Here is a 57,671-nt window from a genome sequence, read left to right as displayed (position 1 = left end):
CTGCGTTGGTCACTGTGTTATTTTTGCCGCAAACAGACTTTATGCCGCGCGCACCTACGGATGGTTTCTTCTATAGCATTATTACGCCTCCGGGCGGCAACCTAGGCTACATGGAAGAAGAAGTGGCGAGTCGTGTAAAAGAACGTTTAATGCCATATTACAAAGGTGAAAAACTTCCTAAAATCAAAGACTTTAACTTCTATGCCTTTGGATCGAATGCGGGTGGTTTTATTTACTCAGACGATCCGACTCGTGTTGAAGAATTAATGGATGTGGTGCGCAACGAAGTGTTCGCAGGCTTACCGGATACGCAAGCCTTCTTATTCAGAGGCTCGATGATCCGGGTTAACAACGGTGGCGACGGGCGTACTTTGAGCATTGATTTAATTGGCTCTGATCTTGAAGCCTTAATCGATGTTGCACGAGTGGGTTTAGGCAAAGTGAATGAAGTGATGCCCGGCGCGATGGCGAGGCCACAACCTTCGTTAGATATGGCTGAGCCAGAATTACGCTTAAACCCGGATGATCGCAGAATAACCCAAGCCGGTTTGAACCGACGCGATGTGGCGCGGGCCGTGCAAGCGTTTACGAGTGGTATGTTTGTCAGCGAATATTTCGATGGCAACGAGCGTATGAACGTTATTTTGCGTTCGCAGCGTTGGCAAACGCCAGAGCAGCTGGCCGAACTACCCATTTACACACAAGACGCGGGTATCCAAACCATTGGCGAGTTAACCGATATTCAGCGTACTGTAGGACCCGCTCAATTGCGTCGTGTGAATGGGAAACGGACCATTTCGATTGACGTTACACCGCCCGCCGATATGAGCTTGCAACAAGCACAACAAATCTTGGCAACGCAGGTGTTACCTGAAATTAAGGCAATGTTACCCGGAGATGCGAGCGTTATTTTGGGTGGTAATGCAGAGCAAATGGATTCGGCGATAGAGGAAATGACCATCAACTTCTTCTTAGCCTTATTTATTTTGTTCTTGCTGATGACAGCACTGTTTAAATCAGCCAAAGATAGTCTATTGGTGTTGCTCATTATGCCGCTCGCCATTGGTGGTGGCGTATTGGCGCTGGCGTTCTTGAATTTATTCACCTTCCAGTCACTTGATCTACTGACCATGATTGGCTTCATCATTTTGTTGGGGCTAGTGGTTAATAATGCCATCCTCCTGGTCGATCAAACACGTACCGCTGAAAGGCAAGGCTTAAGCCGTACACAAGCTGTTGAGCAGGCGGTTCAAATCCGTGCTCGCCCGGTTTACCTGAGTACATTAACCAGTTTGTTTGGCATGTTGCCGCTGATGGCAATGCCAGGTGTTGGTTCTGAAATATATCGTGGACTTGCCACCGTAATTGTTGGGGGGATGGCTGTGAGTGCTATTTTCACCCTTATTTTAATGCCCAGCCTGTTGTTGTTGGGAAATAAAAAACAGTCCGTTCACAACGAATCCAGTGCAAGTTCAGTATTTACTGTACGTGCTTCTAACGTAACGAATTAACAGGGAGTACCTCAATGAATAAGTTTACCCATGTGATGGCCACTGCACTATTTATGACACAGATCTCAGCCACGGCACTTGCACAAGAGATTAAAGTACCAGTTAAAGTGGAAACGGTGCAGCAGGCACCATTAACCACTAATGTAAAAGTACATGGCACTGTGTTTGGACACAATGATGTTGATTTGACCGCAGGTGCTGCTGGCCAATTGATTTATGTGGCTGAGCCTGGCCAGTTTGTCGAGAAGGGCGAGGCGGTGGCGCAGATTGACCGATTACCGGTTCAGCTTCAACACGCAGAGCAAGAGGCGTTGATCCGTCGCGCGGAATTGAATGTTAAATTTCAACAAAAGGAATTATCCCGCTTGATGTCGCTAGCCAGAACGGATGCTGCAGCACAAAGCCAAATTGATTCAACCCAGAATCAATTGGATATGGCGAAGTCAGACATTGAGCTGGCGAAAATTCGGTTGCAGCAACTGGCAGATAGGCTCGACAGGACAACTGTTCGGGCACCCTTTGATGGAGTCGTCAGTAGTCGATATCAGTTATCTGGCCGAGAGGTCAGTCGAGCTGAACCTTTAGTACGATTCTTAGATATAGATAATCTGGAAGTTCAGCTTTATGTGCCGATCAAGTATTTGCCGTTTGTATCATTAGGCCAAGAAATGTCGATAGCCAGCGATGAGTTTACCCACGTGCAACAATCGCAAGCACTTATTTCAGCGGTTATTCCTGCTACTGATGCGCGTTCACAAACCTTTGAAATCCGAGCTAAGATCGACTTGGACAATCAAACCAAATGGGCCAGTGGTCAGTTGGTTGACGTAGTGCTACCGGTGACCAAACGTGAAGAGGTTACTCTTATTAATCGAGATGCATTGATTATCCGTCGTGACGGCACTCATGTGGTGAAAATTGATAGCGAAAATAAAGCCCACCATATCCCCGTGCGAGTCGGTAAAGGCGAAGGGCAGTGGGTCGAAGTTAGTCCAGCTGAAGAAGGTAAGCTACTTGAAGCAGGCGATAAAATCGCTGTGCGCGGTGCTGAACGTTTAAGTGAAGGGCAAGAAGTGACCATTCAAAGCGTTTCGTAATTGTGTTGATTTGGCGCCTCAGTTGCTGAGGGTTGAGGCGCCGTAAACTAATGTTCGCTTACTTAGAGCTTTTTTGTTCGGCTTCTTATGCAATTCAATTTTTGACGTGATTATTTGGCACGTAGTTTTCAGGTAGAATGAAAGCTCCCATGGATCTGGATAAAACACATTATGCAAGATACACAATCAAACCTAGTTTTAGTGATAGCCAATAAAAATTACTCATCCTGGTCATTGCGACCTTGGATCCTTATGCGAGCATTAAATATTCCGTTTACTGAGAAATTACATGCGTTTGGGCCATCGACTGGAGCCCCTCAATTTGAAAACACTACGCCATCGGGTTTAGTTCCTTGTCTTCTTGATGGTGATATTGTCTCGTGGGATTCGTTGGGGATAACCGAATACTTGGCTGAGAGGTTTCCTCATGTGTGGCCTGATGACGCAGTGGCTAGAAATTGGGCGCGTTGTGCCACCGCAGAAATGCATTCTGGCTTTTCTAATCTTCGCAATATTTGCCCAATGAATTGCAGCGTAGAGGTGTCTTTGCATTCGATTCCTGAAGGATTGACCAAAGATATCAAGCGTCTAGACAGTTTATGGCAAGAGGGCCTAAGCAAGTTTAAAGGGCCTTATTTAGCCGGTGCCAAATTTAGCGCAGTGGATGCGTTTTTTGCCCCGGTGGCCTTTCGTATCAAAAGTTACGGTTTAATACTCAGTGAAGGTTCTATGGGCTATGTGGAGCGTTTGTTGGATTTACCTGACATGCAAGCGTGGAAAGCATCTGCTATTGAAGAGCCATGGGTGGATGCAGAGCACGAGCATGAATGCTATCTGCATGGCACTTTGCTCAGTGATCTCAGGCAGCACAAAAACAGTTAATATGCCTACTCAGTTTTCATAATAGCTTTGCTAGACTAGCTTGCGCCTTGTGCATTAGCGTATAGGCGATAGATAATTGCCATAATAAAACAAATCATTGCCGGTACCAGCAGTGCCATAAATTGCAGATGTGCAAATAGGTAGGCACCGGCGCTACCGCCTAGAATAAACCCCACAATAATAATAAGAAACAATATGCCTTTACGTTTATCAAAGGCTTCCCCCCGGATAAACGCCCCAAGCATAATACCGAGATCGGTAAAAATGCCGGTCAAATGAGTTGTGCGTATGATGGCGCCACTGTATGTGGTGGCGAGTGCGTTTTGCAGGCCACAAGCAGCAGAAGCGAAAAAGTGCCCGTAAAATGATCCATTGGAAAGCAGCCAGAGTGACACTAACAGCAGCAATGCTTCAATCAGTAACGCACTGTCATAATGCCGTCCGAACTTGAGCGAAGAGCCATGCAGGATTACACCGGCAAGTGCAGCACCAAGCAAAAAGGACAACAACACTCCCATTAGATGCACAAGCATTTGAGAATTTGCGGATAACAGCTGCGTACCGAAAATGGTTGCAGAGCCCGACACATGCGAAACCGATTGGTGTTCAAAACCCAGCAATCCAACCGCATTGACGATACCGGCAACAAGAGCCAATGTGAATGCACCTATTTCAACCCATTTGGGTAGTTGGGTTATCACTTTGTTTTCCTTATTCGGCTACAGAGAGCCAATGCTTTTAACCGTTATATCGTAAATCACTCAGTTTCTATGAAAGGTGTTCGTGTTGTCGCCTTAGAGCAAACGACAACATGTTTGAGTTTGTTAGCTTACGTCGAAAATACTATCAGACATGATAAGACTTTAGCCCAATATTCCCTGAAATATTATGTTGCCTCATAGTCTGGCAATACAGAGGGCTTCTACAGGCTTGAACTGATGACTAGGTGGGTAATGCTTAAACAGTTAGAGCGGTGGTGCAAACGCACTTACTTTAAATATATAAAGGCTTGCCTGAATAGGTAAACGTTTTCCAGTCGATCAAAGTGCTAAGCAATAACTCTCTGAGGGTCAGTGTGCGTGGCGCGAGTTTGCCTTTGTGATTCCAGCAATGCCCTGCGCATGCTGCTGACATTGTACGTTTATTCGGTAATGTCAAAGTGAGCTCTGTCGCTTCTAGGATCTTCTTGTGAGCAGAATCATCTACGTATGCGCCATCAAATGAAAACCAGCCAAAACGATTTAGGTGTAGGGTTTGGTTTTCGACTTGGATCCGATCGACACAATCCAGTTCTAAGTGCTGGTGATCATAGTGAGTGACATTCACGCACACCGGTAATCCGATACTCGCTTTTTTCTCAAACCACTGTTGTATTTGTTCAGCAGTAATAGTGTTTGCTGGATTCTTTGTCGCTTGTTTGTTGCGCCATGAACCGTTGTGCGCATCGACATCAAGTGGTGTGGGATTATTAACTAAATACTCGGCGGCACGTTTCACATGATGTGACAACCCACCCAATTTGCGTCGCATTAAAGCGGCTTGGCCGGGGCCTTGCTGTGCCAATACCATCAACTCCCGCTCATACAATGCATTGCAAACATCGGCAAACAAGGGGTGTTCGCTGATTTGAGCAAAAATATCGGTTTGAGGTGGTTGATCAGAGCTAGTCATATTGGCCGCGCATTGCGGAGATGTTTCGGATCTTGATAGCCTGCCTTACAAGCAGGCTATCATCAAGTAATAATCGCGGAAATTATTGACCTTTTATTTCGCTGCGGCCTTTATACGGTGCATTTTCACCCAATAACTCTTCAATTCGAAGCAATTGGTTGTATTTAGCTACACGATCGGAACGACACAGTGAGCCTGTCTTGATTTGACCGGCGGCTGTACCTACGGCTAGATCGGCGATGGTTGCATCTTCAGTTTCACCGCTACGGTGTGAAATAACTGCCGTGTAACCCGCATCTTTCGCCATCTTGATAGCGTCTAATGTTTCACTCAATGAACCAATCTGGTTGAATTTGATTAGGATTGAGTTGCCTACGCCGTTATCGATCCCACGTTTTAGGATTTTGGTGTTGGTAACAAAAAGGTCGTCGCCTACTAGTTGGACTGAGTCGCCAATTTTCTTGGTTAAGCTACTCCAGCCATCCCAATCGCTTTCATCTAACCCATCTTCAATCGATACGATAGGGTAACGCTTCGACAAATCAGCTAGGTAATCACCAAAGCCTTCTGAGTCAAATTGCTTACCTTCACCAGATAGATCATAAACGCCGTCTTTGTAGAATTCTGATGCGGCACAATCAAGTGCTAGCGTGATATCACTACCCATTTGATATCCAGCGTTCTCTACTGCTTCAACGATCACTGAAAGAGCTTCTTCGTTTGATGCTAAGTTGGGGGCGAATCCGCCTTCATCACCCACAGCAGTGTTTAGGCCTTTTGCATTCAATACTTTCTTCAATGAGTGGAATATTTCAGCACCCATGCGCAACGCTTCGGCAAAGTTTTTTGCGCCGACAGGCTGAACCATGAACTCTTGAATATCAACGTTATTATCAGCATGCTCACCGCCATTGATGATGTTCATCATCGGTACAGGCATGGAATATTGACCTTCAGTGCCGTTCAATGTGGCGATATGCTGGAACAAAGGCACTTTACGTTCTGCGGCTTGTGCTTTTGCAACCGCTAGCGATACCGCTAAAATAGCGTTGGCGCCTAATACTTCCTTATTTTCTGTGCCGTCTAGCGTAATCATTGCGTTATCGATTGCGCGTTGGTCAGCTGCATCCATACCTATCAAGGCACCTGCAATAGAATCATTGATAGCGTTAACCGCTTTTGTGACACCTTTACCTAAGTAGCGGTTTTTGTCGCCGTCACGCAATTCTAACGCTTCGCGTGAACCTGTTGATGCGCCTGATGGTGCCGCCGCGCGACCCATTGCACCTGATTCCAAATAAACGTCAGCTTCAACCGTTGGGTTTCCACGTGAATCTAGAATTTCACGTCCGATGATACGACTAATGGTTGCCATGCTGAATTCTCCTAATTAATGATGTTTTTTTTGGTATTCGCCAGCAGCAGCGACGAATCCGGTAAATAATGGGTGGCCATCTCGTGGTGTAGAGGTGAATTCAGGGTGGAACTGACCTGCTACGAACCAAGGATGATCCGGAATTTCAATGACTTCTACAAGACGTTTGTCTGTGGACAAACCACTGACAACTAAACCGGCGCCTTCGATTTTATCGCGCAGCGTATTGTTCACTTCATAGCGGTGGCGATGACGTTCGAAAATTTCATCACTGCCGTATAACTGATGGACTTTACTGCCAGGGATCAAGTGGCACAACTGACTACCTAGACGCATGGTGCCACCTAAATCTGAGTTGTCATCGCGGAATTCTTTTTGTCCATCTGCATCCAACCATTCTGTGATCAAACCCACAACTGGATAAGGTGTTTCAGGATCAAATTCGGTGCTGTTGGCGTTTTCCATGCCAACGACATTCCGCGCGTACTCTACTAGTGCGACCTGCATTCCTAAGCAAATGCCTAAATACGGTACTTTATTTTCGCGGGCGTATTTCACCGCTGCAATTTTACCTTCAATACCGCGCTCGCCAAATCCGCCTGGTACAAGGATCGCATCCATGTTTTCTAGGATTTGCGTGCCTTTACTTTCTACATCTTGTGAATCGATATGTTTAATATTAACGGTTAGTCGGTTTTTCAAACCGGCATGTTTTAGTGCTTCGTTAACAGACTTATAGGCATCCGGTAATTCAACGTATTTACCGACCATACCAATAGTGACTTCACCTGTTGGGTTAGATTCTGCGTAAAGAACCTGTTCCCATTCTGTTAAATCTGCTTCTGGGCATGTTAAACCGAAGCGATCAACAACCAGAGAGTCCATGCCTTGCGCTTTTAGCGCGGCAGGAATTCGGTAGATGCTGTCAACGTCTTTTAATGAAATAACCGCTTTGTCGTTAACGTTAGTGAACAGGGCTATTTTAGAACGCTCATTAGCAGGCAGTGCGTTGACTGAACGACACACTAATATATCTGGCTGAATACCGATAGAGCGTAGCTCTTTAACTGAGTGTTGAGTCGGTTTAGTTTTCACTTCGCCTGAAGCCGGCATATAAGGCACTAGTGTAAGGTGCATATACATCGCACGTTCGCGGCCAATCTCAGTGCCTAACTGACGAATGGCTTCAAGGAACGGTTGTGACTCAATGTCACCTACCGTGCCGCCGATTTCAACAATAGCAATGTCACTGCCTTCCGCACCTGCAATAATGCGGCGCTTAATTTCGTTAGTGATATGTGGAATTACCTGGATCGTAGCGCCGAGATAGTCACCGCGGCGTTCGCGTTTGATTACTTCCTCATAAACACGACCTGTGGTGAAATTGTTTCGCTTGGTCATGCGGGTGCGAATGAAACGCTCATAGTGTCCAAGATCAAGATCGGTTTCAGCGCCGTCATCCGTAACGAATACCTCACCGTGTTGGATTGGGCTCATGGTGCCCGGATCCACATTAATGTAAGGGTCTAGTTTGAGCATGGTAACGTTTAGACCACGCGCTTCAAGAATAGCGGCTAATGAGGCAGCGGCAATACCTTTTCCAAGTGATGATACAACACCACCAGTGACGAAAATATAATGTGTCATGCGAAACCTAAGGCTTAGAGATTGAACAGGCTTTTGCCACTCACTCACCCGAATGACTCGATTGGGCTTTGTGTAGCGGACGGCGCAATAGTATACGCAGAAAGCGCTACAGACACAATCAATCTGTAGCGAGTTAGCGGTGCTTTTTTTCGTTATTGTTTGCTTAACTGTTGTAGTCGAAACAACGCATCGAGTGCCTGACGCGGCGTCATCTCGTTGGGATCAATAGCGTTTAAAGCGTCAATCGCTGGATGCGTATCAAACATCGGGACTTGTTCGGGGACCGATACGTTGGCTGTTGTGCCGTTTTCTGTCGCAATAGAGTCAGTCTCAAGTTGCTTTAACTTGTGTTTGGCGGCCGAAATTACGCTTTTGGGCACGCCAGCGAGCTGTGCAACATGTAGACCGTAGCTTTGGCTAGCGGCACCATCATGAATGCTGTGCATAAAGCGAATAGTATCGTTGTGCTCTATTGCGCTCACATGCACGTTGACCACGTTTTTAAATTGTTCTGCCAATTGGGTTAATTCAAAGTAGTGCGTGGCAAAAAGTGTTAGCGCGCCTACTTTATTCGCCAAATAGCTCGCTGTTGCCCATGCTAGCGACAAGCCGTCAAAGGTACTGGTGCCACGGCCAATTTCATCCATCAGCACTAAGCTACGCGGCGTTGCGTTATGCAGAATATTCGCGGTTTCCGTCATTTCAACCATAAAGGTCGAGCGTCCTGACGCAAGATCATCTGATGCGCCTATACGAGTGAATATGCGGTCAATTTCGCCGATCTTTGCATTTTCTGCAGGTACATAGGAGCCAATGTGTGCAAGCAACACGATCAATGCTGTTTGACGCATATAGGTACTTTTACCGCCCATATTGGGGCCAGTGATGACTAACATTTGCCGCTTATCGTGCATGCTAAGTGGATTGCCGATAAAAGGCTCCTGCATAACCTGCTCTACAACAGGATGTCGACCATTGTCGTAGTTTATGCTGGTGTCTGACACCCACGCTGGTGGATGATAGTCGAGCGTAGTGGCGCGCTCAGCCAAACAGTGCAGTACATCTATTTGAGCGACCGCTTGTGCGCACTGAATAAAGTCAGCCAGTTGAGGTAGTAGCAAATCGAATAATTGTTCATACAACTGCTTTTCCAGCGCCAAGGCGCGGCTTTGGCTGGTTAACACTTTATCTTCGTGAGCTTTTAATTCAGGAACGATGTAGCGTTCATTGTTTTTCAGCGTTTGTCGACGAATATAATCAGCAGGTACCTGAGCACTGGATGCTTTGCCAATTTCAATAAAGAAGCCATGTACTTTGTTGTAGCCCACTTTTAATGAGCTAATACCGGTTCGTGCTTTTTCACGCTCTTCTAGTTCTTGTAAAAACTGGGTTGCACCGTCTGCTAGATCACGCAATTCATCGAGTTCCGCGCTATACCCCGGGGCAATTACGCCGCCATCACGAATGACGACTGGCGGATTATCAACTATGGCGTTCGTCAAGAGTGCTTTGGCATCATCGAAGCCAAGACACGCACTACTCAAGCGAGAAAGTCCGCTTGATGGATGATTCTCTGTACTACGAGAGAGATGATCTACTAATGCAGGAAAGGCAATCATCGCCTCTCGCAGACGCGCAAAATCGCGCGGACGCGCAGAGCGCAAAGCCAAACGCGAGATGATGCGTTCTATATCACCAATTTGTTTCAACAACGGCGTAAGCACTTCATCCGCTGCAATAAGGCTGGCAATCGACTGTTGGCGTTCCGTTAACGTATGTTTATCCGTAATCGGATGGTGTAGCCAACGCGATAATAGGCGACTTCCCATTGCAGTAGCCGTTGTGTCTATTGCTGATAGTACGGTGTTTTCTCTGCTACCACTTAAACTCACGGATATTTCGAGGTTTTTACGTGTGGCTTCATCGAGCTGGATCCAGTGCTCAGGGTTTTCAATAATAATCGATTGAATATGGGGCAATGCGCTGCGTTGTGTATCCCGAACATATTGTAAAACGCAACCCGCCGCACCTAACGCATTGTGAGTACTGTCTACGCCAAAACCGCTTAGATCAGCGGTGCCAAATTGTGATGTGAGTTGTTCAAAAGCACTTTGCTGTTCAAATTCCCAAACCGGACGACGGCGAGCGCCGCGCATATCCGCAACGATATGGGCAAAATCAAAGTCTTCAGAGTAGAGGATTTCGGCAGGTGCTAAGCGTGCTAGATCGGCTTTAAATGCACTTTCATCTTGAGAGCAACATAAACTGAAACGGCCCGTCGATAAATCTAATGATGCGATGCCAAATTGATTGTTCAGATGGCAAACGCCGACCAGCAAATTTTCTTTACGGTCATCCAGCAAGGCTTCATCGGTCAGTGTGCCTGGCGTGACAATTCGTTGTACTTGCCGTTCAACGGGCCCTTTGCTGGTGGCGGGGTCTCCTACTTGCTCGCAAATCGCAACTGAAACCCCTAATTTAACTAACTTGGCTAGATAGCCCTCTACGGCATGGTAGGGAACACCTGCCATCGGGATCGGATCGCCACCTGATTTACCACGAGCGGTAAGGGAAATATCGAGTAATTGAGCCGCTCGCTTGGCATCGTCATAAAACAACTCATAAAAATCCCCCATGCGGTAAAATAACAGCGAATCTTTGTGCTCTGACTTTATGCGCAGGTATTGTTGCATCATGGGCGTGTGGCCCGCGAAGGATTGTGGTTGAGTTGCAGGTTTGTTCGACGGCATACTAGCGGTTGTATCGATTCTTATTGGTAAACATTTATGAATTCATCGCCCCATGTAGATCACATGTTAACACTAACGTTGGACCCAAGTTATGGCGACATCGAGGCCTTGGCTGAACAGTTAGGACATTTGCTTGAATCGGCGAACAAACACATATCCTGTGCTGAATCATGCACAGGCGGAGGCATAGCTTACGCGATTACGAGCGTGGCTGGAAGTTCTGCTTGGTTTGATCGTAGTTGGGTGACCTATGCAAATGAAGCTAAGGTCGATGCGCTGGACGTTTCGCCTGAAACCTTAGCGAGCGTGGGGGCCGTCAGCAAAGAAACCGCGAGTGAAATGTTGGCTGGCGTTATCAAGGGGTCAGGGTCAGAAGTGGCAATAAGCGTTACTGGGATCGCAGGCCCTGGCGGTGGCAGCGAGGATAAGCCCGTCGGCTTAGTGTGGTTTGGATTTTCCGTCGATAAAAAAGAATGGCTTGTTGCTCAACAATTTAGTGGTGATCGCGGTCAAGTTAGACGACAAGCGATTTGTTTTGCGTTAGCATTTCTGATCGAACGCCTAGTTGATTAGCTGGACGCATCCTGCATAATTCAAAAAAAGACTTGTAACTGTATACTTAAACAGTATACTGCATAAGTATACAGTATTTATTCCGATTCAATACATAAGAGGATCACCTTCGTGGATGACAACAAATCCCGCGCACTGAGCGCTGCTCTTGGTCAAATAGAAAAGCAATTTGGTAAAGGTGCAATCATGCGCCTTGGTGACAACCAAGCCATGGACATCGAAGCGATTTCAACAGGATCGTTGAGCATCGATATTGCATTGGGAATTGGTGGTTTGCCATGTGGGCGTGTTGTTGAAATTTACGGGCCTGAATCATCCGGTAAAACCACGTTAACGTTGCAAGTAATTGCAGAAGCTCAGAAGAAAGGTAAAACCTGTGCGTTCGTAGATGCAGAGCACGCACTTGATCCTATTTACGCTGAAAAATTAGGCGTGAATATTGATGATCTATTGGTGTCACAGCCGGATACCGGTGAGCAAGCGCTTGAAATTTGTGACATGTTAGTGCGCTCAGGTGCCGTTGATGTGGTGATTGTTGACTCGGTGGCAGCGCTGACGCCAAAAGCCGAAATTGAAGGGGACATGGGAGATTCTCACGTGGGTCTTCAAGCGCGTTTGATGTCTCAGGCGCTGCGTAAGTTAACGGCTAATATCAAACGTTCGAATACCTTGTGTATTTTCATTAACCAAATTCGTATGAAGATTGGCGTTATGTTTGGTAACCCTGAAACCACAACTGGCGGTAATGCGCTTAAATTCTACTCTTCTGTTCGATTGGATATCCGTCGTATCGGTTCGATCAAAGAGGGTGATGAAGTGGTTGGTAATGAAACGCGCGTTAAAGTGGTTAAAAACAAGGTTGCACCGCCATTTAAACAAGCAGAATTCCAGATTCTGTATGGTCAGGGAATTTCCAAAGAAGCGGAATTAATTGACCTTGGTGTTCAACAAAAAATGGTTGAAAAGGCGGGCGCTTGGTATAGCTACAATGGAAACCGAATTGGTCAAGGTAAAGCCAACGTGGTTAGATTCTTGAAAGATAACCCAGAGATCTCAGCTGAATTAGAAACACGTATTCGTACTGAATTGTTGTTGCCAAAAACGAAAGCAACAGACGAAGCATTAGCGCCAGCTGAAGAATAAGTTTTAAAAGCTCCCTAGCTTTTTTTAGCCGCATCAGGAACGATGCGGCTTTTTTATTTGAGCTTAATATTTTTCGATGTCATAAAAGCAAAAGCAAAAGCAAAAGCAAAAGCAAAAGCAAAAGCAAAAGCAAACAAGAGCACTGGTGTATTAATGTAAGTGGCTATAGTTTGCTAACGGTTATAAGAACTTACGCATTGACATCAATCGATGGGTCGTTTGACTTCCAACTGGGTGGTGTTTTGCCTTGAAGGATATAAGAGAATGCAATTAGCTCAGCAATGACGTAATAGAGCTGCTCTGGAATTTCCTGGCCTAAGTCTAATGTACTCAAAAATTCTGATAAGTACCGATCTTCGTGGATCATGACATCATTTTGCTTGGCCACAGCGATAATTTCTTCTGCTAGCTCGCCAAAGCCTTTTGCAATAACTTCCGGAGCTGCGCCTTTTTCTGCACTATTGTATTTAAGCCCGACTGCGCGCTTGAACGCTTTACTGCCCTTTTTCACGTTACACCTGCGTCTGAAGTAGTTGATAGGGTTTTGAGCGCAAACTGTCAGGCACAGCGCCTAACTGGCAAGTCGGCGGCGTCATTTCAAGACCTAATGCGTCCAAGCGTTTGCGCAATGCTGGCAGAAATTCAAGGATACGCGTCTTGAGCCCCTCTGTACTGGTATACAGATTAAGATTTAGCGCTGATTCTTGCAGCTTGCACTTACACAGCACGTCACCATAATCTCCGATATTCATAAGCATCGTGAGGTGCCATACATGTTGGCCGGTACCGGACTTTTTCTTTTTGTCCGGCGATTGGCTTTCCCTGCGTATCAGTAGCTCAGTATCGCGAGTACCGCTTTGCGCCGTTGACGGTAGAGAATAAAACAAACTGTCTTGACCTTGAATTGTCGTGTCACTTTGACTGAGTTTGCTGTAACCGTGTTGACTCAGAGTTTTGCTAAGTGTTCTTAGCAACTGCTGACGCTGTTCTATTTGGGTAAATTCCTGTGCGCTTCTAGCAACTGGAGGTGCTGTATTCACAGGGGCTTGAGCATTTCCCGCAGGCGATTGCCCCAAACTTTGCTGCAAACTTTGTAGTAATTGCCCTACTCGTTGTTGTGCAGCATTAATACTACGCCCACTGCGGCTTGCGAGACTCAATTGCAACAGCGTTATCAGACCAGATACCAAATTGTTGCTGGGCGCTATTTGTGAAATCGCCTGACTGCTAATAGGCAGCGCAGGCATTTGCAGTAGTTGTTGCAGCTGGTTGGCATCCGGTTGCGGTGTAGTTAACGGTCTTAATGCTTGGCTAATGTGCTGTATTACGTCTTTATAGGCTGGCTCTATTCGTTGACCCAGTTGTGTCAACACTTGTTGTAATTGTTGTGCATTCTGAGTTGAAGAATCAGCATTAATAAAATGATGTTTAATCGCTTGCTGTATTTGCTGCACCAGCTCAGGCGGCACTGTTTTACCACTTGAATTGGCACTTATGGATTCTACACTTGTGTTCGATGTTGCCGTTTTTCCAATCGGAGTCTCGTGTATCGGTGACGCAATATGCGTATTTCCTAACTTGCTCAGCGCACTATCAGCGGGGAAGCGCTGAATAGATTGAGCAAATAATTGTTGTTGCTTGTCTGAAAGATTAAAGAACTTACTTAGCTGCTTCTCAATCTGAGGAGCCAATTTTGGCAAGTCGCTTATGGCGAGTCTTTGCTCTGGTGTGAGTGACGGAAGCGATTGCGTAACTGCCTGCTTTATTAAAGGCAGGGTGATGTTAATCGCCAATTGTTGACGTTGATCTAATTTTAAGGAGGTTTGTAATCCAGCAGTCTCCGTACCTTGTTTAAGCAACTGCAAAACTTCAGGTTTTAAAATGGTAGCTAGCGCATCTGTGATGCTTTTTGTCAACGCTGCAGGGATACCGGTGGTGCTTAATTGCGGTAAAACAGTTTGTGCAGTTCGAGCATCAATCGCAATTGGCGCAATTACGGCTTTGCTATTTGTGGGGATCGCAGACTCGTTGCTTGAAGGCGGTGTTACGGTCGATGGTTTTTGTAACTGGGATGAGAGTTCATTGTTAGACGCATCTGTAGTTTTTTGTGGCGCTGTTTGTGCAATTAGGATCTTAGCAACCCATTTATTACCTGCTTGCTGTAATTCAGTATTTACGACCTGACCCGTTTTCAGTGGCACATTGGTTGATGGCCACTGCACGGTCACTTCGCTTAATTTACCCAATGGTGGTTGCAGTTGTAACTGAATTGTCTGACCTTGTATTGAAACAACTTGAGCTTGGCGCAATTGAGGTGAGGTAAACTCGCTACCAATTAGTTTCGTAACACTTGGTTGGGAACTGAGTGCATTAAGGAGTGTCTGTTGTTGCTGCAGTGATATCCGAGCACTAAACAACTGTTTTTGCTCTGTTGTAATGATGACGGCATCACCTGTTGAAGACAGAGCTGCTTGTGCGCTGCCTGTTGTAATGCCTGCTTTAGGCAAGAGGTCGAACAGCGTGCGCCCTTTTGAGTCAGTCACTTGTAATTGCGCATTGTTACTTTGGATGACGATTGGGCTTAAAGCGACAGGCGTTGACAATTGAGCGGCAGAGACAGCACTTTTACTGGTCAATGAGGCCAGTGAAGAAACGAGGTTCTGTAAATTTAACTCTTGCATGTCAATTGTATCGGCTTGAGCACTGATAAATTAATTGTACTCTAGTTTGCATCTTTGTTGTGGCAAATGCGTATTCATGAATGCATGACTAGCTTTGTTAGCAAAATGCAGAAAGATAACGTTTTTCTGTTAAATAATTCAGATAAAATGACCAATAGGATGCGTGTCCTCACATGCAAATATGATAGACTTCCGCGCAATTTATTTAGTATGAATCAACGCTCAACCACTAAGGACATTTTGTTGCCACGTTTACGCGCAGTCGAACTCACCTGTGTTCGTCGAGATAGAGTATTATTCGAAACGCTTAGTTTCGAGATAGCCTCTGGTGAACTAGTGTATTTAACCGGCCAAAATGGGGCGGGAAAGACCAGTTTATTGCGTACATTGGTAGGTTTTCATCAGCCGCAAAATGGCGATGTGTTGTTCAATGGCGCGTCGATATCTGATGCCAGTGTAAAACGTTCATACGCACGCGAATTGATCTATATCGGTCATAAATCAGCAGTCGATCCACACGCTTCAGCTTTTGAAAATTGCCAATTCTGGTGCGCACAACACGGGATCAAGGTGGCACCAGAAAGAGTTTACGATGTGCTCGCTACATTAGGGTTAGTGGGCCTGGAAGATATACCATGCGTGCAGCTATCAGCGGGTCAAAATCGCCGTGTAGCGCTGGCGAGATTATGGCTAAAGCCAGAAGCATTACTTTGGGTTTTGGATGAACCCTTTACAGCATTGGACGTACATGGCATTGAGTTGGTTGAGTTACACATCAAGTCTTTTACCGAGAATGGTGGAAGTGTGCTGTTAACATCTCATCAAACCTTGCAGCACGTAAAGCAGAACAAGACGCTGGACTTGGAGTATCGAATATGATCATCAGTCCGTACAGCGCTATGTGGCGTCGCGAGTTTACTCTTGCCTTTAGACAAAAGTCTGAGTTGGTTCAACCCTTGGTCTTCTTCGTTCTGGTGATAAGTTTATTTCCTTTAGGTGTGGGTCCATCCCCAGACATTTTGCAGCGAATAGGCCCTGGTGTGATCTGGGTCGCGGCGATTTTGTCATCACTATTGGGTATGGAGCGTTTGTTTAGAGATGATTTTCAGCAGGGTTGGCTTGAGCAACTCACGTTAACCGATGCTTCTATGGCGGGGTTGATGGCAATAAAGGTTGGTTGCCATTGGTTGGTCTCATTTGTGCCTTTGGTCATTGTGTCACCGTTGTTAGCCATGTTTTTAAATTTGACCCAGGATATGTATTGGGCACTGCTGGCTACGTTAGCTATAGGTACTCCACTTATCAGTTTGGTTGGTGCAATCGCTGTGGGATTAACCATGGGACTCAATCGCGGCGGCGTATTGTTGTCTTTACTTCTGATCCCTTTATTTATCCCGCTGTTAATCTTTGCAACATCTGCTATTGAGGCGGCCTCAATGCAACTACCGTATTTTTCTCAATTGGCGTTTATTGGAGCATTGTTGTTGTTTGCTATGGCTTTAACACCTTTTGCTATCAGTTACGCCGTTAAAGTGAGTTTGAACTAATGTGGAAATGGTTACATCCCTACGCAAAACCTGAACGTGCGTATCAATTATGTTCAACCCTGTTACCGTGGTTTTCGATCACGGCGGTTGTCACTCTGGTTATTGGCACGATATGGGGGTTAGCCTTCGCGCCTGCAGATTATCAACAAGGTGATTCATTTCGGATTATCTATATTCATGTGCCTAGCGCTATGTTATCGATGGGAACCTATGTGGCAATGGCTATTGCGGCGGCCGTCGGCATGATTTGGCAATGGCGAACAGCATATATGGCCATGATTGCAATGGCGCCAGTGGGCGCGGTGATGACTTTTGTCGCCTTGTTTACCGGCGCTGCATGGGGTAAGCCAATGTGGGGTACCTGGTGGATTTGGGATGCACGCTTAACCTCAGAATTAATCTTGTTGTTTTTGTACTTTGGCGTTATGGCGTTATACGCGGCATTTGAAGACAAGCAACAAGCCGGTAAAGCAGCCGGTGTTATGGCATTGGTTGGCGTTATCAATGTACCCATTATTCACTACTCTGTTGAGTGGTGGAATACCTTGCATCAAGGCGCCACCATTACCAAATTCGATACACCTTCAATTGCCGCAGAAATGTTGTGGCCGTTGCTGATCAATATATTAGGTTTTGCCGCATTTGTTGGCGCAGTGACCTTGGTCAGAATGAAAAATGAGATTTTACGTCGTGAAATAAACCGACCATGGGTATTGAACGAAGTGAAAGGTGTTCAATCAAACATAACCAGTGAAAGAGGTTAGCTGTGCAATTTAATAGTTTCAGTGAATTTTTTGCCATGGGCGGTTATGCATTTTTTGTGTGGTTGTCATTCGGTGTAACGGCTATCGCTATGGCGCTAATCGTGATTGAAAGCCATATGGCACGTAACAAGCTACTTAATCTCATTGTGAGTGAACAAGCTCGCAAGCAGCGCATTGCAGCTGCAAGAAGTAATCAAAAAAGTAAAGAAGGGTAGACGTGTAAATGAATCCTCGTAGACAAAAACGTTTGGCTGTTGTCGTTGGTGTATTACTGCTCATTTCAGGTGCGATCGGCCTGATGCTTTACTCGCTAAATGAAAACATTGATCTGTTTTATACGCCATCTGAAATTATTGAAGGTAAAAGTGGTGCCGTGCCAGCTGTGGGACAGCGCTTGCGCATTGGCGGTATGGTGGTTGAAGGTTCGGTTACACGTGATCCGCAATCACTGGCGGTTAGTTTTGACTTGGTTGATATAGGTGAGCATGTCACGGTTCGTTACGCAGGGATATTGCCTGACTTGTTTAGAGAGGGGCAGGGTATTGTTGCAACGGGAGTGTTGACTGAACCGAGAGTCATTGAGGCACACGAAGTATTGGCGAAGCACGATGAAGAATACATGCCGCCTGAATTGGCTGAAAAAATGAAAGGTATTAAGCACGTAAAACCCAGCGAAGCGGAGTACTAATATGATCCCTGAGTTAGGTAATATTGCACTAACGCTAGCGTTGGTGCTCTCCATTTTACTCTCTGTATATCCTTTATGGGGCGCTCAAACCAATAATACACGTTTGATGGCGACAGCGAAGCCACTGGGCATTGCTTTGTTTGTGTTTACTGCAATTGCTTATGGGTGTTTGACTTATTCTTTTCTTATGGATGATTTCAGTGTTGCGTATGTGGCACATCACTCTAACAGTTTACTTCCTATCTATTACAAAGTGACTGCGGTATGGGGCGGTCATGAAGGTTCATTTTTGCTGTGGGTACTGATGTTATCTGGCTGGATCATTGCGGTTTCAGTATTCAGTAAAGGTATTCCACAGCCGATGGTGGCGCGAGTACTGAGTATATTGGGCATGGTTTCAGTTGGCTTTTACTTATTTATGCTACTGACATCTAATCCATTTGAGAGTTTGTTGCCACTATTTCCAGTAGATGGGCGAGATTTAAACCCTTTATTGCAAGATTTCGGCATGATTATCCACCCACCCATGCTGTACATGGGCTATGTTGGATTTTCCGTGGCATTTGCATTTGCAATTGCTGCTTTGATCTCAGGCCAGCTGGACAGCACCTGGGCACGATGGTCTAGACCCTGGGTGATTGCAGCATGGGCATTTTTAACATTAGGAATTGCACTGGGGAGCTGGTGGGCCTATTACGAGTTGGGCTGGGGCGGCTGGTGGTTCTGGGATCCGGTTGAAAATGCGTCGTTTATGCCTTGGTTAGTAGGTACGGCCTTGATGCACAGTTTAGCCGTGACTGAAAAGCGCAAAGTATTTAAGTCATGGACTGTGTTGCTTGCCATTGCCGCGTTTTCCTTAAGCCTTTTAGGCACATTCCTTGTACGTTCTGGTGTAATAGTATCTGTCCACTCATTTGCCAGTGATCCGGCGCGCGGTATGTTTATTCTGGGCATACTGATCGTGTTAAGTGGTTTTGGTTTATTGCTCTATGCACTTAGAGCAAAAGAACTCAGAAGTCGAGGCAAGTATGATAGTTTCTCGCGAGAAGTATTATTAATCGGTAACAACGTTCTGCTATGCGCCGCGACCTTGGTTGTATTACTGGGAACTATCCTCCCTTTGGTTCATAAAGAATTAGGGTTGGGCACTATTTCGGTTGGCGCACCGTTTTTCAATCAAATGTTTGTTGTTTTGATTGTGCCATTTGTGTTTATGCTGGGTTTAGGGCCATTGTCTCGCTGGAAACGTCAACCGGTTAAAGATCTGCGCAATCATATGTTGGTTGCATTCGGGGTGAGTCTGAGTGCGGCGCTATTGGTGACTTATTCCTATGACCAGCCGACATTTATGTCCGTGCTGGGCATGGTGTTAAGCTTTTGGATTTTGGTGACCACGCTACAGGAAGTTAAACAACGCGTGTCAGCTCAACGGGAAAGAAGCTCCTCGCAAGCGTTATTAGGCCTCTCTCGCAGTCATTGGGGAATGGTGCTTGGCCATGTGGGCTTTGCCGTAACCCTAATTGGTATAACACTGGTCAGCAATTTTGAGCAAGAGCGTGATGTTCGCATGTTGCCTGGAGATACCGTATCGCTAGGCGGATACGAGTTTTTGTTTACCGGTGTTAAACAAGTGGATGGTCCTAATTTCCGCGCAGATGTGGGCGTCTTTGATGTGTTTAAAAATGGTGAAAAGATTGACCATTTAGAGCCAGAAAAGCGCTTTTATTCAGTTCAGCGCATGACCATGACAGAAGCGGCTATTCATACTTCTATCACACGTGATTTATTTATTGCATTGGGTGAGCCGCTTGATGGCGGTGCATGGGCGGTGCGCGTTTATATTAAACCGTTTGTGATTTGGTTATGGTTAGGCGCTGGTATTATGGCATTCGGCGGTGTTATGTCGATTGCCGACAAACGCTATCGCCTGAGCAAAGTTGCTCAACTCAAAAAACGAGGTGCTGCTAAACCACTGTCGGACAAACCAATGGAAGGGAGCGTTTAACTGATGAAACGTACGTGGTGGTTTGCACTTCCTGCCCTGGCTTTTGTGGTATTGGTGGTATTTTTATTTCAAGGGTTATTCAGTGATCCAAGAGAGCGCGAATCTATGGCGCTTGGGAAACCTTTACCGCCTTTTGAATTGCCCGATCTTTTCCAGCCAGATATTACCTACACGCCAAGTAGCCTAAAGGGAGATGTCACCATATTGAATGTGTGGGGCGTTTGGTGCGTTACCTGTGCAGTTGAATTGCCTTATTTAACGCAATTACGTGAACAGCATGGCGTACGATTTGTTGGGCTATATTACGATCAAGACTTAGATCCTGATTTTGGCACCAAAACACTCGCTCGCGTGCAGACTGAAGTGTCTCAAATGCTGACCCGAATGGGTAACCCCTACCAGTTCCAAATCTTTGATGTCGTCAGAGACTATTCGTTAGATTTGGGTGTTACTGGCGCACCTGAACATTTCTTGATTGATGCCAATGGCAATATTCGTTTGCATCATGTTGGCGATATCAATGAGCGCGTTTGGAATAACAAGATCCTGCCTGCATACAATCAGTTATTGGCCGAAAAAGCGCAAGGAGAACAGCCGTGAATATTTGGGCTAAATGTATTCTTGGATGCCTGCTGTGTTTTGTGTCCTTATCGAATTTGGCAATTGCAGAAGAAATTATTGCGCAGGATGGAGTTGATAGTTATCAATTTGACTCTGAGGCTGAGCGTGAAACCTTTCTTTCATTAACCGCTGTGTTGCGTTGCCCGATGTGTCAGAACCAAAATATTGCAGATTCTGATGCCATGATTGCACATGATATGCGGCGCAAGGTTTATCAATTACTCAAGCAAGGCAAAAGTGAACAAGAAGTAATTGATTTTATGAAGGAGCGTTACGGTGATTTTGTCTACTACAAGCCGCCGGTAACCCCTTATACATTATGGTTATGGGTGCTCCCAATCGCCTTTGCGATATTTGCCTTGATATTCATAACTCGCAAACGCGCCGTTGTGCCAGATGCTGAAGATCAGGCACAAAAATTAGCCCGCGCTGACGCAATATTAAAGCAGGAAGAATAAATGAGCTGGACATTATTTTACATTGTGATCGTTGTGTTTGTTGCAGCGATCGTCGTCACTGTGAGTTTGCCCTGGCTTAGAAAGCGTGATCAACGTGCTGTTGACCAGCTACGAAACGCACAAATCGTAAAGCAACGACTCGGCGAAATTGAGAAAGAATACCACGAGGGCTTGATATCTGAGGATGACAAGCAACAAGCGATCACTGAATTGAAGTTAGCGCTGGTTGATGAAGCCGGCAATGATTCAATAGATGAATCTGTGGCTAAACCCTCAAGTACGAAATTAGCCATCATCGTTGGATTGTTAATAGCATTGAGTATTGGCGGTACCGTCTATTATCGTGCGAATCATTTGCATGAAGTGCAAACGCTGGTGTCAGCGACACAATCTATTGGAGAGCTAAGCGACAAATTAATCGCGGTGGCAAATGATCAAGCGGATATTTCACCACAGGAGTTACAACTCTTAGCATTAGCCATCCGTCAGCGATTGCGTGATACGCCGAAGGATGATCAGGCATGGCTGAATCTGGGGCGTTTGTATATGAGTATGGGATTCTCCGAGCAATCGATCGAGTCTTTTGAACGTGCGTTTACGCTTGCGCCAGAAGATGTTAATACGCGTTTAAGCTTTGCTCAGGCGCTGATGTTATCTGGGACTGATGAACATTTACGCCGCTCTGAACGGTTATTAGCCTTTGAACTGACGCAACAACCACAGAATGATAACATTCGTTTGATGTTAACTGTGGTGAATGCACAATTGGGTAAGGCTGAGGAAGCGCAAGCCTATTTCGATACCATCAAAGATAAAATGTCGCCCAGCAGTGAAATGTATCAATCATTGGTTGCGCGTCTTGCAGAGTTGTCGGGTAACCCATCCATACCGATTGTTGCTGAAGAGGCATCAGCTCAGACACAAGATGAAACAAATTTAACTGGTTTTAATGTGGCGGTATCAATAACATCTGAGCTGCTGGCCAAAGTGCCTGAGAACGCGTTCTTATTTGTATTCGCGCAAGATGCAGGCAGTGCCATGAGAATGCCTGCCGCTGTTGTAAAATTGCCGCTCGCGTCATTACCCGTGAATGTCACATTGACAGAGCAAAATGCGATGATGCCAAATTTCACGTTAAATCAAATTGAACGAGCTAGGCTGATTGCACGTATATCCAAGGACGAAAATGTAGAAGCCGTTAAAGGTGAACTTCAGGGGATGACAGAAATCCCAACAACTACCGGTCAGGTAGTTAACGTTGAAGTGATGATTAATCAGGAAATTGAATGAACCAAAAATTAGTATTGCTCTTGACAGTCTTCATGCTCGGATTAGGCGGGTGCGCCTCCAATAAGAGCCAAGAGCAAGTGCAAGCCAATGACATATCGACCGATCCACGTGACCCACTGGAGCCCGTTAACCGCGTGATGTGGGATTTTAACTATGACGTTTTAGATGAATACATATTGCGTCCCGTCACAGTTGGTTATGTTACTGTCATGCCTCAATTTGCTAGAACCGGTTTGCTGAATGCAGCACAAAATTTAGAAGAGCCGGTGAACGTGGTGAATAACCTGTTACAAGGCAAGGTGGGAGCCTCACTTGATAGTTTGGTGCGTTTTGTTTTAAACACTACCATTGGCCTGGTGGGTACCATAGATGTGGCTGAGAAGATGGGGGTGCCACGTCGAGATGAAGATTTTGACGAAGTGCTTGGTGTATGGGGGGTCGGCAATGGTCCGTATCTAATGCTACCCGCGGCCGGCCCAAGTGATGTCAGAGGTGTGGGCGGACGATATGTGGATAACGCCTATTTTCCTATGACTTACTTAAACAGTAATTTCACGTTGTTACGTTGGGGCGTAGAAGTATTAGAGGGGAGAGCACGGGCAATGGAGCAAGAACAATTGCTGGAAACCTCTGCTGACCCTTATGCATTTGTGAAAAATGCCTACTTCCAGAATAAAGAGTTTCAGGTCAAAGACGGTAAAATTGAAGAGGAGCAACCTGATGAGGAAGAGCTACTCGATTTTGAAGACTTTGAAAGTATGCTAGAAGACATAGAGTAGGCACACTAAATAGCTCTTCTAGCACATGATGCTTTTTAAATAAATTGATAAGAAAGCCAGCCTTAGTCGCTGGCTTTTTTATTGCGCTTCAACAACCAGTTGCATATCAACGTGCATGATGCCGTCTTCATCATAGGGTTCACTGAAGGTTCGAAACCCTAACGAAGCATAAAATGCTTCTAGGTATAATTGCGCCCCGATTTGTATCGGTGATGAAGGCCAGTGGGTACGACAGACTGTAATGGCTTCGGTCATCAATTCAGTCGCGAGTCCTTTGCCACGATCGTGGGGAGACACGACCACTCGACCGATGCTACACCCTTGATAGGAAACCCCTGGTGCAAGGCATCTGGCATAGGCAGCTAGGTGGGCTTCATCAGTTTCCGGCACGGTCACGCTATACACGTGAATGGAGTCTGGTAAGGTATCTTTGTTGTCCAAATCTGGATAAACACAATCTTGTTCCACGACAAAGACGTCGCTTCTCAATTTCAAAATGCTGTACAGCGTTGTGTTATCAATCTCTTTGAAGGGTTTACGGATGAAGTGCATAGCGTGTCTATGAAAAGGGTTTATCCGAGATTCTGCCTTGCATGAGCATAAAAGCCAATATTTGATCGCAATTCCGCTCAAGCGGGTGGCCTGTGCGACGGGCTGGACCGCATGATCAATTTCAATCAACGACATGGTTTAGACTAAGTTAAAAATTCTAAAGGTGCTCTAAGTTGAGATTGCTGACGCGACTAATTCAATTAGCTTTGTTGCTGGTTATTTCCAGTTGTACCTACATCAAACCCACTAAGCCCCCAGAGATTATTTGTCACTGGGGCACTGAAGCCTTTGATTTGTGCCAGTATCCGACTCAGTCGGGGCGAGTAGAAGCGCTGATCAATGCTATGACGCTAGATGAAAAGCTGGGGCAAATGACTCAATCGGTTTGGCACAACGGTGTAACTGAGGACACGATGCGCGAGTTTTTTATTGGGAGCATCATTCATACCGATGGCCCAGTGCCGGGCGATTCACCTGAAGCATGGATGGATAAATTTGATAGCTTTCAACGGTCAGCGATGAGTACGCGTTTGGGCATTCCATTGCTGATTGGAGTCGATGCTGTGCATGGGCAAAATACTTTCGAAGGTGCCGTGGTATTCCCTCACAATATAGGCCTGGCTGCGACTCGCAACTACTCGCTTATTCAAGAGGTCGCTCGCATTACCGCACTGGAATCGGTAGGAACGGGATTCAATTGGACCTTTTCACCCTGTATCGCAATGCCAGAACACGAGCACTGGGGGCGTGTTTATGAAGGTTTCTCTGAAAATTTGGATATTACCCGGGCGGCAAGTCAGGCATCTATTGCTGGACTGCAAGGCCAATCCCTCGCCTTTGACCAGACGATTGCCGCAACAGCAAAGCATTATTTAGGTGACGGTGGAACATTAGGCGGTGTAGAAGGGGGCAACGCCATTATTAGTGATGAGGCCTTATACCAACGCCATTTACCCTCTTATCAACAAGCCCTTGAGGATAATGTGGCAGCCGTTATGGTCGGATTTAATTCGGTCAATGGCACGCCAATGCATCAGCACGGGGAATTGGTTCAGGGGCTGTTAAAGCAAGAGCTTGGTTTTGAAGGCGTTGTGTTGACTGATTGGAATGGTGGCCTGCGATTTGGAGAGCCGCATACGGTGATCAATGCGGGTATCGATATCGCCATGCAGCCCGGGAATCACGTTGAATTCATTACAAAGCTCAAAGCTTCCGTGCTGGATGGTACGGTTGCAATGGAGCGTATTAATGATGCTGTAAGGCGTATCCTCAATATGAAATTTAATCTTGGCCTGTTTAGTAATCCCTTTAGCAAAAGAGCTTATGCGTCAGCGGTGGGGAGTCCAGCGCATCGCGATGTTGCACGTCAGGCGGTACGAGAGTCTTTGGTATTGTTAAAGAATCAAACTCAGGCGTTACCGCTTGACCCTCAAGAGGCACTGGCTGTTGTGGGTGAACATGCTGATAACACGGGCTTGCAAAGTGGCGGGTGGACTATTCGATGGCAAGGCGTAACCGAAAGCTATCGAGGCGCGACTTCGATTTTGAGTGGTATTGAGGATGTTGCACAAAATGTTGAATACTTGCCTCAAGGTTGCAGTGCAGACATGCATGCAGAGAAGGTAGTGGTGGTTGTTGGAGAACGACCCTACGCAGAAGGGGAAGGAGACACTCACGAACTGTGGCTAAGCCAAGCACAAAAAGCGCAGCTTGCTAATTGTAAAGCGCTGGGTAAACAGGTGATCACTATATTGATATCAGGCCGAGCGCTTATTGTGAATGATGAGTTGGCTCACAGTGATGCCTTTATTGCGGCGTGGTTACCTGGATCAGAAGGCAGTGGAGTGGCTGACTTGTTATTCAGTGTGGATGGATTTACACCCACAGGGCGTTTACCGCATGCGTGGCCGAAAGCTATTGACGATCTACCATTGCCTGAAAGTTCACCTAAGGCTCTATTCCCAATAGGTTATGGATTGCAGGCGTTCTAAATAAAAAAGCGGTCTAATGACCGCTTTATTTATATCCGTTTGGATTTTGTGATTGCCATCGCCATGAATCGCGACACATGTCTTTTAAGCCTTTTTGGGCTTCCCAATTGAGTTCGTTTTTAGCAAGTGTAGGGTCTGCATAACACGACGCAACATCACCACTGCGTCTGGCAACGATTTGGTAAGGGACTTTTTGTCCACTCTCTGCTTCAAAAGCTTTAACCATGTCTAATACGCTGTAACCTTGGCCCGTACCCAGATTAAAGGTACATAAACCAGCATTCGCGTCTAGTTTATCTAAGGCTTTTAGATGTCCGTTGGCTAAGTCCTCAACGTGAATGTAATCGCGTACACCAGTGCCATCGGGTGTATCGTAGTCATCACCAAACACACTCAGTTGCGCTCGCTTACCGGTGGCAACCTGAGTAATAAAAGGCATTAGATTATTCGGTATACCACTGGGGTCCTCGCCAATCATACCTGATGGATGAGCGCCCACCGGATTGAAATAGCGCAATAACACAATATTCCACTCTTGATCGGATTGATATAAATCGTTCAGGATCAACTCAACCATCAACTTGGATTGGCCATACGGATTAGTAGGCTGTCCAGTTGGCATATCTTCTCGCAGTGGCAGCGCGATGGGATCACCATATACCGTAGCGGAGGAGCTGAAAACAAGGTTCTTGACGCCGTGATACTGCATCACTTTACACAGCTGAAGCGTGCCAAACACATTATTCTCGTAATAGTTTAACGGTTGTTCGACCGATTCACCGACGGCCTTTAACCCTGCAAAATGAATAACGGAATCGACTTCATGTTCAAAGAATATTTGGTTAAGTGCTTGCTCATCACGAATATCTCCTTTTTTGAAGATAACCGATTTACCGGTGAGATCGTTGACGCGGTCCAGAGCGACTTCTGATGAATTACTCAAATTGTCTAATACAATGACGTTGTAGTTCTGCTCGAGTAGCTGCAGAACGGTATGGCTACCGATATAACCTGCACCGCCGGTAACAAGAATCGTTTTCATGATGTTTTCCCTAATTCATCAGAGAGATATTTAGCACTTAAGCTGTATTGCAGTGGCTTTATAAATAAAGGATAGACGAGAAGCACTAAGGCCGCCCAAAGTAGCGCAGTCCAATTTTCAGATACTTGTAGTATGAAAATAAACACCGGCACAATAATGAGTAATTTGAGGACGTTTAATAATGAACGCTCAGGTACGGTCATTTTCAACGCCGCATGTTCGAGCGCGATCATGCGCTGTTGTAATGGCAAATCCCTCAATTGGGGGATTTGCCGGGTAGAGAAGTAGAACTTCATGCGTCAGCAGTTTTCGCTTGGCTCGCAGGTAATTTTTCCCACACACGAGTTTTAAGCACGAATAACAGCACCACAATACCGATGGCGATACTGAATAAGCTGATCTGCATGTAGAGCCCAGGCATTTCATCTAAACGGCTTGGGTCAAAGTTCCCAGCAAGTAAGCCTGCAACTACGTTACCGATTGAATAAGTCAGCACGAAAACACCCATCATTTGTCCAGCAAATCGTTTAGGCGATAGTTTGCTTACAGCACTTAACGCTACTGGGCTCAGACATAATTCACCAACAGTATGCAAGAAGTAAGTCATTACCAACCAATAAGGTGCCACTTTCAGGCCACTGGCAGCAAGCTGAGCTGCAAAGAACATAACTATAAAGCCAGTCGCCATGATGATCAGACCAATAGCACATTTAAAGCCGTATGACGGGTCCATCATGCGCTTGCCTAGGTTGATCCATAGGGCGGCAAAGAATGGTGAAAGAATAATAATGAAGAATGAGTTTGCAGATTGGAACCAAGCCGGTGGGATTTCAAATGCACCAATCATTCGGTCAGTGTAGTCACGTCCGAACAAGTTCAGTGAAGAACCCGCTTGTTCAAATCCTGCCCAGAAACAGATTGAGGCTATACAGACTAAGAAGAGGGCGCCCAATTTACGCTTTTCGTTGCCATCTAAATTACCAAAGAAAAATATTGCAGCGTAATAGGCTAAAAACACTAGAGTGAAGAATATAGCCACATATTTTGCAAGTGCTACCGCGTCAATAACAATCGCGCCAGTAGACACCATCGTGGTCACTAGCACTAGTGCAATTAAGAATCCGACAATAACCATCCAGCTTAGGCGCTGAGCATTGGGTGACAGGTCAACGGTAGGTTTTTCAGCGGCGCCTTCTAACTTAGGTTGGGTCAATTTGTATTGAACAAGGCCTAATGCCATACCTACAGCAGCTGCACCAAAAGCGTAATGATAACCCCAGTTGGTCGCAAGGTAACCACATACAATATAACCAATGACAGAACCAATGTTGATACCCATATAGTAGAGGGTATAGCCACTGTCGCGGCGCTTGTCTTCGTCGCTATAAAGCATGCCGACCATTGCGCCAATATTAGGCTTCAACAAGCCGGTGCCTAACACGACGAGAATAAGGCCAATGAAGAATGTTTTTGTACTAGGAATGGCCAGAACAATATGCCCTGACATGATAATAATACCACCGTACCATACGGCTTTTTGGCCGCCCAGTAAGCGGTCAGCCAACCAACCACCAGGTAATCCCATAAAGTAGACTGCGCCAGTGTAAAGGCCATAAATAGCCGTTGCTGTTGCAACGGTGAACGCTAAGCCTTCCTCTTGAAGACTGGCCGTCATAAATAATACCAAGAGTGCACGCATGCCGTAGTAACTCATACGTTCCCACATCTCAGTGAAGAATAATGTTTGCAGGCCCCCTGGATGGCCAAAGAAACTTGTGTCGTTAGATTTTGTTGTCATTATATTTTTCCAAATTTGGACTTCTACTATTGAGATTTAAAGAGTTTAGTAGTCAAAACTATCTGTAAAAAAGTTCGTTAGTTTATACTAAAGAGCTAGGGGTAATACAAGGACAGTGAAATCTCCTGATTACTCCAGCCAATTCAGAGACCGCTTTCAGTGCAAATAAAACCTAAATAAAATCTTGAAGACCTATATTTTCCTAATCAAACAAATAGGCTATCATTTCCAGCTAAATTAATTTTTGCAAAAACCTCAATTCTAAAACATAGGAAACTTAATGCTTCCGGATAAACGTTTCATCATCAATGTTGTTTCTTGTGTGATATTATTTTTTACTGGGACAAGCTTTTCTCAATCGTTGACTAATCAGCAGATTCAACAGTTCAAAGCTTTGCCTAAAGCTCAACAAGAAACCCTCGCGCGTCAAATGGGGTTTGACCTTTCTATCTTGTCCCAACAGAGGTATGGAAGTACAAACACAAAAAGCAATTCTACTGAAGCTGAAGAGCCCTTCACCTATTCAAGTTATGCGAACAATCAAGATTCGGAGTTGTCAAGTTTAGAAACTGAAGATGTTGAATTAACACTATATGGAAGTGACGTTTTTTCGCCCAATAATGCCAATAGTAATTTGAATCCCACGATTATGGTTCCAGATAGTTTTATTCTTAAAAGTGGTGATGAGATACTTCTCAGGGTGTACGGTACTGAAAATTTCGAGTACGTGCTTCTAGTTGAGTCGGACGGTAATGTCATTGTTCCGCGTCTTGGTCCCATATCTGTCGCAGGACTCAGCTTCGGAGAGGCTAAGGACTATGTTAAAAGCGTAGTCGAGAGGCAGATTACTGGATCAAAAGCCATTGTGACAATGGGTAATATTAGCACCTTAAATATTTTCGTGGCGGGCGAAGTTACAAACCCAGGGCGATATAATGTAAGTTCCTTATCAAGCTTGACTGAAGCTTTAATTGCTAGTGGAGGAGTGACAGATATTGCCTCTCTTAGACAAATTCAAATAAAAAGGGGCGGCAAAACTGTTTCTACGTTTGATCTATATGAATTATTGAGTCACGGCAATGCCTCAGACAATGTCAGATTGCAAACGAATGATGTGGTTTTTGTACCAGCTTTGCAGTTTTCAATTGAAGTAGATGGTCAGGTCAGGCGACCTGCAATATATGAACTATCTGGAGAGAATAAGTTACGGGAAGTATTAAGCCTCGCCGCAGGGGTGCTTCCTGATGCGTTCACCAAAGCAATCAGTATTGAGCGCGTCATCAATGGGCAACGTGTGCAGCTGACAGCCAATCTCAACGAAGATAATTTCACTGTTCTTCCAGGAGACAGAATATTTGTCGATAAAACCTCAGATTACGTTGGTTCTTCAGTTTATCTGCTTGGCGCTGTAGCAAGGCCCGGCGCGTATCAATGGCACGAAGGATTACTTTTATCCAAATTATTAGGGAATATTGATGAATCTCTATTACCTAATGCTGATTTTACCTATGTGCTAATAGTTCGTGAAATAGAGGGACACTCAAAACGCATTGAAACTTGGCAAGTAGATCTTACTTTGGGGCCACTGCAAGAAAATGGTGACATAGTGCTAGAAGAAAAAGATCAAATAATCGTGTTTTCCTCTCAAGAAGAGAAGATTTATTTACCAAGTACAATTAAAGCGTACGCCCAAACAGAAAAGGAACTTGAACAATGGTCTGAAGAAATGTGGGAAAAAAGAATTCGGGAAGATGAGTTCCTACAATCAATCGGTGTTCTAGAAGGGACTGAAAATAATCAATCAGACAGTGAAGAGAGACAAGCAATTCCACGTATAAAATTAACTGAAGAGGAAATTAATGAACTGCGTGAAATGAGTGAGGTCTCACTCTTCTCCAGAAAGAATCTTTTGAGGCCAGTATTAAAAGCACTAGAAAGGCAGGCTGGTGTTGGCGAACCAATTAGTATCTTTGAAGTCGCAGGCGAAGTTAAAGTGCCAGGGAAATACCCATTGACGAAAAATTTAAGCGTGTTAGGCGCAATAAAGGCTGCCTCAGGCCTGACTGAATCTGCGTTTTTATCCAGAGCTGAAATAACTCGGTTAGAGTTAGACCCAAATGGAGAAGCCAATATAAACCATCTCGAATTTGAGCCTAAAACGTTTCTTGCTGGTTCAAAAGATAGTTTGACGATTAAAAGTCGAGATAGGCTCAATTTTTTTTCCATCCCAGAGTGGCAAGAGGAATTGAAAGTTGTCGTCAAAGGAGAAGTTAAATTCCCCGGCGAATATACGGTTAAAAGAGGTGAAACTTTGACTCAGCTTCTTGAGAGAGTCGGTGGTGTAACTGATTTCGGTGATTTAGAAGCAGCACTGTTTACACGTGAGGATTTGCGGGTAAAGGAAAGAGAAAATTTAAAGCGTCTAGCCGAAGAGCTTCGCAAGCAAATTGCATCAGAAAGTCTTCGACAACAAAAAGGAGCGGGGTCTGTCATAAGTTATGATCAAGCTAAAGAGTTATTAAAAGACCTTGTGAGTGCAGAGGCCGTCGGGCGACTAGTCATTGACCTGCCGGCGATTTTATCTAGTTCTCACAGCTCTGATGTAACCCTTCAGGACGGTGATCAGCTGATAATCCCGAGCATAACTCAATCCGTTAACGTGATTGGTGAAGTGTATGTGCCAACTTCTCATTTATATAGTGAGAGGCTGACGCTAGATGAGTACATAGAACTCAGTGGCGGCACTAGAGGACTTGCGGATGAAAATCGCATATATGTAATTCGCAAAAATGGTTCCGTGATGATTCCGGGAGCCCAAAGTTACTGGTTTGGTTCGAATCGAGAGTCGGCGAGCATTAGGCCTGGAGACACGATAGTTGTCCCATTTGATTCAGATAATGTTGATAACCTAACACTTTGGTCAAATGCCACTCAAATAATATATCAGCTGGCAGTTGCAGTGGCAGCTATCGGAAGTTTGTAAGATTAATTAAGAGGTACAATTGATGAAACGCAGCAAAGGTTTCACCATGATAGAGTTATTGATTGTTATTGTTATTTTGGGATTATTGGCATCACTAGTTGCTCCAAAGTTCTTTCAGCAGCTCGGCAGTGCCGAGAGAGGTATAGCGGCTACTCAAATGAATGCTTTTGAAACAGCAATTGATACTTTCCGTTTGGATATGGGGCGATATCCCGCATCTTTGGATGAGCTTCGGAATAGCGACTCAGCCCGATGGAACGGTCCCTATTTACCTAAAGCTATTCCTTTGGATCCATGGGGAAACGCATATGAATACTCAATAAGCGAGGAAGGTGATATGCCATATAAGCTATTATCTTATGGGGCAGACGGTAAAGTCGGTGGAGAAGGTCCTGACGCAGATATCGAGCATCAATGAAAAACTTAGAAAAAACGCTGTCTGACTGTTTTGGCGTAGAGGTTGAGGATTTAAATAAAGCTAAAGCCTACCAAGAAAAACAAGGAGGTAGCTTGGAAAACATATTGGTTAATATGGGAGCTCTGCCCAGTGATCAATTACCTCTAATTTACAGCACTTATTTTGACATCCCTTGTTTGGATATTGCTGACTGGTTGAACGAACCAGTGCCACTGATTACCGAAACAGAGTATCGATTCCTAATAAATCAAAACTGGGTTCCTCTTAATGTAGAAGGAAATCAATGGACTTTTGCATGCTTAAACCCAGTCAATAGGGATATAAATCAATGGATAGCAAAGAAAAAACTAAAGACCATATTGTACATTGCTACAGAAGGTGAGTTGCAGGTTTTAATGACTCGCCTAGGCTCTATTTTCGAAGATAGTGCGGGGATAAGCACAGTAAGTGATGAGGAGAAATTAATTGAATTGGCGTCGGAAGCGCCGATTGTCAATTTGTTAAACTCATTATTGATCAGAGCATTAAAAAGAAACGCCTCTGATATGCATATTGAACCCATTGATGGGCAATACAGGGCGCGTTTCCGAATTGATGGCGTTCTCCACGAGGCGGAAAAAATCATTCCGCGAATGCAAATGCCACTAATCACACGCCTCAAAATCTTATCAGGCATGGACATTGCTGAAAGGCGGCGTCCCCAGGACGGAAAAATAGAAACAAAAGTCGGTGGTGAAGCTATTGATATTAGAGTGTCATCTCTTCCTTTAAATGAAGGGGAATCTATTGTATTGAGGTTTCTCCGAAAGGAAAGCGTTCGCTATGATATGGACCGACTGCACCTATCAGAAGACCTGAGGTGTTTAATAGAAGAAGACATTAGTTCTACTGCTGGAGTTATTTTGTTAACAGGTCCAACGGGCTCTGGTAAAACAACAACTTTATATACACTGCTTAATAAGCTAAACAGTGATGATGTGAAAATCATTACTCTTGAAGACCCTGTTGAATATCAGCTTGAAGGTATTAATCAGGTTCAGGTGAATTCGGAAATCGGATTTACTTTCGCGTCGGGTTTACGAACGGTCTTGCGCCAGGACCCAGACATTATCATGGTGGGCGAAATTAGAGATGCTGAAACGGCAAAAATTGCAATGCAGTCAGCATTGACAGGTCATTTAGTTTTTTCCACACTCCACACAAATGATGCCCCTTCTGCATACACACGGTTAGTGGATTTAGGGGTTGATGAATTTTTGCTCAATTCAGCTGTTTTATCGGTTGTTGCCCAACGTTTGGTTCGAAAGCTTTGTGAAAATTGCGCGAGGCACCACAAGTTGAAGGATGATTCACCGTACAAATCCATTTTGGAAAAACTTGCAGATCTTCATGGAGAAAATATAGAAAACATCAAAACTTCAACAGGTTGTCAGCATTGCGATAATACCGGGTATGTCGGAAGAGTTGCAATTGCAGAATATTTGAGATGTGACGATGATGTTAAAGCACTGAAGAAGGATGACTCTTTTTCTCGTGAAGCAAGAGACTTAAATGCTATAAAGGGATTGAGAACACTTAAAGAAGATGGGTTTCTAAAGGTTCTTAAGGGGGTTACGACGATCAGCGAAGTGCTTAGGGTAGCTGGCTAATGAAGGTATATAAATACAAGGGGTATGATGATTCAGGAGGTCGATCTACAGGGGTGGTTAAAGCAAAAGGTAGGATAGAAGCCGCTGAAATAGTAAGGGCAAGAGGCCTGTTATGTACGGAGATAAAAGAGGAGCAAAAGACGAAATTGCCTTTTTTTTCCGATCAGCGGAAGGTTACGCTAGATGAGTTGGAGTTTTTTACATCAGAATTATCTCTGCTTCTAAAATCGGGAGTCCGTATAGATAAGTCGATTGAGATTTTGGAAGAAAATATAGAAAGCGAGGCTCTTGGCTCTTTGTTTTATCATATTTCTCAGCAGTTGCATTCTGGGAGCACTTTGGCTGAAGCATTGCGGTTACAACCCGAAACTTTCTCACCACTTTACGTAAATTTAGTTGAGGTCGGCGAGAGCACAGGTGACTTAGCAAGTGTGTTTGAAAGGCTTGCAACCGACCTTAAATTTCAGCAATCACTTAAGCAAAAAATCATTACGTCGTTGACCTATCCGTTCGTTATTTTTTGTATCTGTGTATTAAGCGTTTTCTTTATCTTCAACTTTATAATTCCACGCATGTCTACGATGTTCGATTCAATTGAAACGCTTCCCTGGTATACGGAAGCCCTACTGGGGGTAAGCGAATGGATTAATCAATATCAAGTTTTTCTACTTTTTGTATTGATTGGTTTAGGTGTAGTCATAAAATATGCATTGCGAGTTGACAGGTGGAGGTATGCCGTCCAGTCCCTCATGTTGTCACTTCCGGTGGCTTCTTCTGCTGTTACCTTACTCGAAAGAATCAGGTTTAATAATGCTCTCTCGTTGACATTGTCAGCAGGTCTATCTGTAGACCGGGCTCTATCTCAAGCACTGAATTCAGTCAGCAATGTAAGCATCAGAAAACAAATCGCAATTGCGATAGACAAGGTCAAGGCAGGAAATTCACTAGCTAAGTCATTTAATGGCGTTTCTATTTACTCTTCATTTCATATATCTCTAATCGAGGTCGGAGAAAGCTCTGGTAATCTTTCTCTAGTATTCTCGGAGATTACAACTCGCTCACGTAATGAATTTGAGCGATGGACACAGCGAATTACAGCTTTTATCGAACCAGTCATGATAGTTGTTATGGGAGTTCTTGTTGGTGGGATCGTAATTACAATGTTGTTAAGTATGGTGTCTGTGAATGAATTCTCATTCTAGCCTTTCTCGTTGCCAAAAGCATGGGTTTACGTTAGTCGAGATTTTGGTGGTTTTAAGCCTTATGGCAATGTTGATATCATTAGTTGGGCCTTTTGCGGTGAAAACTCTTGATAATGCTGAAGCACGCTCTGAACTCCTTAGAGCTCGCTTATTAATAAAGCATTGGAAAGAGAGGAGTTTTCTCACTCACCAGTCAATTCGCATAACTCTCAGTGGGCAGGAAATTCGAATTGAAGGGGAGTCAGGGAAAGAATTAAATGTGCTCGGTTTTAGACAGCTGCGTTTTGCTACCACGACATTAAAAATTAATGCTTTAGGGTTTTTGGACCAAACAGAAGTTCATTACGCAGTTGATGGAAAAGAGAACGTTTGGGTTTTTGATGAAAAGACAACTTAGGTATAAGTATCCGAACGGGTTTACGTTAGTGGAAGTATTGGTTGCGACTGTTATTATGGTTGCGGCGCTAGCGTCTTTGACATTGGTTTTTAGAACTAATTTATTATCCAACCAAAAAGCAGTTGATAATCTAACCATTGATACTAGTGTCCCAATTATTCTTAATAATGTGCGTCAAATGGTCCGTCGGAATAGCGATCCCACAGTACTGAATGGGAGAGTATTTAAAGTTTTTTCGACTGAATACTCTATCTCATTGCAGTTAGTTCAACGAGCATCTCCACCACGATTTTTTAATCCTGATTCACAACAGCTTGAGAATTTTCCAAGAAAATATGCTTTATGGAATATTCACGTGCAGGTTAATAATGGTGACACTTCAAGGGAATTTCAGTTGTATGAGTTGAGTTGGAATGACGAGTAAGAAAGGTTTTACACTTGTAGAGTTAATGATCTCGATGACAATTTTGTCAGCAATGTTAATGACGGGTAGTTATATATATCTACTCTTGTCTTCTAAATGGGAATATGAAACAAAAGAATATGATTGCGCCATAGATAAAATGAAATCGCTTGCAATTATACAGCGACAGTTGCATTTGATTGCTCCTCACATAGTAGAGCATGAGCAAAATGGAGAATTGAAGCCCGTATTTTTTTTTATTGGTAATGAAAAGAGTCTTTTATCTATAAATAGTCAAGGGCTATTTGATGCTACTTCGTCAGAGGTTTTTCGTATTAATGCCACTCAACAAGAGGACGGAAGATTTGAGGTCGTTTATCAAGCGGTTTCCATGCCCATGCTAGAGCTTACTTCAACTGATCAGGAGCTTGTTTTTGACCGTTCCATCGTGTTATTTGACGATTTGAGTGAGTTTAATATTTCATATTATGGATTTGAAACATACGACCAACAGGGGGAGGCCAGTGATTATGACTCAGAAATATCACCCAGCTGGACGGCAGTTTTCGACGGTACAGAACGTCAAATTATGCCTTTCGAAATAAACATATCCGTGATTGATGAGTCGGGTCTTGCTGACTACAGGTTGAAACTAGACGAAAAGTCAGTGAGATACATGACAAACGCTATAGAAAGTCGTACTGAGCTTTAAATGAAAGCACAAATTCGAGGCGTGAATACCGGTATCGCACTTGTACAAGTGTTGTTATTGATTTCTATTTTATCTGTCCTTTTGCTTTATCTAACAGATATGGCAAGAAAACAGGTTGCTGTCGCCCAAATCTCCCAATATAGAGTACAGTCACAAATTGAGTTGTTTAATGCGGAAAGTATTATTGCGTTTGAACTCTTAACAAGAGAAAAATTTGTTAATGAACTGAACACAGGATCTAATTTTATAGATTGGAATTTTTATGGTCAGAGATTTTCATTACTCAATACGTCAGAAATCGAGTTACAAGATCAGGCAGGATTACTCAGCCTTAATTACGTTGATTGCGAAAAACTGGTGCCAGCTTTACGACAATATGGAATTCCTCATGCTCGCTCCAATTTTATTTGTAGACTATTAATTGACGCGCAAGATCCCGACGATGTAGTAACATCAAGTACTACCTTGGAGTCTAATTCTTATAGCGTTAGGCTTCCAAATACAATGTTTACGCATAAGCAGCAATTACAAGAGTTAAACCTATTTTCTCAGGAAGAAATAGTTGCTCTGACAAACCTGCTTACTGTTCATAGTACCGGTTGGTTGAATCCGTACTTATCTGATGAAAAACTTATCGCATCATTGAGTTCCAACGAAGAGGCTGATATGGTCGCTGCCGCAAGGCAGATTGGTTTTGTTTCTCTAGTAGACTTTCAGTCGATAGTGAACATTGCACCAGATGAAAGTGTATGGTTTAACTTCTCAAACAATATAGATGTCACGATAAGCTCAACGGTCGGTGAAATTACAATGGTGAAAAAAAGTATATGGAATGTTAATCCATATGCATCAGGCGCCTCTGGGCCGATTAACGAATTGAACATAAGTAAACTTTAGTGCGAAATAAGCAAATGAGCAACGAGCATAGAGCAAACTCAGCGTTTTTGAATACTTTCATTGCAGGGTGTTCTATATACGTGGGGCCGAACAATGTAATCCCAATTAATTCACTCTTGCAGAATGAAGTAACTTCTTTTGAACCAATGTCAATTTTGAGGCAATTGATCGCGATCGTGCATAGGAGTCGTTACAACGAGGAAGTCAGAGTATTGCCTATCGAGTCTCATAGCGATGTAAAGAAGTTATTAGCGTTAGAGTATTCAGGCAACAGGTACTCATACAAGATTGTAAAAACTGAGAAAGGGAAAACAATAGTTAACATATGGACTTTTGACGACTCCGTTCCTGACGCGTTTTGCCTGATACCTGAAAGTTGGCTTGTTGCGGTTTCTAATGGTTTCATAACACAAACGTATTCTAACGATTTAGACTCGTCTTACTTTGCAATTAAGTCAAAGGGAGTAGTTTATTCTCAACCCACGACAGCAGTAATTAAGGATAAGCAACATTTCTCACTTGCTTGTGGGCTACCGGATACGTTGGAGCTTAAACGCATATCTCAAAGGCAAACGTATAAGCAAATCCTTAATGTTTTCTATAAAAATGTGTTTTCAAACATAGTAACATTTGCTCGATTGCCAACCTTTACTTCTGGCCTAATAAAAGAATTAGTTAAGAATGCCGGACTCGTAAGTTGCAGTACTTTTTTTGCAGGATTAATTCTTTACTCTGGTTTTTTGTTGTATAACCAGTGGAGTATTCAAGAGCAATTATCCAAGTATGGGCCGGAAGTAGATACAGCGTTGAGTGAGCAGCAACAAGTCGAAACTCTGAGAAAAGTTATACATGGTCATAGTGAATTGGCTCAACAGCAAATTCCAACACACCTGATTTGGAATGCTTATCTTTCTATAGTAGAGGATGCTCGAATACAACGAGTTGTCTTCAATAATGATCGGGTTGTTATTAGTGGTGAAGCTGAACAAGCTACGTCCATATTGACTAAATTATCTGAAATTGATACCGCTGCTGACGTGAAATTTGATTCGCCAGTCAGAAGTAATCGGGGGCGAGAAAGATTCGTGATAAGCTTTATTCCAGTGGAGGTTTCATTAGATGAGTGAATCACTGAGTGAAGAAATACGGAAGTACGACCTCTATTTCTGGGTGATTGGTATTTTAGTTCTTATCAGATTTGTGTTTTATCCTTGGGTCGACTGGATCAATATTAATCAAGATTCGATAGCAATGGAGCAGTCGAGACTCGATAGAGTTAAAACCTTGGTTGCGAACCAAGACTCGATTGCATCGGAAGTAGATAAGTTAAAAAGCATGCTCTCTGAATTCAATGGTGTTTTTATCGGCACTGAGGATTCAAATGAATTCCAGTTGGAAGAACAGCGGCGATTAAATTTACTTTTGAGTGAATATTCTATTAATGTTGAGAATATTGGTTGGGAATCGCCCTTAACCTTGAGCGATGGAGCTTACACAGCGCAGCGTCTTTCAATGACTGTTGAAGGCAAACTGTCAGACATCATTCTTCTGCTATTGCGACTTGATTCATCTCCGCACTTTGTCAAGTTAAGTGATTTTAGATTATCGGTTCAATATCACAATGAAACTTCGCTTGGGCGAGCAAGAGGAGTGATTTCGTTAGTATTTTTTAAATTTAATAGAGCAGAAGAATGAACCTTTTTCGTGTTTTCGTTTTTCTCGTTAGCTCGTACGTGGCGATCAATGTTTTTATAGGTGAGAGAGAGTCAACTCAATATACAGAAATGAATATTGCATCTTTACAAGATGATTTGGTTACCTTTTTTCCTAGTGTAACAAATACGCGTGTATCGAGTGTTGAAGAGATTATACGTCGTTATGAACAAAATTTGGCCGGAACTGGCGATTCTGAGCCAGAACTTGTAAGCGAGGTTCTCGAGAATGGAAACTTCACTCAGTTGGTGTTGGATGGACAACAGATAAGATTGCTCGGTGTTTTTATAAGTGATCGGGCTGAAAAGACTAACAAGATATTGCTTTCAACCAAAGGCAAATCTGGGAATGTCATTCTGGTCTCCCTGAGCGATAATGATGAATATCAGGGTTACAAGATAAACATAATAGATACGACCAACGTTTCTTTAACGAAAAAATCAGACAATGTAGGAAGCGACTCAAATAGTGAAGTCGAAACTCTCACTCTGACAATGTACAAATCAAGAAAATAAAGACTATGTCTTAGGTGAAAATGAATATGAAATTTAGCAAGAATGTTTCCTTGTATTTTCTGGTGGCAGTTATTTCTGGGTGTGCTGCACCTACGCAACCCCTAAATGTATCTAATTCATACTTAACAGGAAAAGTAGAAGCAAACGCTTCAGGCGCTGACACCATAGCGTCTGGTGAAGATAAGCAAGAGAGCCGAGCAGTTAAGTATCTGTTTCCATATGAGGGTGCTGACACCAACTTAAATAATGCAACTGATATGCTTGCAGGTTTTTCTGACTCAGAGTCTGTCTCTGTGTCAGCAGATTCACTTCCGTTTCAAGAATATTTGCATTATGTATTTGGTGATTTGCTCTCCGTTAATTATGTGCTTGGCGAAAATGTCCAGTCAGACAACAATCCCGTTAGCTTGAATATTAGAGAGAGGATATCTGAAAGACGATTATTCCAGTTAAGTTTTGAGCTTTTGCAAGAGAGGGGGTACGCAGTTAGGTTCTCCGATGGACTTTTTTACATTGTCAAGGGGAGTGCCGATACCACATCGAATACAGCCTTTGGTTACGGTAATACAATTGAAAGTGTTCCTGAAACTTCGTTAGATATATTACAAATGGTACCTTTTGTACACGGAGCACAAACATCCCTCGCCACTACGATAAGTCGCTTTGTAGGCGTTAAAGTGACACCTTATTTAGAAAGAAATTTAATGCTAATTCAAGGCAAGCGAAATGATATTCTCAAAGCCCTTGAGTTTATAAAGTTGGTTGATCAACCGATTTATAGCAATCGGCATATTGCATTGTACAAACCGGTTTTTGTATCACTCGATTTATTAGTTGAGAAACTACCTGAAATCCTTAACCAGGAAGGAATTGCTAGCGGGGAAAATAAACCCGAATCAGCATTATCATTTATAACTTTGCATAGGCTAAACACTTTAATAATGTTCGCGAACACGCCGCCTGTAATTCAGAGAACAGTTTTTTGGTTGGAACAGTTGGATCAGCCTTCTGATGAAGACAGCCTAGATTATTTTGTTTATGAACCTCAGTATGCAAGGGCCATTGATTTGGGTGAGAGTCTTGCAAGGTTGATGGGCGATGCACCCTCTGCCTCTCCTATTGGGAATCAAACAAGCGGGAGGCAGCAAAGTGAAGATGTCCGCAAGAGCGAGACTAGCGCAGGGCTAGTTGCGAGTGGCAAAGATGGAACCAGATTAGTGATAGATGAGAGGTCTAATTCGTTAGTTTTTAATACAAACGGTAAAAGGTATAAGCAGCTACTGCCATTGATTAGGCGTTTGGATGTTATGCCACGACAAGTAGCACTTGAAGTACTAATTGCAGAGGTTACTCTTACGGATAAGTTTGCGCAGGGCGTTGAGTTTGCCTTCAGTCGCGGAGATTACAGTTTATCAACGTCAGGAGCATTTGGTCTGGGAGATGTTGGCGGACTCAGCTACGTTTTAACTGGAGGCAGTGGCTCAGTCAACATGCAACTTTTTGAGTCAGACAGTCTGGTGAATGTCATTTCACGGCCTTCTTTAGTTGTGAGAGATGGCGTAGAAGCCAATATTAATGTTGGGACAGAAATCCCAATTGTGACTGGAACTACTATAGATGCCAATGATGCGAACAGTTTAGCGAGGACAAATATTGATTACCGTCAAACTGGCGTAGAATTATCCGTGACCCCAACTGTCAATGCAAAAGGCATAGTAACGCTTGAGATCAGCCAATCTATCAGTAACCAAGTAGATGGCGTTTCAACGGTAAGTGGAACGCCTGCTATTTTTGAGCGAAAAATAAGAACAGAGGTTATCGCGCAAGATGGCCAGATGGTAGTGCTCGGGGGGCTAATCAGTGAAAACAATAGTTCTGGTGAAAGCAAAGTACCGTTATTAGGCGACCTCCCACTTTTTGGCAATTTGTTTAAATCTAAGTCAAAATCGGGTGATAAAACAGAGTTAGTCGTTTTGGTAACGCCACGAGTGATTTCAAATGCAACCGAGTGGGAAGGCGTAAAAAATGAATTGCAAGCAGAATTAGAGAGAATTAAATTCAATTAACTCGTTATTCTTACTTGTTTTTATCAGACGTTTTGATAACTTAACTACGCTATTTTTAAGGGAACGCGCTAGTAAACTTATTAAATAGTATAGGTTTGAGTATGGTTTTATTAATATGTATAAGTAAAACAATCATATATTGAGGCTTTATGGTTGACATGTTCAACCTTTGGGGCCTACACTACCATACGGTTGGATGTCGCCTAGGCGACGGCCTATGGCGATCAACCTAAAATGTAAAACTAAAAAGAGAATTTGGGAAAGTGCTAACTAATACCAATCACTTACTAAACTCTTTGTTTCTAGAAACTTTGGAGAATGGATAAAATGTTTAAAAAATCTATTGTGGCACTCGCCGTTGCAGGTATCGCTGGTAATGCACTAGCAGCTGCGGATCTAGCTGGTGGTGTAACAACAAGAACTGTTTCTGTTGAAGGTGTAACTACAGCGACTAAAGTTGCAGCTCCAGCTGTATCTATCACGTTAGGTGCTGAATACACTGTTGGTGATATCTTAACATTGACGTTTACTGGTGCAGATTTGGACACTACTGCGCTTCCAGCGTCACTAAACCCAACGCTAGTTGACGGCGCCGACACCATGACACTTGGTTTGTTGAACGCAACAACCACTCAGGCTACATATCGTGTGACTGAGTTGACTTACGATGGCCTTAATGCAGAAACTACTATCGGTGCGACAGTTGACTTTACTGCTGAAACTCACTTGATTTTCGATAAGGCAGATCTTTTAGCTAGTGGTTCAGTATCAGCAACTTATGCTGCTGAGACGAGCACGGGTGTTGCTCTTGATACTCCAGCAGGTACAGATGGCACTGCGGTCCTTCTAGATACGCAAGATCAGTTCTCTGCATCAGTCACCACAGCATTTGATGCAACGATTGACGTAAATCAAAATCGTTTGGCGTTTGACGACGGTACTGGCGTTACAACTGATGGAATTGTAATCACTCCTGTGAATGACGCAGCAGGTGTTGTGTACGATGCAACTCCAACTAACATGATTTATACTATCTACGGTGACTGGTCAATTTTGGACGATGATCCTGATACTGCAGGGGTTCAGCTGAACAATGCTGCTGCAATCACTATTGTTGGTGGCGGTACTTTAACGTCTGTTGATGCAGAGAAAATCATCGTTGAACATGCAGGTGTAGCTGCTCAAACAGTAACAGTTGACGTTTCTGATGATGCACTTACAGCAGGCGCGGTAGCTCCAGCAGCACTTGCCGAGCAAGACTTTACTGTAGACGTTGAAGTAGAGTTTACTGATCACGGTACTGACTCTGATAGCACGAACGTAGCTGGTGCAGTTGCTGGTGATTCAGCGTTGTTGAGTGGCGGTGCAGCTGGTGATTGGGGCTTGAATGGCTCAGTTGTTGAAGTACCATACGTACCATTTGGTCCAGTTACTCAACCAATCATCCGTCACACAAATACTGGTACTCAAACTGGTGATATTACACTTCGTTACATGGTAGAAGGTGAGCACACTGCATGGCAAGACGCTGGTTTATTAGTGTCTGCTGCAGCTCCAGGTGTTCGTAACTTATTATCAGAAGTTAGCTCAACACTAGCGACTGAAGGTTACGATGCAGCTACTACAGGTTTCAAAGTAGCTCTAGAGTTTACTACTAACGTACCTAACGGTGACGTAACAATGACAGTTGGTGCTAAGTTCAGCAATCAAGTTGATACTGACCGCCTAACAGTTGGTACTTTCAACTAATTGATAGTTCCAATTTAAGTATCAAAAAGGCGAGCATTAGCTCGCCTTTTTTTATGTTAACAGTTCTTCAGTAACAGGAAGTCTCTGTTTTCTCGTGGATAAATTTATTCGATTGCTTTATCTTTACTCAGTGAAGATTAGAGTTGCACTAAATGCTGATTTCTTCTTAATACGACGTTTATTTAGTCACTAAATACTGCTGTTGGATCTTAAAGCCTTTGTTGAATCGCCACTAACAACTTAGACACTTCTCAGCCGTTCTTGGTAACGGTTCTCATACTCTACTGGTGACAATAGATTATTGGAATCATGTTTTCGTTTACTGTTATAAAACATTACGATGTAATCAAAAATATCGCTTATGGCATCATCCCTTGGGGAATAGGTTTTCTGTTTGATACGTTCACGTTTCAATCGCTGGAAGAAGCTTTCAGCCACAGTGTTATCGTGGCAGTTTCCTCGTCTGCTCATACTGCCTTCCATTCCATTAGCTTTATGGAAAGCCTGCCAGTTATGGCTGGTGTAGCGGCTGCCTTGATCAGAATGTACCATCGCTTGTTGCTTTGGATTACGCCGCCACACAGACATCAGCAGCGCATTGAGGACAATATCTTTAGTAATGCGAGACTGCATTGACTAACCAATGACTTTGCGTGAGAACAAATCTACAAACACAGCCAGATACAACCAGCCTTCGTGTGTTCGGATATGCGTAACCCAGACTTTATCAGGCGCCATAGGGTTGAACTGACGTTTTAATCGATTAGGGACAACATTGTGACTATCGTCACCTCGATGGTGTGGTCTGCGATAGTCTAGTTGTGCCTTTAGACCTTCAGAGCGCATCAAGCGATATACGCGATTGAGACCACACGCTTCACCCACACCACGTAAGTCCGAGTGGATCTTGCGATAGCCATACACACCACCTGATTCCAGCCAGAATTGTTTAATCAATCCTACTAGACGTTGATTGGCTTTGTGACGCTTCGAGTGAGGATTATTGTGCCACGCATAATATCCGCTTGGATCAACATCGAGAATTTTACAAAGCCAACGAACAGGCCAACTTTAACAATCCCCCTAAAATCAAACAGCTCGCTTTAATAATTGAATACAATGCCTTGCATAGAGGTGTTAAATGACTATAAAAATCAAAATAAGCTATGGCGTAGCGGTTTATTGTTAATTCGAATTATTTAGGGGTTTGTATTAATAACGCTTCTATAAAATAATAATCTGCGTAAATAAGGCTAGTATTGATTTCTCTATTAGCTGGTTTATTCCCTGTTGCGGCGACTAAGAGTGCAGGATACTTTGGGTCTGAATTAAGGTATTCGCTAGTGAGCAAGCTGTACGTTAGGAGTTGTGCCCATTCAGTTAACTGATCCTGTTGTTCTTTTGATTGTGTGTTGTGACTCAGTCTAAGCATGCCCGCAGCAGCAATAGCCGCTGCAGAACTGTCTCTAGGTTCATTTTGGTTGTTTAAGTTAAGATCCCAAAAGGGTACATTGTCAGATGGTAGGTTTTGCATAAAATATTTTGCCATCTGGTATGAAGTGACTTCAAATTCAGAGAGTCCAGTCATTTCGTATATCATAGCAAAGCCATAAATACCCCAAGCTTGCCCCCTAGCCCAGGTAGAGTCATTAGCGGCACCTTGTACAGTTCCTCTGAATATGGCTTCACCATTTGATGGGTTGTAGTCGACAAGGTGAAAACTACTGAAGTCTGATCGCACATGATTATCTAGTGTTTTAAATGCATGAGAGACTGCCTGTTCATGCCATTCCGGAACAACGATGAGAGTACTGGCGTTAAATAGCAGTTCAAGGTTCATCAGGTTATCGATGATGACTGGATATTTATATCGTCCAAAATCCCACGAGCGAATTGCTCCGACTGCGCTAGAGTAGCGAGCCGAAAGGTTAATTGCCCCTGTCTTAATGACTTCTAAGTATTCGTGTTTGCCCGTTGTGTTATAAGCTTTTCCAAAGCTATTATTTATGATAAACCCAATATCATGGCCACCAAAGCTGGTTCTGGAAGTTAGAGGTATAGTCCACTTTTCTGCTCTGCTTTCCATTTCAGGATCCAACTCAGATAGCATCCAAAGGATTCCTGGGTAAAAACCATCTGTCCAGTCCTCGTTTGCAATAGCACGCCACCTGCCATTCTCCACAACACGCGGGTATCCATCGTTTAAAGAAAGGTTCGTTGCTGTATGACTATATTTGGTTAAGGCGAGGTTAAGTGCTTCATCAACAGTATAGTTTTTTGCACTTTGGTCTGTGTTAGTGCTTGAATCTGTTTCGCTATTGCAGCCCGTCAATAGCAGAAACAAAAATGCGATTACAGCTTTCATTACACTCGTTCCTACTACTCAGTTAGGCTCTTAGATCTTCAAAGTCATATTTAAAAAGCTCAATTTCTGCAGCGTACAATTCGGCTACGAAAGCTATGCATTCATCGTCATAGTAGGTGCTGTAGTGCTTACGTTCAGGCTTTTTAAATAATCTATTTTTGAGCTTGCTCAAGCCCGAAGGAGCTTGTGTTTTATTTCGATAAGGTAGCGTTAGTTCTTGGCCGGTTATGGCTTTACTAACCTCAGCGAAGTCTGCTTTGATATTTTCAAATTTAATAACGCTATCCACACATATTTCGCCATCTAGGTTGGTTAAAAACTCTATCTGAGGCATGATGTGTCGATAATGACCGTGATGATTTATATAGTCATCAGATCCAGGCTTGGGAAAGTTCTTCAATAAGAAATTTCTAAAACTGAAAGAGTACTTTTGATAAGTAAACTCAGACACCAATCTGTCCCATGGATTTCTAACTACGGTGAACTTATGCATAGACATGAATTTTTGCATAGAAATGTAACCGTATTCAGTATATTCCTTAGCTGTTAAGTGGGCGAGCCTCGGTGGCCCCAGACTAGAATCGCTATTTCGTTTAAGTAGCAGTGCTTCTCTGTTTTCCCATGTCAATCCAGCTCGCTCTAAAAAGACTTGTTCAACACTTTGCCCCGCAGTCTTAGGAATATGAATAAAAATGCATTGATCATGTTCTGATATCATATGGGCTCTGCTTATTTTTGTTTGTCTTAAGGATTTTAAACTTAACTATAAAATAGGAAACTATATTCTGAGTAGCCATAGAGACTGAAATGGTAATGGCTGCACCCAATAAACCGAACTGTGGAATAAGTATGAATGACAATAATAAAGTAAGAATAGCGCAGCTAATCGCTATGCGTTTATGTAGAAGTTCGTAACCTGACATGACCATCGTAGTGACGACCAACCCTGTCACTACATTTACGCTGTTACCAAGTGCAAGAACAACCAAAATTGAATATCCGCTTTCGTATTCACTACCAAAAAAACCCAAAATATACTCGCCTAGAACGACAATACTAGCGAAAATAATGAGTGAAAAAATTAGAGCGAGCTTATTTATCGCTCGAAGCAGTTCTCGCAAACCATTCAAATTATTCTCATGATATAACACTGCTATTCGAGGAGAGTACACAGTATTTAGCGCAAATAAGAGAAAACTCATTAAAGTGGCAATTTTAAAACAGACAGTAAAAATGGCTAATTCAGAAAGGGTTACATATTTACCTAATATAATACTGCTTCCCTGTTGAATAATTAGAGCTGTTAATGCCACTATCCAAAGTGATTTACTACTGAAAAGAAGTTGATTGGTGATCTCTTTAGATGGCAGGGAAAAAGATAATTTAAATTTTAACGAACAATGCACTAAGGCAAATATAAGAGCCATGTAACCGCTAAACATATATATATTTAGCAATTCTATTGCACTTTTGGGTTGAAACAACCACATACCCAATAGTGACAGAGAAAGAGTGACGCTACCCGAAAAGAGCACTGCTAGATTGGAAGATCTGAACGCGCGATATGTACTAGAAATTATTGAAAGTAAGCATACTGGGATTGCAGTCAATAAACACTTAAATGCGAGAGGAGTTATTTGTTTTTTTTCAAGTGCTTCGGCGATGAGTTCATCAAGTCCAATTGAGACAAGAAAACCCATTATTACTAACCCCACGCTGGCTATGCTAACTGCTAGCCAAAAAGTCCGTCTTTGTTTTAATTCTTCCTTATCAGCATAACTGGTAGATAAAAATCTCACCACAGATTGATCAAGACCAAAGCGACAGATGCATGCAAATACGATAATCAATAGCAGGCATAAAGCGAAAAGGCCATACTCCACGCTAGATAGTAATCTTGCAGCATATAGGTTAAATATGAAACCAAGGATAGTAGCGTTCACTTTTAGCAATAAAGGAATTGAAATCAACTTGCTGATGTCAATTACTTTCATCGTGAATTTGCTCGAGCGAGTATGTTGTCAAATATAGTTTCAATCTGTTTAGTAAAAGATTCTTCACTATAACGGGAACACATCATGTCATATTGCTTATGTTTAGTGGCCATAGACTTTTTACTTAAGTCGATTTTTAATTGCTTTTCCATCATTGAAGCTAATACTTGGTCGCTGTAGTTCTCAATAATTTTATACCCTAAGCATTTTAATATCTCGTTAGGACCACCGCTATTCGTTGATATGGCGGACAAACCACAGCTTAAAGCTTCGTGGACGGCTACTCCAAAGGTCTCATAATCTGAAGTGTTGATATAGCAATCGGCATTCTGAAGTCGTTTCACTACATCTTTTCTATCGAGTTCGCCGGTAAACTCAATTTGTTTATCAGGGCAATATTTAGCTGCGAGTTTTTCCAATGCGCTCCTACATGTACCATCTCCAATAATCGTCAATTTAGCATTAGTGAGCGAAAGTTGTGAAAATGCCATTATAACTTTATCTATGCGCTTAATGGGCCTAAGGTAAGCCACAAGAATAAATTCGTAGAAAGGCCTTCGTTTAAGCCGAATGGGTTTAAACTTTCCGGTATCCACAATATTTCCAATAATACTGATCTGCCTTGTTACACCAAATGTACGAAGATCACGTTCAAGACATTGAGAAACAGCTATTAAACTGTTTGCTGATTCGAAGGCTTCTAACATCAGTTCTTTTTCATGCTCAGAAAAATTACCGGTATGAAAGGCTGAGGCATGCTCTGTTATTACAACGGGGATCTTGTATTTTTTGCCGATTAAGTTAGCTGCGATCCCTGCGGAACCAGATGGACCGAGTGCAGCGCTATGAGCATGAATAATGTCAGGGAGTCCAAATTCGGAAATATGCTGTTCAAATAAATTAAAGTATTCCCGTAACCGTAATTTAACATTAAAAGTTCTTGCTAACGGAATAGTAAAATAACTTTTTGTTCTGATAGATACACAGCTCTTGTGTATCCACTTCTTTCCTAGCCTGAACTTTAACATTTCTTTTATAGAGTATGGCGAAGGATAAATAATGTGAACAGAGTGGCCATATTTACCGAGTGCGACGGCTTGATCAAGAAAAAAAGACCCAAGTGTTGGATACCTGTGATCCCCAAACCATGAAGGCATTACAAGAACATTCATCGATAGTAACTGCCCATCTCATAACCGAATAATTCATAGTCTCTTTTATAGATCCTCTCGATATTTATCAGAGATTCTTTGCTCAAAACTGCGGATTGTATATTTTCGCGAGCTTTATTATGTAAAGGGAGATTTTCACTTACATTAATCTTTTTACTTACTTGCTTCCAGTCGTCGGCAAGTCTCTCAAACCTAAGTACCGCGTCAACTGCAATGTCGCTCTCGGGCAAGTGTACGAAAATCCACTGAGGCATAAAAATTGGATATTGCAACACAGATTGTTCAGTGAGAAATTCTTCACAAAAGTTATTGAATAACCCTTTAGTACCCTTTAGATGTTTTTGTAATAATAAATCTGCTGAACTTCGATTACCGCCTGATATAGCATAATTAAAAGCAGATCTTAAACGATCGGCAGGGTGGCGGCATATAGTAAATTTAAAGTAATTGTCAAACCATATTGGGTTTGAGCCTAAATAGTGCCGCACTTCGACATGATCTCTTCCTCTTTTATGTCCGAGGGCATTTAAGACACTCGTTCCAGCACATTTAGGTATGTGGATAAAAATACACTTTTTTCGATGCATGTATTGTCTATAGGGATATACAGGCAAGGGGAGCTTTTCAAATATTCGATAGGGAATATCTCTAACTTTCATACTTTCTCATGGTATTTTAAATTCATCTATTGAAATAACGATCCTTTTCAATGGATCTAACTCAGTATTATAACCCTTGGCCCAATATAGACCCCACTGAATTGCATGGGAATTTGACGGGTGTTTTGTCTGGTATATAGCATCGCTGACAACGATATCGTTGACTATGAGTGATGCTCTTGAGTCATCAAAGATAACAAATTCCACTGCATAGGTAACTCCAGTTTCAATAGAGTATTCACCATTTAGGCGATCCTCAGGAAGTGATGCAGGATTCCCTTGGATAGGAGGGCTAGACCATTGCCAAGCGTTATCATAATGGCGAAGTTTTATTCCATTATCAAACTCTAGTTTAATAGTCGAAATTGGTCGATTTCCATCAATGTCATCATCATGAATCCTAACCCAATCTTGAAAGATAATAACATATGGTGGAGGTGCGGATTCATCTATGCTAAGAAGCGTAAATTCAAAGTTGAAGCTTGAAACTCTTCCGGGCTTATAGCTACTCTGACTGTAATTGATGTCTATTCTGCTGCATCTGGTTGTATCTTTTTGAAAACAGTTAGTATTAGTGTGACTCGTGAAAACCCATGAATTGGAACCTGTAATATCAATTGTCCCATTGGCCCCTAACCGATAACGAAGACCATTTATAACCGTGTCAACGAGTGTGCTGGAGTCGTCTTCAAGAAAAATCGTTTCTTTATCGTTGCAACTCAGCAAACCTAAGGTCATAAATAAAATGGTATAACGTATTGTCTTCGGGAGTTTTAACATGTGAGGCATGCATAATTGGTCTGTTTTTTTATCGAAAGCATTGTATCAATTTTTGAAGAAAATAATATTGGTAAAGCTTTGTGTCTTTGTTTGAAAGCTGGTTTGAGATATCATCCAGATGAATTTTTTTGATAAAAACATAAATTTATTAAAACTGCAGAGTTCAGTGAGTTCGGCTTGAAGCATCGCCGGTTTCTAGCGAAATAAATTAACAAAAGAGTAAGTGTAAGAACTTATTCCCGCAATGTAAAAGACTAAAGTAGTGAAAGCACCCTCCCCTTTAATAACAATATATATGCCAACCAAAAATCGCTTGAAATTGTTGAAGCGAGCAATCTGTTCTGTTGTCGCTCAGACCTATAACAATATTGAGTTAATTATCGTAGATGATGGTTCGACTGACGGAACTCGCGACTATTTAATTTCCTTGGCGAGTGAGAAAGAATGGGTCAAGGTTTTATTTAACGATGAGAGTCTGGGAGCCTGTAACTGCAGGAATAAGGCTATTTCTTTGGCATCAGGAGACTTTGTTACGGGATTAGATGATGATGACGAGTTTATGCCCGAAAGGTTGTCTAGTTTACTCGCGGCCTACGACCCCAACTACTCGTTTGTATGCGCGGGAATTTTTTGGCACTACGGAGCAACAAAAAAAGCTGTCGGAGCAAAAAATATGGTTATTTCAAAACAAGATATCCTATCAAAAGATTATGCATTCAATCAGGTTTTAGTCGAGAAGCAGCGCATAATTGATGCTGGATTGTTTGATGAAGATTTTCCAGCCTGCCAAGATTGGGACATGTGGACGCGTTTGATATTAAAGTATGGTGATGCTAAGCGTATTGGTGTTCCTCTTTACACCGTTCACGTTGGTCATGATGAGCCACGAATCAGTACTTCGGGTAAAAAATTGGCAGGCTACATGAAATACTTCAACAAATACGCGTCAGAAATGTCGGCAGTCAATCTACGCGACCACTCTTTTATTCAGGCTAAAGCGTCGGGGAAGCGCGCAAGTTTGAGTTCGTTAACAAGCCATAATTGGGTCGACTTCTTGAAGTACTCAGTGACCTCCCTATTTCCTGCATTGGCACTAATAAGGTTAAAGCGTTTAAAGGGAAAATCGTGAACGCAACACGGAAGCCAATTTTGTTGATTTCAAATATGTATCCGTCAGAAGCATCCCCTGCTTTTGGTACGTTTGTGCGCAATATTGCAGAAATTCTACAGCGTAATGGTATACCACTAACGTACTGTGTGATTGATAAAACAGCAGGCAAGAGGTGGTTTAAAATTATTCAGTATTCTATTTTTTATATTAAAACACTCCTTTATTTGTGCACTGCAGTTCGGTTTTCTGGCGTGTATGTACACTATATATTGCATTCAGGCTTAATTTTCGCGCTCATACCTTGGCGGATCCCAAACGTGGTTGGACATATTCATGGAACTGATGTGTTTAATGAAGGTAATAGTCAAGTATCAAGATGCAAGCATTGGCTGGTGCAGCGCTTTATTGATAAGGCTGAAACACTCGTTGTACCTTCTGAATTTTATAAAGCTTACGTTGTAAAAAACTATAACTGTTCGCGACAAAAACTAGTGGTAAGCCCGTCAGGAGGAGTGAATACGAAGGTTTTTTCTCCGCCGCTTACTGGTAAGTTTTCATTCGACGGAAGAAAGCGCTTTTTGGTTGTAGGACGGTTGGTGCCATCTAAAGGTTATGAAGTGTTAGTTGAGGCTCTGAATCAGTTAGCGTTTGAATTAAGGCAAAGGATGCATTTAACTATTATTGGTAATGGACCATTACGAGAGATGATTACACGCAAACTAGAAACTATCTCAGGGATTGAACAAGAGTTTATTGCACATTTGCCGCAAGGCGAACTAGTGAAGTATTTTCAAACTGCAGACTTCTTTATCTTTCCGTCTGAAAGGGAGAGTTTGGGTCTTGTAGGAATAGAATCCATGGCATGTGCAACGCCGGTGATCGCACCTCTTAATTCCGGTATTTCCGATTACCTGATTGACGGTGAAAATGGTGTAGCCTTCGAGGTCAATAATGCTAATTCTCTCAGACATGCTATACACGCTTGCTTGGATATGGCGGCTGCTGATTACAAGGTATTAGCTAACAATGCTAGAGCAACTTCTCTGCGCTATGAATCCAGCGAGGTAAACCAGCCTTTAATACGTCTATTTAATGCAAAAAGTGAACTTTAGATAAATGAGCACTAAGAAAAAGGCAATTTTACTGACTTATGGTGAAGGTGGGCATGCCGCGCAGATGTTAAGATTAGCGAAGTTCCTACCTGCGATTGAAAGTGCTTCATATGTTGTGTACAGCGATGATAGCAAGCAATTTAACGGCGGCGACGATTATTTTCCTTGCTTAGAAATTAGAGATAAACATAGTAAACAAAGTATTTTTAAGACGCTCCAGAATATAGTGCGATCTTTTCGGGGAGCAGTATTACCCTTTTCACGTTATAGGGTAAAGTTAGTCATTTCAACAGGCCCCGGTCACGTAATACTTCCATCTGCCATTGCAAGAATACTCGGTATCAAGGTGATCCACATTGAAACATGGAGTCGATTTGAGACTAAGTCATTTACTGGACGAATCATGTACTGGATAGCTAATGAGTTTTGGGTTCAAAATAAGTCTTTATTGAAACTCTATCCGAAGTCAACATATGTAGGTTTATTATGAAGGTGTTTGTAACCGTTGGGACAACGACATTTGACTCAATGATTGCTCATATTGATCAGCTTGACATACCAGATGTGTCGTTTACATTGCAAATCGGGCCTTCAAATTACAAGCCCAAAAAATATCCATATTTTGAATTTTCTAATCGTATAGAGCAAGAGTATTTAGACGCAGATTGTGTCATTTCCCATTGTGGTGCTGGCTCCACCTATCGGTTGTTAGAGCTGGGTAAACCTCTGATTTTAGTACCTAATCTCGAGCGCGTAGATAAGCACCAATCGGACTTGGCTCAGTTCGTGCAAAACAATAACTACGCACATGTTGCTTGGCAAGTCACCTCTATTGGAGAAAAAATTTCTTTGGTTAAAAATGTTGAGAAACCGTTGACGCCCTTTTCCAAAACGCCTTTCTTTTATGCTGAGCATTTGCAGTCGTTAGTCAGAAATAGCTTGCTTTGAATAGTGTTATTAAACGTACTATTGATTACTACTTATACTTAAAACAATGAGTTAGTGCTTGGTTGTATATTACGAAACAAATTACGAACACAATGGCCATATACGTTTGGCTAAACGATAATAGCTCACTACTTATTCCAATAAGGCAGAAAACACTGTTAAGAAGAGTGATTAGGAGTGTAGTTTGTTTGCTAGAGTATCCTTTAGCAAGGAGTAGGTGGTGCAGGTGGTCTCTGTCAGCTTTTAGGGGGCTATTGCCAGCTAAAGTGCGACGGAACATTACCGAAAACATATCCATTAGAGGGATAGCAATAAGCCATACTGCAGTAATAGGGTTAATGAAGGCGGATTCGCCTTGGGTTGAATAGGTCAATAACCAGATCACGGTGAGGCCCATTAACATACTACCAGCATCACCCATGAAAATTTTGTATTTACCTTTCTTAAAATAGCCGAAATTGAAAAACAAGAAAGCAGCTACTGCGCCGGTAAGCATAGCCGTAATGTCAATACTCAGTGATACGCCGCTGAGTAACGAAAGTATTCCCAGCGATATAAATGTGTTGAGGCTCATTGCTCCTACTAAACCATCCACACCGTCCGTCATGTTGAACGCGTTAATACAAGCTACAACCGCGAGTACTGTAAATATAGGACCTACTAATCCTAGGCTTATAATTCCCCCGCCAGCAATATTTCCTAAGTCCTCTATGTATAACCCAGCACCAAATACCATTAAAGCACCAATTAAAAATTGGGCAATCAAACGTAGTCGGGCGTCTAAATCATGGTAATCGTCTAGAGCACCGATAAGTACGATGAACGATGTAGATAGCATGTATATCTTGTAATTGGCATCGAAAGGCGTAACCACAAAACTACAAATTGTGATTGCGACGTAAATGGCTAGTCCGCCAATCAATGGCACTTCGCCTACATGCTGTTTGCGGTTGCAGGGTTTATCCACTAATCCCATATTTTGAGCGACGGGGCGTAACAGAAATACAAGTGTAAAAACCGATATGAACGCGATCAAAAAAGGGAAAAGTGTTGCCAAATCAGTAGTCCTTGAATGCACAGCATATTTGCTGGAAAGAAAATTAACATTGCTAGAAAGCCAGATAATTATAGTTTAGCCCTTTATCTTATTCAATTGCAGAGGCATTAATTGATGTAAAAATAAATCACATAGGTACTGCATGCGACCGAACAACCTCTTTGATGGAAGAGAGTAGAATATATCATTGAAAGTAACCGTTTTTGGAATTGGGTAAATTGGCTTGGTTCAAGCCGCAGTGTTAGCTGAAGTAGGCCACGGTGTGATTTGTGTTGACGTGGGAGGGCACAAAGTCGAGAACTTGAAGAAAGGGACTTTTCCCATTTATAAGCTAGGTTTAACGCCACTTGTGACAAGTAATTATGCGTCCAAGCGCCTAATTTTTACTTCCGATCCTAAAGTTAACGTTGAGCACGGAGAGGTTACCTTTATTGCTCTCGGTACACCTCCTTACGAAGACGGTTCGGCGGATCTTAAGTATGTGCCAGCGGTTGCTGAATCCATCGATCTGCGCATGGAGTGCCCGACATTTATTGTGAATAAGTCAACCGTGCCGGTGGGCACAGCGGATCTCGTTATGGCTCATGTTTCCCAAAAGATGTGCAAGCGCTCTCTCGTAGTGCATCTATGGCCGGGTTTGATGCGAAAATATTTCGTGCCGTAGAAGCCGTAAACGCGCGCCAAAAAGAGAAGTTGTTTGATTATATTCAGGCCCATTTTGGCGCGAACCTGCAAGGCAAGCGGTTTGCACTTTGGTGATTAGCGTTTAAACCGAATACAGATGATATGCGTGAAGCCTCTAGCCGTGTACTGATGGAAGCTTTGTGGCAGGCAGGCGCAATAATTCAGGCGTTTGATCCTGAGGCAGTGGAAGAAGCCCAGCGAATATATGGTGAGCGCGACGACCTCATATTAGTCGGCACCAAGGAATCTGCTTTAAGTGGCGCTGATGCATTGGTTATTTGCACTGATGGCAATCATTTAGAGCCCCTGACTTTAACGTGTTAAAAGAAAAGCTAAAAGCTTCTGTCATATTTGATGGGGGTAATTTGTATCAGCCAGAGTTGATGCAGGAACACGGATTGCATTACTATGGCATAGGTCGAGGATTATCAGTGAAGGAATCGAGTAAATGAGTCAAGTAAAGAAGGCGGTTATCCCTGTAGCAGGCTTGGGCACGCGTATGTTGCCAGCAACGAAAGCCATCCCGAAGGAAATGTTACCGGTAGTTGATAAACCGTTGATCCAATATGTAGTCGCAGAGTGTGTTGCAGCCGGGATTAAAGAAATCATCTTAGTGACTCATGCGAGTAAGAATAGTATCGAAAACCACTTTGATACATCTTTCGAATTGGAAGCAACCCTAGAAAAGCGTGTAAAGCGTCAGCTACTAGAAGACGTACAGTCTATCTGTCCTACTGATGTAACTATCATGCACGTGCGCCAAGGCGTCGCTAAAGGCCTTGGGCATGCCATCTTATGTGCACGTCCAATGGTTGGTGATGCACCTGTTGCAGTGGTGTTACCGGATGTGATCATTGATGATGCAGCTTCTAACCCGAAAAAAGATAATTTAGCTGACATGGTAGCGAAATTTAATACCAGTCGCGTCAGTCAAATTATGGTAGAGAAAGTGCCGCACGAAGAAGTGAATAAGTACGGTGTTGTTGATCTCGAGGGCAGTGAACTCAATGAAGGTGAGTCGGGCAAGATCCACGGCATGGTTGAGAAGCCTGCAGTAGATGACGCGCCGTCTGATCTGGCTGTGGTAGGTCGATACGTGTTGTCCGAAGGCATTTGGGATTGCCTGGCCTCGACCCCTCCCGGTGCTGGCGACGAGATCCAGCTAACGGATGCAATCGCGGCGTTGATGGACAAAGAGCAAGTCGATGCCTATTACATGAAGGGTAAGAGCCATGATTGCGGTAGTAAACTTGGCTATATGAAAGCCAATGTGGAATATGCGATGCGCCATCCTGAGCTGAAAGCTGAATTTAATGCTTTTTTGAAATCCATGGCAAAGTAATCGGAAACGCAGCCACTAGCCAGTATTAGTGGCTGCAATTTAGTTACACTCTCAGTTGCGGCTTTAAGGCTGCTAATAATTTCTCACCTATACCTCGTACTTCACTTAGCTGATCGACGTGGTGGAATTTCCCCACAGATTGTCGGTATTCGACGATCGCTTTAGCTTTAGTTTTGCCTATACCTTTAAGCGCTGATAGTTGCTCTAGCGTGGCGCTGTTTAAATCGAGTAGACTGCTTTGCGCTTGGCTAGTGGCCGACACATTGCTCTTGTTTGAGGGCGACTCAGCAGCAAACGCTGGTTGCATAAAGATAAGGCCTGTAAGCGCAACTAGAGCGCTCAATGTGATGTGTTTTTTCATGGTATCAATCTCCGTTTGATATAAAGTACAAGTGTTTGCACATAGCATGATGTGCTAGTTTGCTCCTGGCTTTATGCGAGGAGGAAACTGCAATAAAGACTAGTGCCATTTAGGAACAACGTCGAGATCAGGTTTTGGCCAGTTTTATCCAAATCCATTCCACTTTAATCAGGGTGATTGGAATTAATATTTGAAATGCTTTGTGATTTAAATTGGATGTGAATAGCAGCGTAGAAGAAGGCACGGCGACTTTGATTTACGGCCAAACCATTGATTGATTCTCGGAAACAAAAAAGCCAGATAAATGACTATCTGGCTTTTTAAAATTCACTAGGTAACTCTAGTTTTACAGGCGATCTAATAACGCTTGAGTAAACTCAGTTGTACCTGATTCACCGCCTAGGTCACGTGTTGTACGGTCGCCCGATTCAATCACGTCTTTCAGAGCGCGGCGGATCTTTTCAGCTTTATCTGCCATGTTAAGGTATTCAAGCATTTGAATAGCAGCCAAAATGAC

Annotated in this window: 54 protein-coding genes and 2 pseudogenes (2 of these 56 only partly in view); 35 read left to right on the top strand and 21 right to left on the bottom strand. The window is 43.2% G+C overall.

The annotated features are described in order from the left end of the window. The 3 genes from CSH93_RS06070 to CSH93_RS06060 form a co-directional block, all read left to right on the top strand. Positions 1–1,511, top strand: the end of a protein-coding gene (locus tag CSH93_RS06070; protein WP_100642275.1) for an efflux RND transporter permease subunit. 1,615 nt of this gene lie to the left of the window's left edge; 1,511 of the gene's 3,126 nt are visible here — the last part of the coding sequence; the start codon falls outside the window, past its left edge; it ends in the stop codon at positions 1,509–1,511. Positions 1,512–1,525: 14 nt separating this feature from the next. Next, on the top strand, positions 1,526–2,608 hold the full coding sequence (locus CSH93_RS06065; RefSeq protein WP_100642273.1) for an efflux RND transporter periplasmic adaptor subunit: 1,083 nt from the start codon (positions 1,526–1,528) through the stop codon (positions 2,606–2,608). A gap of 171 nt (positions 2,609–2,779) precedes the next feature. Continuing rightward, a complete protein-coding gene (locus tag CSH93_RS06060) occupies positions 2,780–3,490 on the top strand; it encodes a glutathione S-transferase family protein (protein ID WP_100642272.1) in 711 nt (236 codons plus the stop codon). A gap of 35 nt (positions 3,491–3,525) precedes the next feature. Here CSH93_RS06060 and CSH93_RS06055 read toward each other — a convergent pair whose 3' ends face one another. The 5 genes from CSH93_RS06055 to mutS form a co-directional block, all read right to left on the bottom strand. After that, the gene (locus CSH93_RS06055) at positions 3,526–4,191 is read right to left on the bottom strand and encodes a YoaK family protein (protein ID WP_100642271.1); all 666 of its coding nucleotides are present in this window, start codon (positions 4,189–4,191) and stop codon (positions 3,526–3,528) included. 292 nt (positions 4,192–4,483) lie between these two features. Beyond that, positions 4,484–5,161, bottom strand: a complete 678-nt coding sequence (locus CSH93_RS06050; RefSeq protein ID WP_100642270.1) for a hypothetical protein — start codon at positions 5,159–5,161, stop codon at positions 4,484–4,486. 82 nt (positions 5,162–5,243) lie between these two features. Continuing rightward, positions 5,244–6,536 carry a phosphopyruvate hydratase gene (gene eno, locus CSH93_RS06045; protein ID WP_100642268.1) on the bottom strand — a complete coding sequence of 431 codons (1,293 nt, stop codon included), beginning with the start codon at positions 6,534–6,536 and terminating at the stop codon, positions 5,244–5,246. Between the two features lie 15 nt (positions 6,537–6,551). Beyond that, entirely contained in the window at positions 6,552–8,183 is a 1,632-nt protein-coding gene (locus CSH93_RS06040; RefSeq protein WP_100642267.1) for a CTP synthase, read from the bottom strand. A gap of 152 nt (positions 8,184–8,335) precedes the next feature. Beyond that, positions 8,336–10,933 (bottom strand): DNA mismatch repair protein MutS, encoded by a 2,598-nt coding sequence (gene mutS / locus CSH93_RS06035; RefSeq protein ID WP_240615488.1) that lies wholly within the window; start codon positions 10,931–10,933, stop codon positions 8,336–8,338. A gap of 63 nt (positions 10,934–10,996) precedes the next feature. Between mutS and CSH93_RS06030 the strand changes: the two genes are divergently transcribed. Together CSH93_RS06030 and recA are read left to right on the top strand one after the other, a co-directional pair. Next, positions 10,997–11,506, top strand: coding sequence for a CinA family protein (locus CSH93_RS06030; protein WP_100642363.1), 510 nt, complete (start codon positions 10,997–10,999; stop codon positions 11,504–11,506). A 111-nt stretch (positions 11,507–11,617) separates the two neighbouring features. Further along, a complete protein-coding gene (gene recA / locus CSH93_RS06025; RefSeq protein WP_100642266.1) occupies positions 11,618–12,649 on the top strand; it encodes a recombinase RecA in 1,032 nt (343 codons plus the stop codon). A gap of 190 nt (positions 12,650–12,839) precedes the next feature. On the opposite strand, the gene CSH93_RS06020 is transcribed toward recA, so the two are convergent. Together CSH93_RS06020 and CSH93_RS06015 are read right to left on the bottom strand one after the other, a co-directional pair. Beyond that, positions 12,840–13,160 carry an EscU/YscU/HrcU family type III secretion system export apparatus switch protein gene (locus tag CSH93_RS06020; protein ID WP_100642265.1) on the bottom strand — a complete coding sequence of 107 codons (321 nt, stop codon included), beginning with the start codon at positions 13,158–13,160 and terminating at the stop codon, positions 12,840–12,842. Position 13,161: 1 nt separating this feature from the next. Next, a complete protein-coding gene (locus tag CSH93_RS06015; RefSeq protein ID WP_100642264.1) occupies positions 13,162–15,330 on the bottom strand; it encodes a hypothetical protein in 2,169 nt (722 codons plus the stop codon). Between the two features lie 243 nt (positions 15,331–15,573). Here CSH93_RS06015 and ccmA point away from each other — a divergent pair, with 243 nt between their 5' ends. From ccmA to CSH93_RS05965, 10 genes are read left to right on the top strand one after another with little or no spacing between them, the layout of a single operon-like run. Continuing rightward, positions 15,574–16,209, top strand: coding sequence for a cytochrome c biogenesis heme-transporting ATPase CcmA (gene ccmA, locus CSH93_RS06010; RefSeq protein WP_338063494.1), 636 nt, complete (start codon positions 15,574–15,576; stop codon positions 16,207–16,209). Further along, a complete protein-coding gene (gene ccmB / locus CSH93_RS06005; protein ID WP_100642263.1) occupies positions 16,206–16,877 on the top strand; it encodes a heme exporter protein CcmB in 672 nt (223 codons plus the stop codon). The genes ccmA and ccmB overlap by 4 nt, the downstream gene beginning before the upstream one ends. Next, positions 16,877–17,641 carry a heme ABC transporter permease gene (locus CSH93_RS06000; protein ID WP_100642262.1) on the top strand — a complete coding sequence of 255 codons (765 nt, stop codon included), beginning with the start codon at positions 16,877–16,879 and terminating at the stop codon, positions 17,639–17,641. Before ccmB ends, CSH93_RS06000 begins: the two co-directional genes overlap by 1 nt. Before the next feature lie 2 nt (positions 17,642–17,643). Then, entirely contained in the window at positions 17,644–17,856 is a 213-nt protein-coding gene (gene ccmD, locus CSH93_RS05995) for a heme exporter protein CcmD (protein WP_100642261.1), read from the top strand. A gap of 8 nt (positions 17,857–17,864) precedes the next feature. Further along, complete coding sequence (ccmE, locus tag CSH93_RS05990; RefSeq protein ID WP_100642260.1) at positions 17,865–18,329, top strand: cytochrome c maturation protein CcmE; 465 nt, start codon at positions 17,865–17,867, stop codon at positions 18,327–18,329. Between the two features lies 1 nt (position 18,330). Next, entirely contained in the window at positions 18,331–20,334 is a 2,004-nt protein-coding gene (locus CSH93_RS05985) for a heme lyase CcmF/NrfE family subunit (RefSeq protein ID WP_100642259.1), read from the top strand. Positions 20,335–20,337: 3 nt separating this feature from the next. Further along, complete coding sequence (locus tag CSH93_RS05980; RefSeq protein ID WP_100642258.1) at positions 20,338–20,934, top strand: redoxin family protein; 597 nt, start codon at positions 20,338–20,340, stop codon at positions 20,932–20,934. Between the two features lie 41 nt (positions 20,935–20,975). Then, positions 20,976–21,413, top strand: a complete 438-nt coding sequence (locus CSH93_RS05975) for a cytochrome c-type biogenesis protein (protein ID WP_420807245.1) — start codon at positions 20,976–20,978, stop codon at positions 21,411–21,413. After that, entirely contained in the window at positions 21,414–22,703 is a 1,290-nt protein-coding gene (gene ccmI, locus CSH93_RS05970; RefSeq protein WP_100642257.1) for a c-type cytochrome biogenesis protein CcmI, read from the top strand. Beyond that, entirely contained in the window at positions 22,700–23,482 is a 783-nt protein-coding gene (locus CSH93_RS05965) for an MlaA family lipoprotein (protein WP_100642256.1), read from the top strand. The genes ccmI and CSH93_RS05965 overlap by 4 nt, the downstream gene beginning before the upstream one ends. A gap of 78 nt (positions 23,483–23,560) precedes the next feature. Here CSH93_RS05965 and CSH93_RS05960 read toward each other — a convergent pair whose 3' ends face one another. Further along, positions 23,561–24,034, bottom strand: a complete 474-nt coding sequence (locus CSH93_RS05960) for a GNAT family N-acetyltransferase (protein WP_100642255.1) — start codon at positions 24,032–24,034, stop codon at positions 23,561–23,563. Positions 24,035–24,207: 173 nt separating this feature from the next. On the opposite strand from CSH93_RS05960, the gene CSH93_RS05955 reads away from it, so the two are divergent. Then, positions 24,208–26,025, top strand: coding sequence for a glycoside hydrolase family 3 protein (locus CSH93_RS05955; protein WP_240615487.1), 1,818 nt, complete (start codon positions 24,208–24,210; stop codon positions 26,023–26,025). Positions 26,026–26,050: 25 nt separating this feature from the next. Here the strand turns inward: CSH93_RS05955 and galE are convergent, their stop codons facing one another. The 3 genes from galE to CSH93_RS05940 are packed head-to-tail and all read right to left on the bottom strand — an operon-like array spanning position 26,051 to position 28,865. Continuing rightward, a complete protein-coding gene (galE, locus tag CSH93_RS05950; protein ID WP_100642254.1) occupies positions 26,051–27,067 on the bottom strand; it encodes a UDP-glucose 4-epimerase GalE in 1,017 nt (338 codons plus the stop codon). After that, positions 27,064–27,363 (bottom strand): DUF6170 family protein, encoded by a 300-nt coding sequence (locus CSH93_RS05945; RefSeq protein WP_100642253.1) that lies wholly within the window; start codon positions 27,361–27,363, stop codon positions 27,064–27,066. The genes galE and CSH93_RS05945 overlap by 4 nt, the downstream gene beginning before the upstream one ends. Beyond that, a complete protein-coding gene (locus CSH93_RS05940; RefSeq protein ID WP_100642252.1) occupies positions 27,360–28,865 on the bottom strand; it encodes a peptide MFS transporter in 1,506 nt (501 codons plus the stop codon). Before CSH93_RS05940 ends, CSH93_RS05945 begins: the two co-directional genes overlap by 4 nt. A gap of 280 nt (positions 28,866–29,145) precedes the next feature. Between CSH93_RS05940 and CSH93_RS05935 the strand changes: the two genes are divergently transcribed. The 13 genes from CSH93_RS05935 (at position 29,146) to CSH93_RS05875 (ending at position 43,569) form a co-directional block, all read left to right on the top strand. Next, on the top strand, positions 29,146–31,848 hold the full coding sequence (locus CSH93_RS05935) for a polysaccharide biosynthesis/export family protein (RefSeq protein WP_100642251.1): 2,703 nt from the start codon (positions 29,146–29,148) through the stop codon (positions 31,846–31,848). 22 nt (positions 31,849–31,870) lie between these two features. Next, on the top strand, positions 31,871–32,266 hold the full coding sequence (gspG, locus tag CSH93_RS05930; protein WP_100642250.1) for a type II secretion system major pseudopilin GspG: 396 nt from the start codon (positions 31,871–31,873) through the stop codon (positions 32,264–32,266). Then, positions 32,263–33,915: a GspE/PulE family protein gene (locus CSH93_RS05925; protein WP_100642249.1), complete on the top strand. Its 1,653-nt coding sequence runs from the start codon at positions 32,263–32,265 to the stop codon at positions 33,913–33,915. Before gspG ends, CSH93_RS05925 begins: the two co-directional genes overlap by 4 nt. Further along, the gene (locus CSH93_RS05920) at positions 33,915–35,117 is read left to right on the top strand and encodes a type II secretion system F family protein (protein ID WP_100642248.1); all 1,203 of its coding nucleotides are present in this window, start codon (positions 33,915–33,917) and stop codon (positions 35,115–35,117) included. Before CSH93_RS05925 ends, CSH93_RS05920 begins: the two co-directional genes overlap by 1 nt. Continuing rightward, the gene (locus tag CSH93_RS05915; RefSeq protein ID WP_100642247.1) at positions 35,101–35,514 is read left to right on the top strand and encodes a type II secretion system protein; all 414 of its coding nucleotides are present in this window, start codon (positions 35,101–35,103) and stop codon (positions 35,512–35,514) included. The genes CSH93_RS05920 and CSH93_RS05915 overlap by 17 nt, the downstream gene beginning before the upstream one ends. Then, positions 35,471–35,938: a prepilin-type N-terminal cleavage/methylation domain-containing protein gene (locus tag CSH93_RS05910; protein WP_100642246.1), complete on the top strand. Its 468-nt coding sequence runs from the start codon at positions 35,471–35,473 to the stop codon at positions 35,936–35,938. The genes CSH93_RS05915 and CSH93_RS05910 overlap by 44 nt, the downstream gene beginning before the upstream one ends. Further along, a complete protein-coding gene (locus CSH93_RS05905) occupies positions 35,928–36,629 on the top strand; it encodes a PulJ/GspJ family protein (RefSeq protein ID WP_100642245.1) in 702 nt (233 codons plus the stop codon). The genes CSH93_RS05910 and CSH93_RS05905 overlap by 11 nt, the downstream gene beginning before the upstream one ends. Further along, entirely contained in the window at positions 36,630–37,526 is an 897-nt protein-coding gene (locus CSH93_RS05900; RefSeq protein WP_100642244.1) for a type II secretion system protein GspK, read from the top strand. After that, positions 37,526–38,653, top strand: coding sequence for a hypothetical protein (locus tag CSH93_RS05895; protein WP_100642243.1), 1,128 nt, complete (start codon positions 37,526–37,528; stop codon positions 38,651–38,653). The genes CSH93_RS05900 and CSH93_RS05895 overlap by 1 nt, the downstream gene beginning before the upstream one ends. Next, positions 38,646–39,221, top strand: a complete 576-nt coding sequence (locus CSH93_RS05890) for a hypothetical protein (protein WP_100642242.1) — start codon at positions 38,646–38,648, stop codon at positions 39,219–39,221. Before CSH93_RS05895 ends, CSH93_RS05890 begins: the two co-directional genes overlap by 8 nt. A 38-nt stretch (positions 39,222–39,259) precedes the next feature. Beyond that, complete coding sequence (locus CSH93_RS05885; protein ID WP_124748943.1) at positions 39,260–39,754, top strand: hypothetical protein; 495 nt, start codon at positions 39,260–39,262, stop codon at positions 39,752–39,754. 20 nt (positions 39,755–39,774) lie between these two features. After that, entirely contained in the window at positions 39,775–41,820 is a 2,046-nt protein-coding gene (locus tag CSH93_RS05880; RefSeq protein ID WP_100642240.1) for a secretin N-terminal domain-containing protein, read from the top strand. 327 nt (positions 41,821–42,147) lie between these two features. Further along, complete coding sequence (locus CSH93_RS05875; RefSeq protein ID WP_124748942.1) at positions 42,148–43,569, top strand: hypothetical protein; 1,422 nt, start codon at positions 42,148–42,150, stop codon at positions 43,567–43,569. 240 nt (positions 43,570–43,809) lie between these two features. Here CSH93_RS05875 and CSH93_RS18080 read toward each other — a convergent pair. From CSH93_RS18080 to CSH93_RS05835, 7 genes and pseudogenes are all read right to left on the bottom strand, one after another. Further along, positions 43,810–44,637, bottom strand: a pseudogene (locus CSH93_RS18080) (IS3 family transposase); the annotation flags it as partial. Between the two features lie 127 nt (positions 44,638–44,764). Then, positions 44,765–45,934, bottom strand: a complete 1,170-nt coding sequence (locus tag CSH93_RS05860) for a glycoside hydrolase family 88 protein (protein ID WP_100642236.1) — start codon at positions 45,932–45,934, stop codon at positions 44,765–44,767. Positions 45,935–45,956: 22 nt separating this feature from the next. Continuing rightward, positions 45,957–46,652, bottom strand: a complete 696-nt coding sequence (locus CSH93_RS05855; protein WP_100642235.1) for a sulfotransferase family 2 domain-containing protein — start codon at positions 46,650–46,652, stop codon at positions 45,957–45,959. Beyond that, positions 46,636–47,928, bottom strand: coding sequence for an oligosaccharide flippase family protein (locus CSH93_RS05850; RefSeq protein ID WP_100642234.1), 1,293 nt, complete (start codon positions 47,926–47,928; stop codon positions 46,636–46,638). The genes CSH93_RS05855 and CSH93_RS05850 overlap by 17 nt, the downstream gene beginning before the upstream one ends. Further along, positions 47,925–49,100, bottom strand: a complete 1,176-nt coding sequence (locus CSH93_RS05845) for a glycosyltransferase (RefSeq protein ID WP_100642233.1) — start codon at positions 49,098–49,100, stop codon at positions 47,925–47,927. The genes CSH93_RS05850 and CSH93_RS05845 overlap by 4 nt, the downstream gene beginning before the upstream one ends. Continuing rightward, positions 49,097–49,759, bottom strand: coding sequence for a sulfotransferase family 2 domain-containing protein (locus CSH93_RS05840; RefSeq protein ID WP_100642232.1), 663 nt, complete (start codon positions 49,757–49,759; stop codon positions 49,097–49,099). The genes CSH93_RS05845 and CSH93_RS05840 overlap by 4 nt, the downstream gene beginning before the upstream one ends. A gap of 6 nt (positions 49,760–49,765) precedes the next feature. Then, the gene (locus CSH93_RS05835; RefSeq protein ID WP_100642231.1) at positions 49,766–50,539 is read right to left on the bottom strand and encodes a hypothetical protein; all 774 of its coding nucleotides are present in this window, start codon (positions 50,537–50,539) and stop codon (positions 49,766–49,768) included. Between the two features lie 295 nt (positions 50,540–50,834). Here CSH93_RS05835 and CSH93_RS05830 point away from each other — a divergent pair, with 295 nt between their 5' ends. Genes CSH93_RS05830 through pssE form a run of 4 tightly spaced genes read left to right on the top strand, consistent with a single transcriptional unit; the run spans position 50,835 to position 53,710 of the window. After that, positions 50,835–51,668, top strand: a complete 834-nt coding sequence (locus CSH93_RS05830) for a glycosyltransferase (protein WP_100642230.1) — start codon at positions 50,835–50,837, stop codon at positions 51,666–51,668. Continuing rightward, positions 51,665–52,762, top strand: coding sequence for a glycosyltransferase family 4 protein (locus CSH93_RS05825; protein WP_100642229.1), 1,098 nt, complete (start codon positions 51,665–51,667; stop codon positions 52,760–52,762). The genes CSH93_RS05830 and CSH93_RS05825 overlap by 4 nt, the downstream gene beginning before the upstream one ends. A gap of 4 nt (positions 52,763–52,766) precedes the next feature. Continuing rightward, a complete protein-coding gene (pssD, locus tag CSH93_RS05820) occupies positions 52,767–53,252 on the top strand; it encodes a PssD/Cps14F family polysaccharide biosynthesis glycosyltransferase (RefSeq protein WP_100642228.1) in 486 nt (161 codons plus the stop codon). After that, complete coding sequence (gene pssE, locus CSH93_RS05815) at positions 53,249–53,710, top strand: PssE/Cps14G family polysaccharide biosynthesis glycosyltransferase (RefSeq protein WP_100642227.1); 462 nt, start codon at positions 53,249–53,251, stop codon at positions 53,708–53,710. Before pssD ends, pssE begins: the two co-directional genes overlap by 4 nt. A 28-nt stretch (positions 53,711–53,738) precedes the next feature. Here the strand turns inward: pssE and wecA are convergent, their stop codons facing one another. Further along, positions 53,739–54,767, bottom strand: coding sequence for a UDP-N-acetylglucosamine--undecaprenyl-phosphate N-acetylglucosaminephosphotransferase (gene wecA, locus CSH93_RS05810; protein WP_164078304.1), 1,029 nt, complete (start codon positions 54,765–54,767; stop codon positions 53,739–53,741). A gap of 217 nt (positions 54,768–54,984) precedes the next feature. On the opposite strand from wecA, the pseudogene CSH93_RS05805 reads away from it, so the two are divergent. After that, a pseudogene (locus tag CSH93_RS05805) lies at positions 54,985–55,903 on the top strand (UDP-glucose dehydrogenase family protein). After that, on the top strand, positions 55,900–56,793 hold the full coding sequence (gene galU, locus CSH93_RS05800) for a UTP--glucose-1-phosphate uridylyltransferase GalU (RefSeq protein WP_100642225.1): 894 nt from the start codon (positions 55,900–55,902) through the stop codon (positions 56,791–56,793). Before CSH93_RS05805 ends, galU begins: the two are co-directional and overlap by 4 nt. Positions 56,794–56,836: 43 nt before the next feature. Here the strand turns inward: galU and CSH93_RS05795 are convergent, their stop codons facing one another. Next, positions 56,837–57,154, bottom strand: a complete 318-nt coding sequence (locus tag CSH93_RS05795; RefSeq protein WP_100642224.1) for a ComEA family DNA-binding protein — start codon at positions 57,152–57,154, stop codon at positions 56,837–56,839. Between the two features lie 346 nt (positions 57,155–57,500). Next, positions 57,501–57,671: the end of an isocitrate dehydrogenase gene (locus tag CSH93_RS05790; RefSeq protein ID WP_100642223.1), read on the bottom strand. It continues 837 nt past the right edge of the window; the window shows 171 of its 1,008 coding nt (coding positions 838–1,008); its start codon lies beyond the right edge, outside the window; its stop codon occupies positions 57,501–57,503.

The sequence above is a fragment of the Neoalteromonas facilis genome (assembly GCF_002807665.1).
GTDB classification, from domain to species: domain Bacteria; phylum Pseudomonadota; class Gammaproteobacteria; order Enterobacterales; family Alteromonadaceae; genus Alteromonas_E; species Alteromonas_E facilis.
The sequence above is the reverse complement of the archived record's forward strand: the minus strand, read 5'-3'. Positions and strand labels throughout refer to the sequence as shown.

Excerpts from the sequence above, each read along its gene's own strand:
- CSH93_RS05875 (WP_124748942.1), top strand. The coding sequence starts at position 42,148 with ATGTTTAAAAAATCTATTGTGGCACTCGCCGTTGCAGGTATCGCTGGT.
- mutS (WP_240615488.1), bottom strand. The coding sequence starts at position 10,933 with ATGCCGTCGAACAAACCTGCAACTCAACCACAATCCTTCGCGGGCCAC.
- CSH93_RS05915 (WP_100642247.1), top strand. The coding sequence starts at position 35,101 with ATGAATTCTCATTCTAGCCTTTCTCGTTGCCAAAAGCATGGGTTTACG.
- CSH93_RS05980 (WP_100642258.1), top strand. The coding sequence starts at position 20,338 with ATGAAACGTACGTGGTGGTTTGCACTTCCTGCCCTGGCTTTTGTGGTA.
- CSH93_RS05795 (WP_100642224.1), bottom strand. The coding sequence starts at position 57,154 with ATGAAAAAACACATCACATTGAGCGCTCTAGTTGCGCTTACAGGCCTT.
- CSH93_RS05900 (WP_100642244.1), top strand. The coding sequence starts at position 36,630 with ATGAAAGCACAAATTCGAGGCGTGAATACCGGTATCGCACTTGTACAA.
- CSH93_RS05855 (WP_100642235.1), bottom strand. The coding sequence starts at position 46,652 with ATGATATCAGAACATGATCAATGCATTTTTATTCATATTCCTAAGACT.
- pssD (WP_100642228.1), top strand. The coding sequence starts at position 52,767 with ATGAGCACTAAGAAAAAGGCAATTTTACTGACTTATGGTGAAGGTGGG.
- CSH93_RS05945 (WP_100642253.1), bottom strand. The coding sequence starts at position 27,363 with ATGAAGTTCTACTTCTCTACCCGGCAAATCCCCCAATTGAGGGATTTG.
- CSH93_RS05910 (WP_100642246.1), top strand. The coding sequence starts at position 35,471 with ATGGAAAAGAGAACGTTTGGGTTTTTGATGAAAAGACAACTTAGGTAT.
- CSH93_RS06040 (WP_100642267.1), bottom strand. The coding sequence starts at position 8,183 with ATGACACATTATATTTTCGTCACTGGTGGTGTTGTATCATCACTTGGA.
- CSH93_RS05960 (WP_100642255.1), bottom strand. The coding sequence starts at position 24,034 with ATGCACTTCATCCGTAAACCCTTCAAAGAGATTGATAACACAACGCTG.
- CSH93_RS06050 (WP_100642270.1), bottom strand. The coding sequence starts at position 5,161 with ATGACTAGCTCTGATCAACCACCTCAAACCGATATTTTTGCTCAAATC.
- CSH93_RS05940 (WP_100642252.1), bottom strand. The coding sequence starts at position 28,865 with ATGACAACAAAATCTAACGACACAAGTTTCTTTGGCCATCCAGGGGGC.
- CSH93_RS05905 (WP_100642245.1), top strand. The coding sequence starts at position 35,928 with ATGACGAGTAAGAAAGGTTTTACACTTGTAGAGTTAATGATCTCGATG.
- CSH93_RS05985 (WP_100642259.1), top strand. The coding sequence starts at position 18,331 with ATGATCCCTGAGTTAGGTAATATTGCACTAACGCTAGCGTTGGTGCTC.
- CSH93_RS05840 (WP_100642232.1), bottom strand. The coding sequence starts at position 49,759 with ATGAAAGTTAGAGATATTCCCTATCGAATATTTGAAAAGCTCCCCTTG.
- CSH93_RS05860 (WP_100642236.1), bottom strand. The coding sequence starts at position 45,934 with ATGAAAGCTGTAATCGCATTTTTGTTTCTGCTATTGACGGGCTGCAAT.
- galE (WP_100642254.1), bottom strand. The coding sequence starts at position 27,067 with ATGAAAACGATTCTTGTTACCGGCGGTGCAGGTTATATCGGTAGCCAT.
- ccmI (WP_100642257.1), top strand. The coding sequence starts at position 21,414 with ATGAGCTGGACATTATTTTACATTGTGATCGTTGTGTTTGTTGCAGCG.
- CSH93_RS05925 (WP_100642249.1), top strand. The coding sequence starts at position 32,263 with ATGAAAAACTTAGAAAAAACGCTGTCTGACTGTTTTGGCGTAGAGGTT.
- CSH93_RS06030 (WP_100642363.1), top strand. The coding sequence starts at position 10,997 with ATGTTAACACTAACGTTGGACCCAAGTTATGGCGACATCGAGGCCTTG.
- CSH93_RS05880 (WP_100642240.1), top strand. The coding sequence starts at position 39,775 with ATGAATATGAAATTTAGCAAGAATGTTTCCTTGTATTTTCTGGTGGCA.
- CSH93_RS05835 (WP_100642231.1), bottom strand. The coding sequence starts at position 50,539 with ATGTTAAAACTCCCGAAGACAATACGTTATACCATTTTATTTATGACC.
- CSH93_RS05965 (WP_100642256.1), top strand. The coding sequence starts at position 22,700 with ATGAACCAAAAATTAGTATTGCTCTTGACAGTCTTCATGCTCGGATTA.
- gspG (WP_100642250.1), top strand. The coding sequence starts at position 31,871 with ATGAAACGCAGCAAAGGTTTCACCATGATAGAGTTATTGATTGTTATT.
- CSH93_RS05845 (WP_100642233.1), bottom strand. The coding sequence starts at position 49,100 with ATGAATGTTCTTGTAATGCCTTCATGGTTTGGGGATCACAGGTATCCA.
- eno (WP_100642268.1), bottom strand. The coding sequence starts at position 6,536 with ATGGCAACCATTAGTCGTATCATCGGACGTGAAATTCTAGATTCACGT.
- CSH93_RS05920 (WP_100642248.1), top strand. The coding sequence starts at position 33,915 with ATGAAGGTATATAAATACAAGGGGTATGATGATTCAGGAGGTCGATCT.
- CSH93_RS05850 (WP_100642234.1), bottom strand. The coding sequence starts at position 47,928 with ATGAAAGTAATTGACATCAGCAAGTTGATTTCAATTCCTTTATTGCTA.
- CSH93_RS06015 (WP_100642264.1), bottom strand. The coding sequence starts at position 15,330 with ATGCAAGAGTTAAATTTACAGAACCTCGTTTCTTCACTGGCCTCATTG.
- pssE (WP_100642227.1), top strand. The coding sequence starts at position 53,249 with ATGAAGGTGTTTGTAACCGTTGGGACAACGACATTTGACTCAATGATT.
- galU (WP_100642225.1), top strand. The coding sequence starts at position 55,900 with ATGAGTCAAGTAAAGAAGGCGGTTATCCCTGTAGCAGGCTTGGGCACG.
- CSH93_RS05890 (WP_100642242.1), top strand. The coding sequence starts at position 38,646 with ATGAGTGAATCACTGAGTGAAGAAATACGGAAGTACGACCTCTATTTC.
- ccmE (WP_100642260.1), top strand. The coding sequence starts at position 17,865 with ATGAATCCTCGTAGACAAAAACGTTTGGCTGTTGTCGTTGGTGTATTA.
- CSH93_RS06060 (WP_100642272.1), top strand. The coding sequence starts at position 2,780 with ATGCAAGATACACAATCAAACCTAGTTTTAGTGATAGCCAATAAAAAT.
- CSH93_RS06065 (WP_100642273.1), top strand. The coding sequence starts at position 1,526 with ATGAATAAGTTTACCCATGTGATGGCCACTGCACTATTTATGACACAG.
- CSH93_RS06000 (WP_100642262.1), top strand. The coding sequence starts at position 16,877 with ATGTGGAAATGGTTACATCCCTACGCAAAACCTGAACGTGCGTATCAA.
- ccmB (WP_100642263.1), top strand. The coding sequence starts at position 16,206 with ATGATCATCAGTCCGTACAGCGCTATGTGGCGTCGCGAGTTTACTCTT.
- CSH93_RS05935 (WP_100642251.1), top strand. The coding sequence starts at position 29,146 with ATGCTTCCGGATAAACGTTTCATCATCAATGTTGTTTCTTGTGTGATA.
- CSH93_RS05830 (WP_100642230.1), top strand. The coding sequence starts at position 50,835 with ATGCCAACCAAAAATCGCTTGAAATTGTTGAAGCGAGCAATCTGTTCT.